Source organism: Micromonospora aridisoli, assembly GCF_056150025.1.
Map to the genome: position 1 here is coordinate 1 of NZ_JAXCFK010000003.1, position 57496 is coordinate 57496.

Consider the following 57496-nt stretch of genomic DNA (forward strand, 5'->3'; position numbering starts at 1 on the left):
CTCGACTTGCATGTGTTAAGCACGCCGCCAGCGTTCGTCCTGAGCCAGGATCAAACTCTCCAACAAAAACCTGAAGGAAAATCATCCCAGCAACAAAAATGTTGCCAAAGAAACCCCAAACCAACCAGAAAAACTGGCCAGCCCGAGAAACAAACTTGGCACTGGCTTATCAAGCACCCTGTTGAGTTCTCAAAGAACAACCACACACCATCCCCGGCCTCGCCTAGCGAAACCGTGTCCGGGGCACCACACCCGACCAAACCGCACCGGGCACTTTTACCACGTTACCCGGTGGTTTCTACCGTGTCAAACCGGCTCGCACCGCTTTGTCACGCTTCACCCATTTGTCCGGGCACCACGATCGAACCGGCTTCCGCCGTTCCAGTCGTGGTTTTGGCAGGCCAGCCGCTGCGGTCTCCCGCGAGCGCGCCTGGGGCCCTGCCGGTCGTCAACCATACCCGGTCGGTTCCGCCTCACCAAATCCGCCCCTCGACGAATCCGGGGCACCGCCCGGCTCGAACCTGGAAGACGTCAGCCGTCCCGGCCCGATAGGTCCACCTGCGCTCCGGCCTGAGGTCTTCGACCTCGTTCGTCCGTTCCGCGCTGGCAAAGAGAAAGTTACGCGCCCGGCGGATTGATCGTCAAATCCGCCGGGCGCGTCCCGCGTCACACCACCGCTTGCCGGGTCAGGAGCCCAGCTCGACCCCGGCGAAGGAGCGCTTGCCCCGACGCAGCACGAGGTACCGGCCGTGCAGCAGATCCGCCGCGGAGACCACGGCGTCCGCCTCGACAACCCGGTTGTTGTTGACGTACGCGCCGCCTTCGGCGATCACCCGCCGGGCCTCCTTCATGCTCGGTACCAGGCCGGACTCCTTGAACAGGGCGGCGACCTCCGGCAGTTCACCGAGACGGACCAGACCGGCCTCGGTCAACGCGGCGCGCAGCGTCACCGCGGACAGGTCCTCCAGCGATCCCCGGCCGAACAGCGCCTGGCTGGCGGCGACCACCTGCGCCATCTCCCGCTCGCCGTGCACCAGCGTGGTCAACTCTTCGGCGAGGGCGCGTTGAGCGGCCCGGGACGCCGGCCGCTCGGCGGTCTCCTTCTCCAGCGCCTCCAGCTCCTCGCGCGACCGGAAGCTGAAGTAGCGCAGGTAGCGGCCCACGTCCCGATCGTCGACGTTGATCCAGAACTGGTAGAAGGCGTACGGGCTGGTCATCTCGGGGTCGAGCCAGATCGCGCCGCCCTCGGTCTTGCCGAACTTCGAGCCGTCCGACTTGGTGACCAGCGGGGTGGTGAACGCCTGGACCGGTCCGAGGCCCCGCCGCCGCACGTAGTCGACCCCGGCGGTGATGTTGCCCCACTGGTCGGAGCCACCGAACTGGAGCTGGCAGCCGCGCCGCCGGTGCAGCTCGAAGAAGTCGTTGGCCTGCAACAACTGGTAGCTGAACTCGGTGAAGCTGATTCCGCTCTCCAACCGGGCCCGGACCACCTCCCGGGCCAGCATCCGGTTGACCGGGAAGTGCTTGCCCACGTCGCGCAGGAACTCGACCACCGACATCTCACCGGTCCAGTCCAGGTTGTTGACCAGTTGGGCGGCGTGGTCCCCGGTGTACGACACGAAGGGCGCGAGCTGGTCGCGGATCCGCTGGACCCAGCTCGCCACGACCTCCGGCGGGTTGAGGGTCCGTTCCGCGCTCTCCTTCGGGTCGCCGATCTGCCCGGTCGCGCCGCCGACCAGCAGCAGCGGCCGGTGCCCGGCGAGCTGGAGACGGCGGGCGGTGGTGACCTGCATCAGGTGGCCGACGTGCAGGCTCGGCGCGGTGGGGTCGAAGCCGACATAGAAGGCGGCTCCCGGGCCGTCGAGCAGCGCGCGCAGCTCGTCCGGGTCGGTGGAGTCCTGTAGCAGGCCCCGCCAGCGCAGGTCGTCGGTGAGGGAGTCCCGCCGGGCCGGCGGGAGGTTGCTGTCGGTCACGGTCACCGATTCTCCCCCATCGGGCTGCTCCGGCCCTACCGGGTTCTGCCAGACGCACCGGCACTAGGCTGGCGATCAAGATCGAGGAGGTGGCCGTGGACGTGCCGGAGATGTCGGGCGGCTTCTTCGCCCTGCTCGGGCTGACGTTGGACGAGATCAGCGGGGACCGGGTCACGATCCGCTGGCAGGTCCGCCCGGAGTTGCACCAGCCGTACGGCATCCTGCACGGCGGGGTCTACTGCTCGGTGGTGGAGACGGCGGCCAGCCTGGGCGCGGGTGTCTGGCTGGGCGGTCGCGGTCGGGTGGTCGGTGTGTCGAACCAGACCGACTTTCTGCGAGCCGTGCGCGAGGGCGAGCTGACCGCGGTCGGCACCCCGGTGCACCGAGGGCGGAGCCAGCAGCTGTGGCAGGTGGAGGTCACCGACGCGGACGCCCGGCTGGTCGCCCGCGGCCAGGTCCGTCTGCAGAACCTCTATCCGGACGCCGGTTGACGGACGGCCGCCGCGGCCCGGTCGACACCGTCACCCCCGACCGACCAGGGTTGATGTCGGTTTCGAGTAGATAGCGGCTTTCGCGGCGTTATCGTCGCGTCGATGACCGACCCCGCACCGCCGACGTGAGGAAGCTCCTCGCGGCGACGCTCGGCATCCTGTCCGCGATCGGCGGCTTCGTCGACATCGGCGACCTCGTCGCCGCCGGTCAGGCCGGCGCCCGCTTCGGCATGGCACACACCTGGGTGCTGCTGCTCGGCGTCGTCGCCATCTGCGCGTACGCGGAAATGGCCGGACGGATCGCGGCGGTGACCGGCCGGGCGGTGTTCGACCTGGTTCGGGAGCGGCTCGGCGCGCGGATGGCACTGATCAACCTGGTGGCCTCGTACCTCGTCACGGTCATCACGCTGGCGGCGGAGCTGGGCGGGGTGGCGCTGGCGCTGCGACTGGCCACCGGGGTGCCCTACCTGCTCTGGGTACCCGTCGCCGGGATCGCGGTCTGGCTGGTGCTGTGGCGGATGCGGTTCCCGGTGATGGAACGCGTCTTCGGGCTGGCCGGGCTGGCTCTGGTGGTCTTCGCCGTCGCGTTGTTCTGGCTGCCGACCGACTGGGCGGCGCTCGGCCGCAGCGCCGTGGCACCCGACGACTCCGGTCAGGGCTGGGGGGCGTACTGGTTCATCGCGGTCGCGTTGTTCGCCTCGACGGTGAGCCCGTACGAGGTCTTCTTCTTCTCCTCCGGCGGGGTCGAGGAGCGGTGGAGCGCGGACGACCTGGCCGATGCCCGCTTCAGCGTGCTGGTCGGCTTCCCGATCGGCGGGTTCCTCGCCCTGTCGCTGATCGCCACGGCCGCCGTGGTGCTGCGCCCCGCCGGTCTCTCGGTGGACAGCCTCGACGAGGTCGCGCATCCGGTGGTGCTCGCCTTCGGCGCGGTCGGCCTGGCCGTGGCGGCACTGGCCTTCTTCGCGGTCACCTTCGGCGCCGCGCTGGAGACCGGTCTGTCCGCCGCGTACGCCGCCGCGCAGTACTTCGGCTGGCAGTGGGGCAAGCGGGTCAGCCCGCGCGAGGCGGCCCGGTTCCACACCGTGCTGCTGGTCAGCGTGCTGATAGGGGTGCTGCTGCTGTTGACCACGATCGACCCGGTGACCCTCACCGAGTACATGTTGATCATCAGCGCGGTGGCGTTGCCGCTGACGTACCTGCCCATCCTGGTGGTCGCCAACGACCGCACCTATCTGGGCGACCGGGTCAACGGTCGGGCGCTCAACCTGCTGGGCGCGGTGCTGCTGCTGGTCATCGTCGCCGCCTCGATCGTCGCCGTGCCACTGGCCATCGGTACGAGGATGGGTCAGTGAGGATCCAGATCAGCCGCGAGCTGCTCGACCGTCAACTCGTCGACCGCGACGGGCGGCTGGTCGGCAAGGTCGACGACGTGGAGTTCGGGTTCGACGCGGACGGGCTGCCGTACCTGCGGTCGCTGCTGACCGGGCCGGGTGCGCTCGGGCAGCGGGTCGGCGGCCGGCTGGGGCGGATGCTGGTGCTGACCGCCGAGCGGTTCGTCACGGATCGGCCGGTGGCGCCGCTGCGCATCCCGTACGCGCTGGTCGCGCGGGTGGACAGCGCGGTGCGGCTGCGGATCCGGGCGGACGAGCTGCCCACCTCGCCGGTCGAGGAGTGGCTGCGCCGCAACCTGATCGGCCGGATCCCGGGGGCGGACCGTGCGGGCGGGTGAGCTGCTGGGCCGGACCGCGTACGACCACCAGGGGCGCCGGTTGGGTCGGGTGGTGGACCTCGTGGTGCGCGGTTCCTCCGACGGCCCGCTGCGGCTGACCGACCTGGTCGTCACCCGGCACTGGTACGGCCGGTTGAGCGGGCGGCTGATCGGCCCGGAACGGCACCCGTCGGGCCCATGGGCGATCCGCGCGCTGGCCCGGCTGCTGAGTCGCAGCACCTGGCAGGTGCCGCTGCACCGGGTACGGCTGGATCCGCCGCTGCCCGACCCGGCGGAGAAGGATCACGCGCCGGAGGGCTGACCCTCACGGAGCACGGGCCGGGCTCAGCGTCGGGTGCCGTCCAGCACCGACGAGGTGTCGTCCGGCGTGCCCGACAGGTCGTCCCGCCGCCGCTCGGACGCGGCGGTGGTCGCGGCGGCGGAGTCGTCGGAGTCCTCGGGCTGCTCCGCCGCGTGGCGCAGCCGGACACCGGAGACCGCCCGGTCGTCGGCGACGGTCACCTCCAGCCGCCAACCGTCGACGGTGAGATGCTCCCCGGTCGCGGGGATCCGGCCGAGACCGGCCAGCACCAGCCCCGCCACGGTGGTGTAGTCGCCGTCCGGGCGGCCGGGCAGTTCCACCCCGATGTCGGGCAGATCGTGGATGGGGAAGGTCCCCGGCACCAGCAGCGAGCCGTCCGCCTCGGTACGCACCTCACGGACGTCGCGGTCGGTCTCGTCGTAGATCTCCCCGACGATCTCCTCCAGGATGTCCTCCAGGGTGACGATGCCCTCAACGGCGCCGCGCTCGTCCACGACCAGCGCCATGTGCTGGCGTTCGGCCTTGAACCGGCGCAGCGCGTCCACCACCGGCACCGAGTCCGGCAGCAGCAGCGGCGGGCGGGCGTACTCGTCGACCGGCTGGTCGTCGCGGACCCCGACGAGGTCCCGCAGGTGGATGACGCCGACCGTCTCGTCCAGGCCGCCGTGGCGGACCACCGGGGCGCGGGAGTGCCCGGACGCGGCCAGCACGAGCCGGGCGGCCTCGGCGGTGGTGCCACTGTCCAGGCAGAAGACCTGCAACCTCGGTACCAGCACCGCCCGCAGCTTCCGCTCGGCGATCTCCACGGCACCGGCGATGATGGTCTGCTGCTCCTTGGTGAAGCCGTGATGGCCGGCCACGATGTCGCGCAGCTCGTCCGGGCTGATCTCGTCCCGCTCCGGCTTCGGGTCCAGCCCGAACAGCCGCACCACCAGGTCACTGGTCGCGCCGAGCACCCAGACGACCGGCCGGGTGAGGGCGGCGAGCAGGTCCAGCGGGCGGGCGACGAGCAGCGCCCACCGCTCCGGGATCTGCATGGCGATCCGTTTCGGGGCCAACTCGCCGAAGACCAGGGTGACGAAGGTCAGCACCAGCGTGACCAGCACGACCGCCACCGGCCCGGCGGCCCGACCGAACACCCCCTCGATCAGCGGGACCAGCGGCCGGGCCAGCGACACCGCGGCGGCGGCCGAGGCGAGGAAGCCGGCGAGGGTGATACCGATCTGGATGGTGGCCAGGAAGCGGTTCGGGTCGCGGGCCAGCCGGGCCAGCACGCGGCCGGTCCGCCCGGTGCGTTCCAGCCGCTGGACCTGGCTGTCCCGCAGCGACACCAGCGCCAACTCGCTGCCCGCGAAGATCGCGTTCACCACGACCAGGACTCCGACCAGGGCCAGCTGGCTCCAGTAGCTCTGCACGCCCGGTTCTCCTCCGCTGGACCGCGCCCCGTGGCGCCGCCGGTGGCGGCCCCGCCGGCGTAGCGGTGCCTATGCCCACTCGCTCCGGCGGCAAATCATCGCCCAGCCGGGACGGCGCGATCAGCCCTGGGGCAGCGCCGGTGCGGGCAGGTCCAGCACGTACGACTCCCCCGCGCGGCGGAACCCGAGGCGGTGGTAGTACGGGGCGATCATGCCCGGTGGGCTCACCACCTGCCGGAACCCGCGATCGGTGAACAGGCGGCTGCGCCGGTAGACGAATTCGCCGGGCGTGAAGTCACGAAACGGCGGGGTGACGTAGTCCAGGTCGACCTGGGCCACCCCGTCGCCGGCATCGCGCACCAGCACCACGCCGACGACCTCGTCGGCGCGTACCACGAGGAAGGCCGATCGGCCGGCCAGCCGGTCCGGGTGGAAACCCGGGTTGAAGCGGGCGATGTCGGCGGCGTGCACCCGCAGCGTGTGGGCCAGGAACGCGTCGTCGGCACCCACCTCGACCACCTGGTAGGTCTGCTCGTCATGACGGGTGGTGAGCAGCCGCCGCAGGTACCAGATGTTGATCACGGCCAGCACCACGTTCAGCCCGACCATGGGCCACACCCGCACCGCGGTGTTGTAGCCGATCAGGACGGCACAGCCGACCAGGTTGAGGGCGCGCAGTCGCAGGATCCGCGTCTGCAGCAGCGACCACACCAGCAACGCGGAGCCGGCCCAGCCGACCAGTTCCAGCCAGTTCACCCCGCGAGGGTAGACGCCGCCCTGGTCAGCCCGGGTGTCAGGGGGCGGATCGCGCCAGGTCGGGGCGGATCACGCCGGCAGTTCCAGGACGTACTCGTCGACGTCGTGGCCCCGGCCCGGGGCGTACGCCCGGTCGGTGCCCCGCACCACGAACCCGCACCGGCGCAGCACCTTCAGTGAGGCGGCGTTGTCGGTCGCCGCCCGCGCGAACAGGGGCCGGTGCCGGACCTCGCGCAGCAGCGCCGTCAGGGCGGCCGTGGCATACCCGCGGCCCCAGTGTGCCCGGTCGATCCAGTAGCTGACCTCGGTGCGCCCGCCCACGGCAAAGGCCAGCACGTGGCCGACCACCGCGCCGTCGACGGTCACCGTCCGGGCCACGATCTCCGGGTCGGTGAGGATGCGTACCCAGTGCGCGGCGAACGCCCGCCGGTCGGCCGGGTCCGGGGCGCCGAAGGCGGCCATCCGGTTGGCCTCGGGATCGAGCTGATGGGCGAAGAACTCCACCAGGTCGTCCTCACCGACGGGGCGTAGCCGCAGGTCATCGGTCACCGGCCGACCATACGTGCCGGGACGGTGGAGACGCCGACGGGCCGTGGCGGCCGGTGGCCCGTCCAGCTCAGGACCAGCGGCCCGGTCCGGGTCGGCTTTCGGCCCTGCCCCGACCCGCGGCGGCGCTGTTACCAAGAGGTCAGAGGCATCGACGGCGAAGTGGAGGCCGGGTCATGACCAGGTACGTGTACGACTTCATCGAGGGCGGCCGGGGCATGGCCGACCTGCTCGGCGGCAAGGGCGCCAACCTTGCCGAGATGACCCGGCTCGGGTTGCCGGTGCCGCCCGGATTCACCGTGAGCACCGACGCGTGCCGGGCCTACCTCGCCGACAAGGAGGTGCCCGTAGGGCTGTTCGACGAGGTGAATGCTCACCTCCGGGAGATCGAGGTGCGGCTGGGCCGGCGGCTCGGCGACCCGACCGAGCCGCTGCTGCTGGCCGTCCGTTCCGGGGGGCGGTTCTCGATGCCCGGGATGATGGAGACCATCCTGGACATCGGCCTCAACGACGCGACGGTGGTGGGACTGGCCCGGATCAGCGGCGACGAGCGGTTCGCCTGGGACTCGTACCGACGGTTGATCCAGATGTTCGGTCGGACGGTGCACGGCGTGCCGGCCGAGGACTTCGACCGGGAACTGGAGGCGCTGCGGGCCACCGCCGGGCCGGAGGGCCCGACGGCGGAGCAGCTGCACGGGCTGGTCGAGACGTACAAGAAGGTGTTCGCCGACCGGGTCGGCCACGACTTCCCGCAGGCCCCGCACGAGCAGCTGTACTCGGCCATCCGCGCGGTCTTCGAGTCGTGGAACGCCTCCCGGGCGGTGCTCTACCGCCGCCGTGAGCACATCCCCGACGACCTGGGCACCGCGGTCAACGTGATGGCGATGGTCTTCGGAAACCTGGGACCGGACTCGGGCACCGGGGTCGCCTTCACCCGCGATCCGGCCACCGGCGCCCCCGGCGTGTACGGCGACTACCTGTCCGACGCCCAGGGCGAGGACGTGGTGGCCGGCGTCCGTAACACGGTGGGGCTGGACGAGTTGTCCCGGATCGACCCGGCCAGCTACCGGCGGTTGACCGGGATCATGACGACCCTGGAGCGGCACTACCGGGACCTGTGCGACGTGGAGTTCACCATCGAGCGTGGCCGGTTGTGGATGCTGCAGACCCGGGTCGGCAAGCGCACCCCGGCGGCGGCCTTCGTCATCGCCGCGCAGCTCGCCGACGAGGGTCTGATCAGCTGGGACGAGGCGTTGACCCGGGTCAGCGGCGCCCAGCTGGCCCACCTCATGTTCCCCACCTTCGACCCGGAGGCCACCCCGGAGCCGCTGGCCACCGGTGTCGGCGCCTCGCCCGGTGCCGCCGCCGGCCGGGTGGTCTTCGACAACGCCGCCGCCGAGGCTGCCGAGGAGCCGGTGATCCTGGTACGCCGGGAGACCAACCCGGACGACCTGCCCGGCATGATCGCCGCCGCCGGGATCCTCACCGCCCGAGGAGGCAAGACCTCGCACGCCGCGGTCGTCGCCCGGGGCATGGGACGCACCTGCGTGTGCGGTGCGGAGGCGTTGGAGATCGACCCGGAGCGCGGCGAGTTCAGCGTCGACGGCCGGACCGTCCGGGCCGGCGAGCTGATCTCGATCGACGGCACCAGCGGCCGGATCTACCTCGGCGAGGTGCCGGTGCGACCCTCCCCGGTGACCCGCTACCTCGCCGGTGAGCTGGCCCCGGAGTCCGACCGGCTGGTCTCGGCCGTGGATCGGCTGTTGCGGCACGCCGACTCGGTGTCGCGGCTCGGCGTACGCGCCAACGCCGACACCCCCGCCGACGCGGTGCGCGCCCGGGCGCTCGGCGCGGCCGGTGTGGGGCTGTGCCGCACCGAGCACATGTTCCTCGGTGCGCGCCGGGCCCTGGTCGAGCGACTGATCCTGGCCGACGGGCTGGACGAGATCCACGCCGCGCTGGCGGAACTGCTGCCGTTGCAGCGGGAGGACTTCGTGGCGATCCTCGCCGCGATGGACGGGCTGCCGGTCACCATCCGGCTGCTCGACCCGCCGCTGCACGAGTTCCTGCCTCCGCTGCCGGAACTGGCCGCGCGGGTGGCCCGGGCGGAGGCGCTCGGACAGGACCCGGGCCGCGACGCGGTGCTGCTGGCCGCCGTCCAGCGCATGCAGGAGAGCAACCCGATGCTCGGCCTGCGCGGAGTCCGGCTGGGGCTGGTGGTGCCGGGCCTGTTCGCGATGCAGGTGCGGGCCGTCGCCGAGGCGGCGGCGCGGCGGGTGGCCGAGGGCGGCGACCCACGCCCGGAGATCATGGTGCCGCTGGTCGTCGACGCGCATGAGCTGGCGGTGGTGCGCGCCGAGATGGCGGACGTGCTGGCCACCGTGCCCGGTGCGCCGCCGATCCCGGTGGGCACGATGATCGAGACTCCGCGTGCGGCGCTGACCGCCGGGGAGATCGCGGGCGAGGCCGAGTTCTTCTCCTTCGGCACCAATGACCTCACCCAGACCACCTGGGCGTTCTCCCGCGACGACGGCGAGGGTTCCTTCCTCGGTGAATATCTGGAGCGGGGCATCGTCGAGACGTCTCCGTTCGAGACCGTCGACGCCGCCGGAGTGGGCCGGCTGGTCCGCCTCGCGGTGGCCGAGGGTCGGGCCGCGCGGCCCGAGCTGACCGTCGGTGTCTGCGGCGAGCACGGCGGTGATCCGGAGTCGGTGGAGTTCTTCGCCGAGGCCGGGCTCGACTACGTCTCCTGCTCGCCGTACCGGGTGCCGATCGCCCGCCTGGCCGCTGGCCGGGCCGCGGTCTCCGGCGCCTGCGCCGGTTCCGACGCCCGATAAGGGGGTAGCCGAGATGACCGCGATCCTCAACGCCACCGGGCCGGTGCCACTGGTCCCGCCCCGGCCGGCGCCGGCCACGGCACCGCTACCGGCACCGACGCCGTCGGTCGGGCCGGTGCTGGAGTTGCCCGGCACACCACCGACCGCACTGGTGCCGGTGACCCGCGACGGACGTCCGGTCGGCGTGTTCGTCGCCACCGGCGGGCGGGTCCGGTACCGGCCGGTGCTCGACCCGGACCGGCTGCTGGTCGCCTCGGCCGGGGTGCTGGCGCTGGGACTCGTCATCTCCGGCGTCACCGTGCTGGGCCGGCGGCGCCCGCCCACGGTCGGCCGGCTCAGCATGGGACCGGGCGGCTGGGTGAGCTTCCGCGGCGTCCGCGGTCCGGTGCCGCAGGCACCGCGTCCCTGGTGGGCCCGGCTGCTGCGGGCCCGGCGGCTGGTCGTCGAACGCTGACGGCGCACCGCCACGTCCCACCGCACACCGACGGCGGCCCACCGGCCGCCGTCGGTGTCGTGCGCGCCGGCGAGGTGGCCTGCGGAGGAGTCCCCAGGGCCGTTGGTCCCGGGTCGTGCGGGCGCATCGCCCCTGCCCGGCCGCGTCGACCTGGACCAGGCTGATGTTGAAGGGCGTGCCGCAGGGGCCGCCTGGTGCACAGGGCGGAGCGGACGGTGGCCGGACAGGTCCAGGTCGCGGACGGGGACGTACGCAGAGAATCCACCGTGACGGCGGGACCCGACACCGGGCTCGCCTCGGGCGAGGCCGCTCGACGGCTGCGGGTGGACGGACCGAACGCCGCCGCGCCCCCACCCCGCCGGCACCTGGCGGTCCGGATCCTGCATCAGCTCACCGATCCCCTGGTCGCGCTGCTGCTGGCCGCGGCCGTGGTCACCACCGTGCTGCGGGACTACCCCGACACCGCAGTGATCCTGCTCGTCGTCGCGGTCAACACGGCGATCGGGGTGGTCCAGGAGGTACGTGCCGACCGGGCCATCGCCGCGCTCGACCAGCTCGCCGCGCCGACCGCCCGGGTGGTCCGCGACGGCCGGGACGTGGTCCTGCCCGCCAGCGAGCTGGTCCGGGGTGACCTGGTACGGATCGAGGCCGGCGACGTGGTCCCGGCCGACCTGCGGCTGCACGACGCGAACCGGCTGCACCTGGACGAGTCGGCGTTGACCGGCGAGTCGGTGCCGGTGTCCCGCGCGGCGGGCGAGGAGGCCAGCGCCGGCACGGTCGTGACCACCGGTCGGGCGGCCGGCACGGTGGTGCGCACCGGCGCGGCGAGCGCGCTGGGCCGGATCGCCACCCTGGCGGCCACCACCCGGCCGTCGGCCACCCCGCTGCAACGCCGGCTCGCCTCACTCGGTCGGATCCTCGGCCTCGCCGCCGTGGCGCTGTCCGGGCTGGTCTTCGCCGTCGGCGTACTCGGCGGCCGGCCTCTGGTGGACATGGCGGTCACCGCGGTGAGCCTGGTGGTGGCCGCGGTGCCGGAGTCGCTGCCCGCGGTGGTGACGCTGGCCCTCGCGCTGGGCGCACGTCGGATGGCCGCCGCCCGGGCGATCCCCCGCCGGCTGCACGCGGTGGAGACCCTCGGTTCGGTCACGGTGATCGCCTCGGACAAGACCGGCACCCTCACCGAGGGGCGGATGGCCGTGCAGCAGGCGGTCACCGGCGACGGTGCCCGGTTCGGTGTCACCGGCAGCGGGTACGCCCCGGACGGCACCGTGCACCGCGACGGGACGCCGGTGGCGGTGTCGGATGAGCTGCGCCGGCTGGCCCGGGCCGGCCTGCTCTGCAACGACGCGACCCTCGCCCCACCGACGGAGGAGAGCCCCCGCTGGGGGGCGGTCGGAGATCCGCTGGAGGCGGCGCTGGTGACCTTCGCCGCCCGCTGCGGCCTGGACCCGCAGAACACCCGCAACGCCTGGCCCCGGGTGGCCGAACATCCCTTCGACCAGCAGCTGCGCCGGATGACCACGGTGCACCGCTCCTGCGACCGCCGCTACCTGGTGGTCTGCAAGGGCGCTCCGGAGAACGTGCTCACCGCGCCGCTGCTCGACGCCGACGCGGACGAACTGGCCGCCCTGACCGCCGCCGCGCACCGGATGGCCGGCGACGGGCTGCGGGTGCTGGCGCTGGCCGCGGCCCTGGCGGACACGCCGCCGGCCGACCCCGCCCACCCCGTGGGGTTGCGACCGGTGGGACTGGTCGCCGTCGGCGACCCGCTGCGCGCCGGAGCGCCGGACATCGCCGACGGCTTCGCCGACGCCGGTGTCCGGCTCGTGCTGGTCACCGGGGACCACCCGGCGACCGCGGCGGCCATCGCCGGCCAGTTGGGCCTGTGGGCCGAAGGCGACCCGGTGGTACGCGGCGACGACGGCGATCCCGCCGAGGCGCCCTCGGCGACCCGGGTGTTCGCGCGTACGCAGCCGGAGCAGAAGCTCGACATCATCGCCGGGTTGCAGTCCCGGGGACACGTGGTGGCGATGACCGGCGACGGCGTCAACGACGCCCCGGCCCTGCGCCGGGCCGACATCGGGGTGGCGATGGGTGGCGGCACGGAGGTGGCCCGGCAGGCGGCCGACCTGGTGCTGGTCGACGACGATCTGTCCACCGTGGCCACCGCGATCGGCGAGGGCCGCCGGATCTACGACAACATCCGCCGCTTCCTGCGCTACGCCCTCTCCGGCGGGGTGGCCGAGATCGCGGTGATGCTGCTCGGGCCGCTGTTCGGCCTGCCGGTACCGCTGTTGCCGGCGCAGATCCTCTGGATCAACCTGCTCACCCACGGGGTGCCCGGGGTGGCCCTGGGCGCCGAACCGGCCGAACCCGGCACGCTGCGCCGGGTGCCGCGCTCACCACACGAGTCGGTGCTCGGCGCGGGCCTGGGCCGGCAGATCCTGGTCGGCGGTGCGCTGATCGCGGCGGTGACCCTGGGCGCGGGTGTGCTCGCCGCCCACTGGGACCGACCGTGGCAGTCCGTGATCTTCATGGTCCTCGGCCTGGCCCAGCTGGGGGTGGCCCTGGCGGTCCGCGCGCCCCGACCGCCCGGGCAACGGCGGGGCAACCTGGCGCTGCCCCTCGCGGTGGCCTCCTCCGCGCTGCTCCAGGTGGCCGGCGTGACGCTGCCGCCGCTACGGGAGCTGCTCGGTACCGAGGCACTCGGCGTCCCGGAGCTGCTGGCCTGTGCCGCGGTGAGCGTGCTGCCCGGTCTGGTGCTGCGGCTGACCCGGCGCACGCCGAAGAGCGACGACGGCATGTCCGCCTACCCTGGCGTCGTCGGATGAGCCAGGCTGACAGCGGAGTCAAGGAGGAGATGTGATGGCCAGCAACACCGGCGCTCCCATCGTGGTGGGCGTGGACGGTTCCGAGATCGCCCTGCACGCGGTGCGTGCCGCCGCGCGGGAGGCGGCACACCGGCACCGCCCGCTGCGGATCGTGCACGCCTTCATCTGGCCCTTGATGAAGGTGCCGCTGGGTCCCGCGCCGGGTGCGCCGCCCGAGGGCGGGCTGCGTAACCAGGCGGAGCGGTGCGTCGCCGACGCCGTCGCCGAGGCCGGCAAGGTGGCCCCGGAGGTGGCGGTGACCGGCGCCGTGGTCGACGGGCCGGCGAGCCCCGTTCTGCTCGCCGAGGCCCGGGACGCCGCGTTGCTCGTGCTCGGCAACCGTGGCCTGGGTGGCTTCGCCGGGCTGCTGCTCGGCTCGGTGGCCGTGCAGATCAGCGCTCACGCGGACTGCCCGGTGCTGGTGATTCGCGGTGAATCGCGGGCGGACGGCCCGGTGGTGGTCGGCGTGGACGGCTCGGAGCTGTCGCAGGAGGCCGTCCGGTTCGCCTTCGAGGAGGCGGCGTGGCGGGGCACCGAGCTGGTCGCGATGCACGCCTGGCTGTATCCGACCCCGGTCGGTCCCGGCGACATCCTGCCCCTGGTGTATGACCTGGACGCCTTCCGGGACGAGGAGGAGCGCACCCTCGCCGAGGCGGTGGCCGGCTGGTCCGAACGCTTTCCCGAGGTGACGGTGCGTCGGCGGCTGGTGCGCGGTTCGCCGGCCCGGGCGCTGGTGGAGGAGTCCCGTACCGCCCAGCTGGTGGTGGTCGGCGCGCGAGGCCGCGGGGCGCTCAGCGGCATGCTGCTCGGCTCGGTCAGCCACGCCGTGCTGCACCACGCCCACTCCCCGCTGGCGATCGTCCGGAAGCTGCGTACGGTCGAGGGGACCTGACCGGTGGTGTGTCGACGCGTCCCCGCCCGGGGACGCGTCGACAATGGCCTTGACCGACCCATGGAGAGACGATGAACCGACCTGTCGTGGTGGGGGTGGACGGATCGCCGCCGAGCCTGGTGGCCGCGGAGCACGCGGCACAGGCCGCGGTGTGGCGTTCCCGGCCACTGCATCTGGTGCACGGCTACCTGCACCCGCTCGGCTACGGCGTACCGATCAACCCGTACGAGGTGGGGTTGCCGGCGGCCTCGGAGGACGGCCGCAAGATGCTCGAACAGGCCGCCGCAGAGCTGGTCGACCGATGGCCGGGGCTCACGGTCGAGGTGCGTCAGGTGGCCGGCGGGCCGGGTGCGACGTTGGTCGAGGAGTCCCGTCGGGCGGAGCTGGTGGTGGTGGGCAGCCGCGGTCTCGGCGGCTTCGCGGGGCTGCTGCTCGGCTCGGTCGGCACCCAGGTCGCCGCGCACGGTCACTGCCCGGTGCTGGTGATCCGCCCGCCCGACCGCCCGATTCCCACCGAGGGTCCGGTGCTGGTCGGTATCGACGGATCGGAGTCGGCCGAACTGGCCGTCGGCTTCGGCGCCGACGAGGCCACCCGACGCGGCGGCACGCTGGTGCTGCTGCACGTCGCCGAGGAGCGGGACGGCGACGACGGGGAGGCGGCGGAACTGCTCGCCACCGCGGGGGCGGCGGCGCGCGGCAGTCACCCCGAACTGAACGTCGAGGAACGGATCGTCACCGCGCCCAAGCCCGATCAGGCGCTGATCGAGGCGACCTCGGACGCGGCGCTCGTCGTGGCCGGATCCCGCGGCCGGGGTGGCTTCGCCGGCCTGCTGCTCGGCTCGGTCAGCCAGGCGCTGGTGCAGCACGCCCGTTGTCCCGTGCTCATCGCCCACCCGTACCAGCCGGAGCGCTGACGCGCTCAGCAGCGGGAAGCAGTCAGGGACCGGGCTGGCCGAGGGCGGCGGCGACCGCTTCGGCCAGTCCGGTGCGTTCGGTGCGGGCCCAGGCCACGTGTTGGTCCGGGCGTACCAGGATCCAGCCGTCGGCCCCGCGGAGCATGCCGCGCAGCCGCCCGGACGGATCCTGGTGCCCGTCGCGGCCAATGCGGATCACATGCTCGACTGGCAGATCGTCGGCGAAGGCGCGGTTCTCGGCGATGTCCAGCAACGCTGGCCCGACGGGCAGCAGGTCGTGCAGCCGCACGACGTCGCCGGCGGGATCCAGCAGGGCCACGTTGGGCAGGCGCACGCCGGCAGCTCGGTCGCCGGCCGACAGCAACGCCGATGGCGGCTGATCCAAGTCGATCATCGTGGTCCGGCGTGCCGCGCGCAGACGCACCGCCGGTATCCGCAGGGCCCAGCGGGCCAGGGTGAACAAGCCTCGCCGCACCAGGGCCGGGCTGCGCAGAAACAGTCGGGTCAGCACGTCGGTGTAGCGCGAGACCGTTCCCACCACCACTGCCCGTCGCTCGGTCTCGTACGAGTCCAGCAACCGGTCCTCGTCACCGCCGGCCAGTGCTGCGGCCAGTTTCCAGGCCAGGTTCTGCGCGTCCTGGATGCCGGCGTTCATCCCGAGCCCGCCGACCGGGCTGTGCACATGTGCGGCGTCTCCGGCCAGCAGGACCCTACCGACCCGAAACCGGGGCGCGGCCCGTCGATGGATCCGGAACCGGCTGCCCCACACCAGTTCGAACGGGCCCGGGCCGAGCACGCCGGACAGCCATCCGGCCACCTCCTCCCGGTCGACTCCGTCGTCATCGGCGCTCTGGTCGATCCGGATCAATCGCCACAGGCCGGGCCGCAGCCGAAGAGCGCTGGTGAACCCGCGGTTGTCGACGTCGATGCGAGGCCAGGGCAGCTGGTCACGGTCGTCGTCCACGGCGATGTCGGCGAGCATCGGCCGGAGGTCGTAGGTATGGCCCGGGAACGGTAACCCGAGCGCGTCCCGGACGAAGCTGCTCGCCCCGTCACAGCCCACGACGTAGCGGGCATCGACCACGTCCTCGCCGGTGGTGGTCCGGAAGCGTACCCGGGTGACGTCCGGACCAGGTTCGAGGGCAACCACCTCCGCGCCGAAACGCACATCGGCGGTACCGGCCGCCCGCACGACCTCGAGCAGGATCCGTTCGGTCTGCGCCTGTTCAAGGATCACCAGACCCGGCCGGTCGACTTCCTCGGCCAGCCGGGTGATGTCGATGGTAAGCAGCGGCCCTCGCGCGGGGTCCGGGGAGTTGAGCCGAAGGGTGTCACGCAGGGTGCCGGCGGAGCGCAGCCGCTCGGCGGCGCCCCATGGCTGTAGAGCTTCCAGGGTGCGGACGTGGATGCCGGGCGCCTTGGACTGGACGCTGGTCTGCTGGTTGCGCTCCACCACCAGGGTGCGGACGCCGTGCCGAGCCAGCCCCAGCGCGAGTGCCAGTCCGACGGGACCCGCTCCGACGACGACCACAGGCCAGTGTCCGCCGCGCTGGTCGGATGGGTTCACCCTGCCTCCTCTCCTTCGCCATCGACGTTCCCACAGGTAGTAGGCCGAAACGGCGATCAGGAGAGCTGCGGCGCGGGCGGTGGTGATCGCGGCGGGTCAGCCGTCGCCGCCGCGCAACAGCTGTTCGAAGTCGGTGGTGAGGGCGAACGGGTCGGCGGGCCCACGGGTCGGCTCGTTGCGCCGCACCAGCTCCGCGAGCTCCCGGCCGGCGCGGTCGATCCGGGCGCGCAACGAACCGTCGACGGTCCCACCGGACCAGTCCTCCGGTGCGGCGAAGACCGCAGTCGGCGCCACCACCGCCCGCAGGTAGCTGAACATCGGACGGAGCGCGTGCTCCAGGGCCAGCGAGTGCCGGGCGGTGCCGCCGGTCGCGCCGATCAGCACCGGGCGACCGCCCAGCGCGTCGGCATCGACCAGGTCGAAGAACGACTTGAACAGCCCGTTGTACGAGGCGTTGAAAATCGGACTGACGGCGACCAGTCCGTCGGCGCCGGTGACCTCGTCCAGCACCTGCCGCAGCGGTTCCGACGGGAAGCCGGTGAGCAGGTGGTTGACGATGTCGTGGGCGTGTTCGCGCAGCTCGATCGGGCGCAGCTCGACCTGTTCACCGGCCCGGACCAGCTCGTCGCGGGTGGCCGCGGCGAGCTGGTCGGCGAGCAACCGGGTCGACGAGGGCTGGCTGAGACCGGCCGAGAGCACCGCGAGGGTACGCACGCTCATCGGGCCGCCTCCGGCGCCCGACCGGTGACGTCGTCGACGGCGTGGACGGTGCTGTCCGTGCCACCACCGGCGGCGGCCAGCAGGGAGGCGTGGGTCGGCGCCAGCGGCACGTGTGCCGGGCGGAGCGACTCGAACTCCTTGCGCAGCACCGGCACGACCTCCTCGCCGAGCAGGTCGAGCTGTTCGAGGACGGTCTTCAACGGCAGCCCGGCGTGGTCGACGAGGAACAACTGCCGCTGGTAGTCGCCCACGTACTCCCGGAAGCCGAGGGTACGGTCGATGACCTGCTGCGGGCTGCCCACGGTCAGCGGGGTCTGCGCGGTGAACTCCTCCAGCGAGGGACCGTGACCGTAGACCGGCGCGTTGTCGAAGTACGGGCGGAACTCGCGTACCGCCTCCTGGGAGTTGCGCCGCATGAACACCTGGCCACCGAGCCCGACGATGGCCTGGTCGGCGGAGCCGTGGCCGTAGTGTTCGAAGCGCTGCCGGTAGAGGCCGACCATCCGACGGGTGTGCTCGGCGGGCCAGAAGATGTGGTTGGCGAAGAAGCCGTCGCCGTAGTACGCGGCCTGCTCGGCGATCTCGGGGCTGCGGATGGAGCCGTGCCACACGAACGGAGGCACCCCGTCGAGCGGGCGCGGTGTCGAGGTGAACGACTGCAACGGGGTGCGGAAGCGACCCTTCCAGTCGACCACGTCCTCGCGCCAGAGCCGGCGCAGCAGGTCGTAGTTCTCGATCGCGAGGGGGATGCCGTTGCGGATGTCCTGCCCGAACCAGGGATAGACCGGGCCGGTGTTGCCGCGACCCATCATCAGGTCGACCCGGCCGTCGGCGAGGTGCTGGAGCATCGCGTAATCCTCGGCGATCTTCACCGGGTCGTTGGTGGTGATCAGCGTGGTCGCGGTGGACAGCAGCAGCCGCTCGGTCCGGGCGGCGATGTAACCCAGCATGGTGGTCGGCGACGAGGGCACGAACGGCGGGTTGTGGTGCTCGCCGGTGGCGAAGACGTCGAGGCCGACCTCCTCGGCCTTGAGCGCGATGGTCACCATCGCCTTGATCCGCTCGGCCTCGGTGGGCTCCCGGCCGTTTGTCGGGTCGACCGTGACGTCGCCGACGGTGAAGACTCCGAACTGCATGACCGCTCCCTCGTGTCGTCCGACCGGGGCAGGATGACCCCGACGCACCCGACAACATATTTGACGAGTCAACTATTCCACAGTTGGTGGCTCCCGACAGTGTCACCCTCGGCGGCCCGGCCAAACCCGGACGACGAGGCGGCTACCGGGGCGGCGAGGCAGCACCGTGACACTGACCGCCGTATGGGACGTCCGCCGCAAGTGCCCGCCACTGCTCCTCGGTCAGCTCCGGCCCCAGCCGGGCGCAGATGTCGGCCGCCACGTCGGCCAGGTCCGTCGACCATTGGAGCATCACACCGTTGCCGGCCAGGCCGATCAGCGTGTCACCGGGTACGAACTGAACGAACGCGGTCACCTCGGACGCGTCGAGCGTCGCGTGCACCGTCCCCTGTTCGACGTCCCACAACAACGGCCGACCGTCCCAACTCGCCGAGGCCAGGAGCGAACCGGTGTCGTTGAAGGACAGGGCCACAGTGCGGTTGGTGTGACCGGCGAGGGGCGGTCCAACGGGCGCGAACCGGTCCAGGTCCCACAGTCGTACGGTGTTGTCGATGCTGGCGCTGGCCAGCATCCGACCGTTCGGGTGGAAGGCAAATCTGCCCACGCTGCCGTTGTGGCCGGTCAGGGTGGCGCCGACCTGGGTACGCCCGGTCATCTCCCACAGTCGAATTCCACCGCTGTCCGCACCGGTGGCGAGCAGCTGCCCGTCCGGGCTGAACCGCACCACCGCCACCGCACCGTCGTTCTCCTCCGCCCAGGATTCGTCGTCGTTGAAAAGGGGGATTCCGGCACGACCGCCGGTTTCGATGTCGAGCAACCGCACGGGACCGTCGGAGGTCGCGGCGGCGAGCGTCCGACCGTCCGGACTGAAGTCCAGGCTGCGCGCGTCCGCCTCAAACCTCGCCAGGGTCGCGCCGGAGGGGATGTCCCAGACCGTCAGCGACTCCGGACAGGCGACGGCCAGGTGGCGGCCGTCCCGGCTGAAGGCCAGCTCGGCGGCGCGCGGCGCATTGCACGAGAACTCGCGGAGGTAGCGTCGGGTCGCCACCTCCCACAGCAGGATGACGCCGTCCTCCCGCCCGTAGGCGGCGATCGCGCCGTCGGGCGACACCTCCGCGCTGAGCGCGGCACTGGACAGGGGAACCGGCAGCAGGAGCCGCCACAGCAGAATCTCCCCCGAACCGGTGCCCACCGCCAGCGTCCGGTCGTCCGAGGCGAAAGCCAGGCTGACGGTCGCCTCAGGCGCGCCACGCAGCTCCAGGACCTGCTGCCCGGTCGGCAGGAACCAGAGCCGGACGGTGCGATCAACGCTTCCGGAGGCCAGGAAACGGCCGTGCGGACCGAACGTCATGCCGGCCACGGGGTCGGCGTGGCCGAGCAGTGGCTCGCCGGTCGGCCGTCCACTCTGTAGATTCCAGCGTTGAATGTCTCCCTCCCTTGCCGTGGGGCAGACCGCCGTGTCGCCATCGGCGAAGTTGACGGCCAGGAACAGGCAGGGACCAGAGGTCTTGACCGTCCGCAGCAACCGCTGCGTCGCCGTGTCCCAGACCCGGATGGCGTGTTCCACGCCGGCTCCGATCACCACGGCGTCGTCGGGACCGAAGTGCACTGTGGTGACGACCTTCTCCATGCCGACCATCGGCGAGCCGACCGATCCGCCGGATGCCACGTCCCACAACTGCGGCGTGCCGTCCGTGCTGACCAGAAGCTCTCCGCTGCCGCTGAACGCGACACCGAGCACCGGACCGGCGTGCTGGCGTCGCCAGAGTTCCCGGCCAGAGGCGAGTTCCAGCAGCCGCAGCGATTCGTCGGTGCTGGCGATGGCGAGCAGGCGGCCGGCCGGATCGAAGGCCACCCGGTTGACCGGGCCGTCGGTGGTCACCGGCTCGCGCACGGGCCGGCCGGTTTCCGGATCCCAGAACCGCACCGTGCCGTCGACACCACCGCTGACCAGCAGCCGGCCGTCCGGGCTGAACTCGACCGACTGCACCGGGCCCTGATGTCCACGCAGCACCTGCCGCAACTGGTGACGCGACTGGGTGCTGAGCAGCGCGGAACGGGCCTCCGTGGTCGGCGACCGGCGCCAGGCCGAGGCGGCCAGCAACTGCGCCTCGCGGGGCCAGGTGTCGGCCTGACGGTTGGCGATCTCGGCGAGCCGCCGCGACTCCGCCTGCAACCGCCGCTCCTCGGCCACCGACGCCTGACGCTGCGCCACGAAGCCGACCAGCAGTGCGGCCACCACCGCGACCACCGCGGATACCGCGATGAGCTGGTTGCGCCGGAGCCGGGAGCGGTCCCGCCGCTCCAGCGCCAGGCTCGCCTGGAGGAACTCGCGTTCGGTGGGGCTCAACCCCACCGGATGGTCGACCACCGAAACCAGGTCGCGGACCTGGTCGAGCCGGGCTCCCCGGTAGAGGGCGGCCGGGTCGCGGGCCTCCCGCAGCCAACCGGTGGCCGCCTCGCCGAGGCTCTGGTGCAGGCGCAGCCCGGCGCGGTCCTCGTCGATCCACTGGCGCAGCCTCGGCCAGGCGTGCGGCAGCGCCTCATGGGTGATCTCGGCATGTCCCGCGTCGATGGTCATCAGCCTTGCGCCGGCCAGGGCCTGCGCGGCGCGGTCGACGGCGGCGGCTGTCGACGGCGAGTCGGTGGGCAGAACCTCCCGGAGGTCCAGCCGCCGACGGGTCTCCTCGGTGCCGTCCCCGATGCGGACCATCCGCAGCAGCAGCCGCCGGGCCGCCTCCTGCTCGGCGGTGGCCAGCCCGGTCCACACCCGTTCTGCCTCGTTGGCCACCGCCGACCAGATGCCGCCGGTGCGCTGGTAGCCGGACAGCGTGAGCACCCTGCCCTGGCGGTGCTGCCAGGTGGTGAGCAGGGCGTACGACAGCAGCGGCAAGGTGCCACCGGTGTCCCGCCCGTCCCACGGGCCGGCCCGCAGGTCGGCCAGCAGCCGCTCGACCAGCCCGGCCTCAAGGCTGAGACCCGCGGCGTGTGCCGGACGGCGGATCGCCTCCGCCAACTCCTCGGCGGTCATCGGCCGGATGAGGAACTGCCGCTGCTCAAGGGCGGACACCAGCTCCGGATAGACCAGACAACGGCTGAAGAAGTCCGCCCGCAGGCCCAGCACCACCAGCGCTGGCGCCTGCGGGCCCGAGCTGGCCAGGCAGAGGCCGCGCAAGAAAGCCGACCGGACCGCCTCGTCCCGGCAGGTCGTGAAGACCTCCTCGAACTGGTCGATCACGAGCACCAGACGTACGCCATCGCGGTCGGTCCGCCGGTCGAGAGCCTGCCGCACCAGGGCGGCGAGCTGGCTCGGATCGGCGAGCAGCGCGTCGGCGAACTCCTCCGGGGAGCGCGAACCGGCCAGCCGTCCGGCGAGCCTGAGCAGCGGATGCTCGCCCGGGGTCAGGACCAGGTGCGGCCAGGACCCGGCGCCGGGTACCCCCAGCCCGCCGTCGGTCAACGCGGGCAGCAGCCCAGCCCGCAGCAGCGAGGACTTGCCCGCGCCCGACGGCCCGACCACCGCCACCGGGCCCTCGCCCACCGACCTGCGCACCACGCGGACCAGGTCATCGACGAGCGCGTCACGCCCGTGGTAGAACTTCGCGTCCTCCGTGTCGAACGACGCGAGCCCTCGGTACGGGCAGACGTCCTCCGCCGCGCTCGACGTCGCCGGTGCGGGCAGCACCGGCTCCGGGGCCGCCGGGTTGGCGGCGAGCACCAGGTCACCGGCGAGGTCGCCGGCCTGCCGGTGCGGTCGCGGTAGGCCGAGCTCCGGCAGCCGCCGGGACAGTACCCGGAACGCGTGGTCCAGGGTCAGCTCCCCCGGGGCGCTCGGGTCGCCCTCGGCGAGCAGCCGGAGCAGCTCACCCGAAAAGGCGGTGTGGCGCTGCCCGGCCGGTGCCAGCGCCGACTCGTCGGCGGCCGCCGACGCGAGCAGGTAGCTGCCCCGCACGTAGCCGAGCTGGAAGGCGTCGGCCACCGGCGTGCCGAACGACGCGTTCGCGCGTCCGGAGAAACAGCAGTCCAGAATGACCACGACGAGCCTTGCCGGGCTCGACACCAGCGCGTCCCGAACCGCCGAGTACGGCAACGCCTTGTATGCCAGCCCACGGCTGAGATCGTCGGTGGCCCGGGTGGCCAGGTGCAGCTCGTCACCGGGACTGATCAGGCCATGCCCGACGTAGTAGAGCACGAGGACGTCCGTGGCCGCCTCGGCGACCTCGGTGAGGACGCTGCCGAAGGCGATGGGATCGGCCGGGTCGAGCAGGATCCGCAGGTGCTCGGGCGGCAGCCCGCACCGGCCGACGAACGCGGCGCCCAGGTCGGCGACGGTGTCGGCGACCGACGGCACGTCGGGCAGCGGCGACCCGGCCGTGTGCCGCCCGGTGCCGACGACCAGCACGCGGGCCCCCGCCTGCGTGAGCGGGAGATCAGCCTTCGCCACCGGGCTCGGATCCCGCCGCTGGTGGCCGCAGGTCCCGCGCGAGGCCGGTGACCAGCTCGTGCAGACCGGCCTGGTCCAGCCCTCTGACATGGTCGGCGATCACCTCGATGGTGGTGCCGTCCGGCCGGGTGATGCGTACCGTCTGGGAGCCGGTCCGCCGCCGGATCCAGGCGATGAGCACGCTCGCCAGCGCCGTCGCCGCACCACCCTGCCCGAGCGCGACGATGAGGGCGTCCATCCCGGTGCCGAGCGTGCCCGGTGGCGGTACCGGCTGCGCGATGCGGATGTGCCCGCGCAGGTCCGGCTCCTTGACCAGCCACGAGTGCAACGACCGTACGGAGTCTTCCGCGTCGCAGGTGATGGACAGCCGCACTTCTGCTCCCAACCGATCCATCCACAGGGGTGACGCAACGCTATCGTGCCGTGTCCATCGGTGCTGTCCCCCCTCGGACGGGCCCTACCGGCCGCCGGAGGTTGCCGAGCGACGTCGTGGCACGTGCCGACGGTAGGGGCTGACCGTCGGGTCGCCGGTGATCCAGAACCGCCACGGCACGTCGTGCGCGGCGGCCACGCCGACGCGTGGGCCGGCGGAGACGGCCGACGGCGTGATCGGGCGGGTCGGCGGCGTCAGCAGCAACGGCCCGGTCCCGTCGAGCATGCAAGTGCCGTTCGCCGTCGCGGTGACGTCGAGAGCCACCACCAGGCGAGCCGGCCCACGCGCGAGGTCACGGTCGGGCACCCCACCGCGTCGCTCGCGGGCCAGGTCCAGTCCGTCGACCACCTCGCCGGCACGCAGCAGGACCGCCGCTGCCTCCCCCTCGCCCCCGCAGACGACGTTGAGGCACCAGTGCATGCCGAAGACGAAGTAGGTGTACGCGTAGCCGGCCGGCCCGAACATGACCTTCGTTCGGGGTGTGGGCCCGCGATGGGCGTGCGAGGCGGGATCCGCGCCGGTGCCGGCGTACGCCTCGACCTCGGTCAGCCTGATCCGGACCCCGTTGGCCGAGACCTCCCAGCCGAGCAGGTTCCGCGCGGTCCGCGCGACGTCGGCGGCGGGGGCGCTCAGCCAGGAATGGTCCACGGGTCCAGGTAACCCGGTGCGGTCGGCAGGCGCCAACCGAGCAGGTGGCGGATGTGATCCGAGCCGCCCGACCCTAGGAGATAAGGGCAGGCTTACCTTAGAGTGGTCGCCCGTGGCTCTCGCGTCTTCCCTGGTCCCGGCCCGGCGGGCGGTGCCGTTCGTCCGTGATCTCGCGGCGCACGGCGACCGGCCGGCCATCGTCACCGCCGACGCCGAGATCAGCTATGCCGATCTCGCCCGGCAGGTCGCCGACCAGGCCGACCGGCTCGGCACCACCCGGCGGCTGGTCCTGGTGGTCGGCGCGAACAGCGTAGAGGCGCTGGTGGCGTACCTGGGTGCGCTGCACGGCGGGCACCCGGTGCTGTTGACGCCGGGCGGCAACGCCGCCGCGCTGGCCGCGCTGGTCGAGGCGTACGACCCGGACGTGGTGCTCGGGCCGGCCGCCGGCTGGGCGGTCGAGGAGCGTCGGGTCGGCAGCGCCCACGACCTGCACCCGGATCTGGCGCTGTTGTTGAGCACCTCCGGCTCCACCGGCTCACCCAAGCTGGTCCGGCTGTCGCACGACAACCTGGCGGCGAACGCCGAGTCGATCGCGCAGTACCTGGGCATCCGGGCATCCGACCGGGCCGTCACGTCGTTGCCGCTGCACTACTGCTACGGCCTGTCGGTGGTGCACAGTCACCTGGCCCGCGGCGCGGCGCTGGTGCTCACCGATCTTTCCGTCGCCGACGCCTGCTTCTGGGAGCTGTTCCGGGCCGCCCGGTGCACCAGCCTGGCCGGGGTGCCGTACACCTTCGACCTGCTGGACCGGGTCGGCTTCGCCGAGATGGACCTGCCGCACCTGCGCTACCTGACCCAGGCCGGCGGCCGGCTGGCCCCGCAGCAGGTCCGCCGCTACGCCGGGCTGGGTCGGCGCGACGGCTGGAACCTGTTCGTCATGTACGGACAGACCGAGGCGACGGCGCGGATGGCATACCTGCCGCCGGACCTCGCGATGGAGCACCCGACGGCCATCGGTGTGCCGGTGCCCGGCGGGGCGTTCCGGCTGGCACCCGTCGCCGACCAGCCGGATCCGCAGGTCGGCGAGCTGGTGTACACGGGTCCGAACGTGATGCTCGGCTATGCCGAGTCCCCGGCCGACCTGGCGCTGGGCCGTACCGTCACCGACCTGCACACCGGTGACCTCGCCCGGCGTACGCCCGACGGGCTGTGGGAGATCGTGGGCCGCCGCAGCCGGTTCGCCAAGATCCTCGGGCTGCGGGTCGACCCGGACCGGGTCGAGGGGCTGCTGGCCCGGCAGGGCGTGAACGCCACCTGTGTGGGCACCGACGACGAACTGATCGTCGCGGTGACCTGCGCGACGGACTCCCGCGGCGTGCGCCGGCTGGTCGCCGAGGAGGTGGGCCTGCCGCCACGCGCCGTACGGGTGCTGGAGCTGACCGAGCTGCCCCGGCTGGCCAGCGGCAAGCCCGACCTGGCGGAACTGCGCGCCCGGGCCGCCGCGTCGACGACCCCCGCGCCGACGGCCGGGCCGGCCGACGAGGCCGCGGTGGACGAGCTGTGCCGGCTGTACGCGCAGGTGCTCGACCGCGACGACGTCACCCCGGAACTGAGCTTCGTCGACCTGGGCGGCGACTCCCTGTCGTACGTGGAGATGTCGGTGCGGCTGGAGGAGGCGCTGGGTCACCTGCCGCCGAACTGGCACACCCTGCCGATCGGGGCGCTACGCGCACCGCGGCCACCCGGCGGCCGGCGACGCGCGCTGGAGACCAGCGTGGCGTTGCGGGCGGCGGCGATCCTGCTGATCGTCGGCTCGCACATCCCGCTGTTCACGATCACCGGTGGGGCACACCTGCTGTTGGCGGTGGCCGGCTTCAACTTCGCCCGGTTCCAGCTCACCGGTGCGGGACGCCGGGACCGGCTCCGGCAGATCGGCGTCGGCCTGCTGCGCATCGTGCTGCCCACCGTCACGTGGATCGGCGCGGTGATGCTGGTCAGCGACCAGTACCGGGCGAGCACCCTGCTGCTGGTCAACAGCATCCTGCGACCGGAGAACGCCCCGCACGGCTGGCATTTCTGGTTCATCGAGGCGATCGTCTACCTGCTGGTGGGGGTGGCCGCGCTGCTGGGGCTGCGCCGGGTCGACCGCTGGGAGCGGCGGTACCCGTTCGCCTTCCCGCTCGGGCTGACCGCGATCACGCTCCTCGGCCGCTACGACGTGTTCGGCCTCGACGCCCGCTACGACCTGCCGGCGGCGCTGGTGGCGGGGTGGTTGTTCACGCTCGGCTGGGCGGCGGCCCGCGCCGACGGGGTGGGGCAGCGGCTGCTGGTCACGGCCGCCGCGCTGGCCACCGTGCCCGGTTTCTTCGGGCAGCCCGGGCGGGAGGCGCTGATCGTGGCGGGCTTCGTCCTGTTGATCTGGCTGCCCACCGTGCCGAGCCTGACCGTGGTGAACAAGGTGGCCGGGCTGCTGGCCGCCAGCTCGCTCTACATCTACCTGACGCACTGGCAGGTGTATCCGCACCTGCGGGACCTGCCGGTGCTGGCGTTGGCCGCGTCGCTGGCCGTCGGCATCGGGTACGCCGCCGTGGTCGGGCGGGCGGGACGTTGGCTCACCCACCGCCTTCCGTCAGGGGTTTCATCCGCACCTGGCGGGTATTCCGGCATGCCCGCGACGCCGGCGGGTGAGGAGTGTCCCGGAGCAGAGGAGCGTCCGTCTTGTCTGATCAGCAGCCAACCGTCGTCCTCGTGCACGGAGCGTTCGCCGAGTCGGCGAGCTGGAACGGTGTGATCGAGCGCCTGGGGTCGTACGACGTGGTGGCCGCCGCCAACCCGCTGCGGAGCCTGCCAGGCGACGCCGCGTACCTCACCGACGTGATTCGCGGGGTCGGCGGACCGGTCGTCCTGGTCGGCCACTCGTACGGCGGCATGGTGATCACGCAGGCCGCAGCCGACAACCCGTCGGTGCGGGCCCTGGTGTACGTCAACGCCTTGAGCCCGGACACCGGCGACAGCGCGTTGTCGCTGTCCGGGAAGTTCCCCGGCAGCACCCTCGCCGGCACGCTGGTGCAGTACCCGGTGTCGACCGGCGGCAACGAGGTGGCCATCGGGCAGGACGCCTACCACGGGCAGTTCGCCGCAGACGTGTCCGCGGACCTCGCCGCGCTCATGGCCCGGACCCAGCGACCGATCACCGAGCAGGCCCTGAACGACGGTCTCGTCGGCGACCCCGCCTGGCGGTCGCTGCCCAGTTGGTTCGTGTTCGGGGACGCCGACATGAACATCCCGGTCGCCGCGCACCGGTTCATGGCCGAGCGGGCCAACCCGCGGGGCCAGCGCGAACTTCCCGGCGGATCGCACGCGATGGCCGTGGCCCGACCGAGCGAGGTCGCCGAGACCATCATCGAGGCGGTCCGGGCCGTGGGCGGCTGACGTTCGCCACCGCCGCGCGGGCCATCCGCCCGGTGACAACCCGCTTGGTCGAGCCATGGCGCGGCGTCCGGCAGTCAGGCGGGAAGCTCACGCAGAGGATCGAGGTACGACAAGATCGTTCTCGTAGGCGGCGATGACGAGCTGGGCGCGATCACGGGCGTCGAGCTTGGTGAGCAGGTTGCCGACGTGAGTCTTGACGGTCTTGATCGAGATGGTGAGCGTCCGGGCTATCTCGTCGTTGGACAGACCGCGGGCCACGAGAGACAGCACCTCGGTCTCGCGCCCGGTGAGCACGTCGATCTTACGGACCTCTGGCGGGCCGGGCCGGTCGAGGTAGTGCGCGACGAAGCGGGTGAGAATGCTGGGGGCGAAGAGCGACTCGCCTGCGTGAGTCCGCCGGATGGCGTCGACGAGTTGGTCCGGGTGAGCGTCCTTGAGCAGGAAGCCGTGCGCCCCGGCGCGCAGCGCGGCGGCCACGTATTCGTCGAGGGCGAACATGCTGAGCACGACGACCCTGGTACCGCTCAGGTCGGTGGCGGCGGTGATGCATCCGGTCGCTTCGATGCCATCGCCGTCGGGCATCCGGATGTCCATCAGGACGACGTCGGGGCGGCGTTCACGGGTGAGCGACACGGCCTCGTGTCCGGTGGCAGCCTGACCGACGACGGTGAGGCCCGGGGTGCCGTCGATGAGAAGGGCGAGGCTGTGCCGCAGGAGCGGCTGGTCGTCCGCGACGAGCACCCGGATGCTCGTGGACCCGCCCGCCGATTCAGTGGTCATCCCGACCGCCGGGCCGGCAGGCGCGCCGTGAGATGGAAGCCTGGCCCGGCCGGGCCGGCGCGCAGGGCACCATCGAGCATGTTCACCCGCTCGCGCAGACCGTCCAGGCCGTGGCCTGCGCCGGGGCGTGGCCGCCAGCCGGGGCGGGGGCCGGTGTCCCGTACGTCCACCACGATCGTGTCGCCGTCGCGATCCACGGTGACGTGCACGCAGGTCGGCCCGGCGTGCCGGGCCGTGTTGCTCAGGCCCTCGCGGACGATCGCGCACACGGCGAGCTGCACGCCGGGTGGTACCTCACCGACCTTCCCCACGTCGACAGTGGCGGCGATTCCGGCGGCGGTCGTGGACCGTACGATCTCCGGTAGGGAATCGAGTGTGTCGGGCGGCCGCAAGGGAGCGGGCTCGGCGCCCGGTGCGCGGAGCACGTCGAGCATCCGCCGCAGTTCGGCCGTCGTCTCCCGACCGACCTGTTCGATGTCGGACAGGGCGTTCGCCCGTTCGGCCTCGCCGGTTGGCCCGGTCACCCGAGCGGCCGTGGCAGCACGCACGGTGACCAGACCGAGGCCGTGCGAGACGAGATCATGAAGCTCACGGGCGATGCGCAACCGTTCCGCCGCCGCGGCCCGCTCGGCCGCCCATGCGGTCAGCCGGTCCTCGTACCCCCGGCGTTCCTGGCGAGCGCGGATCACCGCCCAGAGCAACGCTGCGACAGCGGTCGTGGTGATCACCGTCAGCAGGAGCGTCCCGGCCGGCCCCACGGAGCCCGCCGTCATCAGGCAGAGGAGCAGAACCACCGGCACCGAGACGGCGACGGCGGACAGCCAGGGCCGCCGTGTCGGTCGCCCGTCAGCTGCCATCTCGCGAGTCTAGGAACCCGGACCGTGGCCTGACATCGGACCTGGGTCGGAGCGACCTGAGGTGGGAGGGCTGGCGGAAGTACCGGCTCTGGTCCGATGACGTGAACCGGCACCCTGGGCTGACATGGTGCTCATGCTGTCAGTCGAGCGTCTGGTCAAGCGACGCGGCTCCCGCGAGATCCTCACCGATGTCACCTTCCGGGCCGCACCGGGCCGGGTGACAGGTCTGCTGGGGCCAAACGGTGCGGGAAAGTCCTCCACCCTGCGCATCCTGTTGGGCCTGGACCGGGCGGATGCCGGCACGGCCCTGGTCGACGGCCAGCCGTACCGGCGCCTGCGCCGGCCGTTACGCACCGTCGGGTCGATGCTGGACGGCGCCGGCGCACACCGCTCCCGTACCGCCCGCAACCACCTCACCTGGATGGCGCGCAGCAACGGCATCCCGATCCGACGGGTGGCCGAGGTGCTCGACCAGGTGGGGCTCGGTGCCGCCGGAGGTACCAGGGTCGGCCGGTTCTCGCTCGGCATGGGCCAGCGGCTCGGGCTGGCCGCCGCGCTGCTCGGCGAACCCCGTGCCCTGGTGCTCGACGAGCCGGTGAACGGGCTCGATCCGGAGGGTATCCGCTGGATCCGAGTTCTGCTGCGCGGGCACGCGGACGCCGGCGGGACCGTGCTGCTCTCCAGCCACCTGATGAGCGAGGTCGACGAGATCGCCGACGACCTGGTCGTCATCGCCCAGGGCCGGGTCGTCGCCGCCGGCCCGATCCGCGAGGTAACAGCCGGCTACCCGACCCTGGAGGATGCCTTCTTCGCCCTCACCGGGCCGACGGCAGGTGAGCGATGACCTTCCCCCGCACGGTCGCCGCCGAGATTCGAAAGACGGCGACGCTGCCGGCGACCATGGTCGCCCTGGCTGTCGCCGTGCTCGGTCCGGTCGCGATCACCCTGATCAACGCCGTCGGCGTCCGCGCCGCGCTGCGCAGCGAACGGCCCGAGCTGACGGCCTACACGTCGCCGGTCGAGGCGGTCTTCTCCGCAATCCCGATCGGCGCGGTCGGCGCGGTGATCCTCGGCGTCGTCGCCGTCGGCGGCGAGTACACCGCGAACAGTGCCAGGACCGGCGGCGGACGGCAGATCACCACAACCCTCACCGCCACCCCCAGCCGCCTCGGCGTGCTGACCGCCAAAGCGGTCGTCGTCGTCCTGCTGGTCGCGATCGCGGCCCTGGTGGCGATTCCCACCTCGTTGGCGCTGGCCGACGGGATAGTCGGCGCGGACGCCCCTCCGAACCCGGACGGGACGCTGTCCCGCTCGGTCGGTGCCGGGGTCTACTGGATGCTCACGGCGTTGATCGCTCTCGCGGTCACAGTCTTCACCCGCAACGGAATAGTCCCGATCATCGTGCTCGTGGTGAACAGCTCGCTCGTCTCGGTCTCCGTGCTGCTGTCCCACCTCACCCCGCTCGCCAGGTTCCTGCCCGACCTCGCGGGCACGAGCATGTTCGCCGGGGACCTGTTGGCGTTCGACGACGCGCTCGCCCCGGTCACTGGCGGCCTGGTCATGGCCGCCTGGACGGCAGGGTTGCTCGCGCTGGCCGGTGCGGTTTTCCTGCGGCGGGACGCGTGATCCGCGCTTACGCCGACGCCGCCGCTGGGGAGTTGGCCAAGCTGTTCGGCCTGCCTGCGGTGCTGGCCGCGGCCTTCGGCACGATCGGCGCAGCCGTGGCCATCACCGGGGCGTTGGCCGCCTCGCCGGCCGGGCCGAACGAGCCTGTCGCAGTCGTCCTCCAGGCGGTGCCGTACCTCCAGGCCGGCACCATCTCGCTCGGCGTCCTCGCGGTCGGTACCGAGTACGCCGATGGGCAGATCCACACCACCCTGCTGTGCGCGCCGGACCGCTTGGCCGTGCTGGCTGGCAAGGCCCTCGCCTACCTGGCCTGGGCTGCCGGAACCGCCGTCGCGGCACTCGCCACCGGGCTGCTCACGGCCCGGATCGCGCTGGCTACGCGGGATGTTCCCGTGATCACCGACGGTCTGCCGTGGACAGTGGTCGGCGCGGCGGCCTACGTCGTGCTCATCGGGTTGCTCGGGCTGGTTCTGGCCACGCTTCTGCGAGCCGTCGTTTCCGCTCTCGTCGTCACGCTCAGCCTGGTTCTGGTCGTCTCGCCGGTGCTGGACGCCGTCACCCCGCACGCTCGTTACCTGCCGGACCGGGCGGGTAGCCTGCTCTATTCTCCCGACCCGGCACCGGTAATGACGCCCACCACCGGCCTGCTCGTTCTGCTCGGATGGGTCGTTGTCATCGGGGGTGGGGCGGTGGCTGCCTTCCGACGTCGGGACGCCTGAGTCCACCCGTCCAGGTAAGCCGGTCCGGCCGTACGTCGTGTCCGCGCACGCCGCTGAGGCAGCAACTTCGGGGAAACTGTCGCCTCAGCGAGCGTGGAGGCGACAGTTTCCCCGAAGTTGCACCTGGGGCCGGGCACCCGCGCGGGCGTCAGCGGGGGACGACCTGCTCGGCGGCCCACTCGCGCCAGGTGACCAGGTGGTCGGCGGCGGTGGCGAGCTGGTCGGCGACCGGGCCCGGGCCGGTGGAGCCGGGGGTGATCCGGGCGGCGAGGGCGGAACGGACCGAGAGGACGTCGCGTACGGTCGGGTCGAGGTGTTCGCTGACCGTGGCGAGGTCGTCGTCGGAGACCTCGTCGAGGGCACAGTCCCGGGCCGCGCAGAGCGCCACCAGCTTGCCGGTGATCTCGTGGGCGTCACGGAACGGCACGCCCTTGCGGACCAGCCAGTCGGCCACCTCGGTGGCCAGGGAGAAGCCCACCGGCGCGGCGGCGACCAGGCGGTCGACGCGTACCGTCATCGTGGAGATCATCCCGGCGAGCGCCGGCAGCAGCAGCTCCAGGGTGTCGACCGCGTCGAAGGCCGGCTCCTTGTCCTCCTGCATGTCCCGGTCGTACGTCATCGGCAGGCCCTTGAGCATGGTCAGCACGGCGACCAGCCCGCCGACGAGCCGACCGGACTTGCCCCGGGCCAGCTCGGCGATGTCCGCGTTCTTCTTCTGCGGCATGATCGACGAGCCGGTGGCGAAGGCGTCGTCCAGCTCCACCCAGCCGAACTCCTGCGAGGTCCAGAGCACCACCTCCTCGCCGAGGCGGGACAGGTGCACCCCGATCATCGCGGTGACGAAGAGGAACTCGGCGACGAAGTCCCGGTCGGCGACCGCGTCCATCGAGTTGGCGAAGGAGGTCCGGAAGCCCAGCTCCTTCGAGACCGCCACCGGGTCCAGCGGCAGCCCCGAACCGGCCAGCGCACCCGCGCCGAGCGGGCTGACCGCGGCCCGGTGATCCCAGTCGCGCAGCCGCTCCAGATCCCGCAACAGCGGGTGCACGTGGGCCAGCAGCCAGTGGCCGAAGGTCACCGGCTGGGCGTGTTGCAGGTGGGTCATGCCCGGGGCGGCGGTGTCCACGTGTCGCCCGGCCTGCTCGACCAGCGCCTCGGCCAGCTCCACCAGCCGCGCGGCCACGCCCCGGGCGTGGTCCCGCAGGTAGAGCCGCAGGTCGGTGGCGACCTGGTCGTTGCGGGACCGGCCGGCGCGGAGCTTGCCGCCGAGGCTGCCGAGCCGCTCCAGCAGCCCGCGCTCCAGGGCGGTGTGCACGTCCTCGTCGTCGACCGTCGGGCGGAACGCCCCCGAGGCGCAGGCCGCCTCCAGGTCGTCGAGGGCGGCGAGGATGCGGCCCAGTTCCTCCGGGTCCAGCAGGCCGGCGCCGGCCAGCACGCGGGCGTGCGCCCGCGATCCGGCGATGTCGTACGGGGCCAGCCGCCAGTCGAACTGCACGCTCACCGACAGCCGCGCGAGGGCCTCCGACGGGCCACCGGCGAACCGACCTCCCCACAGGCTCGTCCGGTTGGCCGCTGCACTGTTCTCGGTCAGGCTCTTGTCGTCCACCCGGTCAATTGTGGTCCCCACGATCAGCGACCCCCCAACCGGGCACCCACGTCCGGTGCGATCTGGGTCATGGCGTACCGCTCCCTTCGGCGCTGTCGTCACGGCGAGCCCAGCCGGCGAGCCGTTCGCCGAGGGCCGCCCCGCCGTCGGCGTCACGCGCCACGACGAAGATGGTGTCGTCGCCGGCGATGGTGCCGACGACCTCTGCCAGGCCCGCCCGGTCCAACGCGCTGGCCAGGTAGTGGGCCGCTCCCGGCGGGGTACGCAGGACCGCGATGTTGCCGCTGGAGTCGACCTCGTTGAGCAGTTCACGCAGCAGCCGCACGAGACGCGCCGGTGCCGCCTCGGCGTCGCGCAGCGGACGGTGACCGTCCTCCGGGATGACGTAGACGGCCCGGCCGTCACCGCCGCGCGCGGTGACCGCGCCGAGTTCCTTCAGGTCGCGGGAGAGGGTCGCCTGGGTGACCTGGACGCCCTCGTCGCCCAGCAGCTCGGCCAGCTCGGTCTGCGACCGGATCGCCCGGTCGCGGATCAGCTCGACGATGCGGGCGTGCCGGGCGCCACGGGTCAGCGGTGCGGTCATGTTCTCTCCTCGAGCAGGAACGTCAGCAGCGCCTTCTGGGCGTGCAGCCGATTCTCCGCCTGGTCGAAGACGGCGCTGCGCGGGCCGTCGAGCACCTCGTCGGTGATCTCCTCACCGCGGTGCGCCGGCAGACAGTGCAGCACGATGGCCTCCGGCGCGGCGTGCCCCAGCAGTGCCTTGTTGACCTGGTACGGCAGGAACGGAGTGTTGCGGTCCAGCCCGTCGCTCTCCTGCCCCATCGAGGTCCAGGTGTCGGTGGCGACCACGTCGGCGTCCCGGACGGCGGCCACCGGATCGGTGAGCACCCGGACCGAACCGCCGGTGCCGGCGGCGATCGTCCCCGCCCGAGCCACCACGTCGGCGTCGGGTTGGAAACCGTCCGGGCCGGCGACCCGCACGTGCATCCCGGCGGTCGCGCCGGCCAGCAGGTAGGAGTGCGACATGTTGTTCGCCGCGTCGCCGACGTAGGCCAGCGTCCGCCCCGCGGTGCCGCCGCACCACTCCCGTACGGTCAGCAGGTCGGCGAGCAGCTGGCACGGGTGGAACCCGTCGGTCAGCGCGTTGACCACCGGCACCGAGGCACCGGCGGCCACCTCGGCGATCCGGTCGTCGCCGTGGGTACGCAACACGATCGCGGCCACGTAGCGGGACAGCACCCGGCCGGCGTCGGCGAGCGTCTCGCCCCGACCGAAGTGGGTCACCTGGGTGTCCACCACCAGGGGGTGGCCGCCGAGTTCCGCGATGCCGGCGTCGAAGGAGATCCGGGTCCGCAGGCTCTGCTTGTCGAAGAGCACCGCCACCGAACGCGGACCGGCCAGCGGCGTGAACGCGAACCGGTCGGTCTTCATCCGGGCGGCCAGGTCGAGCACGGCGGACTGCTCGGCCGGAGACAGGTCGTCGTCACGCAGGAAATGCCGGGTCATGCGGGAGCCTCCGTCGGCGTGGGAGCGGCGGTCGGGACCGTGGCCGGCCCCAGGACGACTTCGTCCACGCCGGCCGCCGACGCGCCGAGGGCGGCGGGCAGCGCCGCCAGGAACGCGTCGGCCTGCTCGGCGGTGAGGATCAGCGGCGGGGCCAGCCGGATCACGTCGGGCTGGATCGGGTTGACCAGGAAGCCGGCCTCGCGCAGCGCCCCGGCGAGAGCGGCGGACACCGGTGCGGTCAGGGTGACGCCAAGCAGCAGCCCTGCGCCGCGGACGTCGCCCACCAGCGGGTGAGCGAGCGACTCGATCCCCCGACGCAGCCGCTCGCCGATCCGCTTGACGTGGTCGAGCAGCCCCTCGCTGGCGATGGTGGAGATCACCGCCAACGCGGCGGCGCAACTGACCGGGTTGCCGCCGAAGGTGCTGCCGTGCGAGCCGGGACCGAGCAGGTCGGCGGCCGGGCCGAAGGCGAGGGTGGCGCCGATGGGCAGCCCGCCACCGAGCCCCTTGGCCAGGGTCACCACGTCCGGTTCGATGCCGTCGGCCTGGTGGGCGAACCAGTGCCCGGTCCGGCCGACGCCGGTCTGCACCTCGTCGAGCACGAGCAGGGCACCGTGCCGGGAGGTGATCCGCCGGGCCTCGGCGAGGTAACCGGCGGGCGGCACGACCACACCGTTCTCGCCCTGGATCGGTTCCAGGACGACCATGGCGGTGGCGTCGGTCACCGCCGCGGCCAGGGCGGCGACGTCACCGTACGGGACGTGGGTGACCTCGCCCGGCAACGGACGGAACGGATCGGCCTTGGCCGGCTGACCGGTCAACGCGAGGGCGCCCATGGTGCGGCCGTGGAAGCCGCCGACCGTGGCCACCACGTGGGTGCGGCCGGTGCACCGGGAGAGCTTGAACGCCGCCTCGTTGGCCTCGGCTCCGGAGTTGGCGAAGAAGACCCGCCCCGGTCGACCCGCCAGCGCCAGCAGCAGCTCGGCCAGGGCCACCGGCGGTTCGGAGACGTACAGGTTGGACACGTGGCCGAGCGTGGCGACCTGCTTCGACACGGCCGCCACCACCGCCGGGTGGGCGTGGCCGAGGGAGTTCACGGCGATGCCGCCGAGCAGGTCGACGTACTCCCGGCCGGCCTCGTCGACCACGACGGTGCCGGAACCGGAAACCAGCGCCAGCGACGGCGTGCCGTAGTTGTCCATCATCGTCTGCCGCCACCGGCCGACCAGCGCGCTCATGAGGAAACCACCATCGTTCCGAAGCCCTCCGAGGTGAACACTTCCAGCAGGGTGGAATGAGCGACCCGGCCGTCCACGACGTGCGCGGCCGGCACTCCCCCACGGACGGCCCGCAGGCACGCCTCCATCTTCGGCACCATGCCCGACTCCAACGACGGCAGCAGCTTCGCCAGATCGTCGGTGCTGATCTCGCTGACCAGGCTGGACCGGTCCGGCCACTTGGCGTAGAGGCCGGGCACGTCGGTGAGCACGACCAGCTTGCGGGCCCGCAGGGCGACCGCGAGCGCGGCGGCGGCGGTGTCGGCGTTCAGGTTGTGCAGCACCCCGTCCGCATCCGGCGCCACCGTCGAGATCACCGGGATCCGGCCGGCCGCGATCAGGTCGTCCACCGCCGAGACGTCGACCGACTCGACGTCGCCGACCTGGCCGACGTCGACCGGCTGCCCGTCGACGTACGCGGGCCGCCGCACCGCCGTGAACAGCCCGGCGTCCTCGCCGGAGAGGCCGACCGCGAACGGACCGTGGGCGTTGATCAACCCGACCAGTTCCCGGCCCACCTGGCCGACCAGCACCATCCGGACCACGTCCATCGCCTCCGGAGTGGTCACCCGAAGGCCGCCCCGGAACTCGCTGTCGATGCCCAGCCGGCCGAGCATGGCCGAGATCTGCGGCCCGCCGCCGTGCACCACCACCGGCTTGAGCCCGACGTAGCGCAGGAACACCATGTCGGCCGCGAAGGCACGCTGCAACTCCGGGTCGACCATGGCGTTGCCGCCGTACTTGATCACGACCGTGGAGCCGGAGAAGCGGGCCAGCCAGGGCAGCGCCTCGATCAGCGTGGCGGCCTTGGCCTGGGCCCGGGTGAGATCCGTGTTCAGGTTCACCGACCCACCTCGACCGCGTCGTCGTTGACCACCAGCGTCACGCCCGGTACGCCGCCGGCCTTGAGCCCGGCGGTCACGGCGTGGTCCCCCACACGGACAGGCCGGTGGTCTCGGGCAGGCCGAACATCAGGTTGGCGTTCTGCACCGCCTGACCCGCGGCGCCCTTGCCGAGGTTGTCCAGGGCGGCGACCACGATCAGCCGGCCGGAGTCGACGTCGACGCCGGCCTGCAGGTGGCAGGAGTTGCCGCCGAGGGTGGCCGCGGTGTGCGGCCATCGCCCTTCGGGCAGCAGGTGCACGAACGGTGCGTCCGCGTACGCCTCGGCCAGCACCGCGCGCGGGTCGACCTCGCCGTTCGGCAGCGCGGTGACCGTGGCCAGGATGCCGCGCGGCATCGGCGCCAGCACCGGGGTGAACGACAAACCGGTCGCCCCGGTGGCCTGCTTGATCTCGGGCACGTGCTGATGTGCGCCGACCTTGTACGGCGACAGGTCACCCATCACCTCGCTGGCCAGCAGGTGCGCCTTGGCGGCCCGTCCCGCGCCCGACGTACCGGACGCGGCGACGACCACCACGTCGTCGGGTCGGGCGGCACCGGCGGCGATCAGCGGGGCCAGGGCGAGCGTGATCGTCGCCGCGTAGCAACCGGTGTTGGCGACCCGGTCGGCCGCGGCGATCCGCTGACGCTGGCCGGGCAGCTCGGGCAGGCCGTAGGTCCACGCGCCCGCGTGCGGGCCGCCGTAGTAGCGGGTCCAGGCGGCGGCGTCGACGAGCCGGTGATCGGCACCGAGGTCGACGATCCGGACGCCGGTGGGCAGCCGGGCCGCGAGGGCGGCGGACTCGCCGTGCGGCAGGGCGAGGAAGACGAGATCGGACTCGGCCAGCACCTCCGGCGTGGTCTCGCCGAGGGTCACGTCCAGGCCGGTCAGCTGGGGATGGACGACGTGGAGGGGTTGCCCGGCCTGGCTGTGCGCGGTGGCGGCGACCAGGTCGAACTCGGGGTGCCCGGCGAGCAGGCGGAGCAGCTCGCCCCCGGCGTAGCCGCTCGCCCCGGCCACCGCGACCCGAATTCCCATACCTACCTCCGCATGACTATGCAGCGAAGGCTAGCAGTATGCCGACGATTCTCGCAAGGTCATGCATCCGATTGCATGGCGATAACAGGCGGCGGCGCGATCGGTCGACCACGGCACCGGCCCGCGTCGCGGCGGGCGGCGCGGGCCGGATGAATGGACGTGGGGCGTCAGAGACGGCCCTCGGCGACCGCCCGGGTCACCCAGGGGATGACCTCGTCGAGCATCTCGTCCAGCGACGTGGTGGCGGTGAAGCCGAGCACCTCGCGGGCCTTGGTGGTGTCCGGCACGCGTTTGCGCACGTCGTACTGGAAGGGTTCGTCGCTGACGTGCCGGAACGGCACGTCCGGGCCCTTGATCTTGCGCCAGATCAGCTCGGCCAGTTCCAGCACGGTGGTCGACTCGGCGGTGGAGAGGTTGAAGTCCTCGTTCCGTGCCGCCGGGTGCTCGATGGCGAGCGCGATGCCCCGGGCCAGGTCCCCGCCGTAGGTGTAGTGCCGCACCTGGTCACCCTCGCCGAGGATGTGCAGCGGATCCTGCCCCTTGACGATCTTCTGCACCAGGTCCGGCACCACGTGCGACATGGCCAGCTTGACGTTGCCGGAGAGCACCTCGGCCTGGCCCAGCGCGCGCCCCTCCCCCACGCCGACGCAGTTGAACGGCCGCACGATCGTGTAGGGCAGTCCGTACTGGTCCCAGGCCGCCCGGGCGTAGTACTCGACGGCCAGCTTCTGGAAGCCGTACGAGGACAGCGGCGGCGGGATGCGCCGCTCGTCGCCCTCCCGGCTGGGCCAGTGCTCGGTGGACTCGAACACCATCGAGGAGGAGAGGTAGGTGACCTTGGTCAGGCGACCGTCGCGGTGCGCCCGGATCGCCGCGTCGCAGGTCGCCGCCATGATCCGCTCGTTGGTGGCGAGCAGGTCGTAGGCGTACGCGTGGAAGTAGGAGATCCCGCCGATCATCGCGGCCCCGGCGACCAGGTGGTCGCAGCCGTCGAGCAGCTCGGTCAGCAGATCGGTGTCGCGGGCGTCGCCCTCGACGAACCGGAACCGGGGGTTCCCCTCGTGGCTCTGGTTGACCCGGCCGTACTTCGAGAAGTTGTCGACGCCGACCACCTCATGGCCACGGTCGAGCAGCTCCGCGACCAGGTAGCCGCCGATGAAACCGGCCGAACCAGTTACCAGGACCTTCGCCACGTACGCTCCTATGCCGTCTTCTCGTACTCGGTGCCGCGCGGCCTCGGCGCCGCCACCGTCCGGACCCGGGCGGTCAGTTTCTCCCGGCTCAACCGTCGACCGTAGGCGAACAGGTACCACCGGAGGTAGCCGGGGAGGAAGCGACCCAGGTCGAAGTGGGACTCACCGAGCGGCCGGTCCAACCAGATGGTCGGGATCTCGGCCACCGGCAGGCGCAGCCGGGTCGCCTTCGCGGTCAGTTCCAGCCCGATCTCGAAACCGGTCCGCGACTCGATACCGACCTCGCGGACGAACGCCGTGTCGTACGCCTTGAAGCTGTTCGTGGCGTCCCGGGTGCCCGCCCGCGCGAGGGTGTAGAGGCTGCGTCCCGCCCAGCGGGACAACATCCGCTTCAGCCTCGGCCCGCCGACCTGCTGACCGCCCGGCATGTACCGGGAGGCCGCGGCGACCACCACCCCCCGGTCCACCAACCGGGCCAGCTCGTCGATCTGCCGGGGATCGTCGCACCCGTCGGCCATCGTCACCACGGCGACCGGCGCCCGCGCCGCGTCGATGCCGAACCGGATCGCGTTGGCCGGACCCCGGCCGTAGGTGTTGAGCACCGCCCGCACCCGCGGGTCGGTACGCGCGATCCGCTCCACGTACGGGACCGTGGTGTCCTCCGGGATGTCGTGCACGACGAGCACCTCGGCGGGGAGCAGCATCTCCCGCAGCATCCGCTCCAGGCAGCGGACGATCGCCTCGCCCTCGTTGTAGACCGGCACGATCACCGAGACCCGGGGGTTCACACCCGCACCCCCTGCCCGGTCAGGCCCCACATGTCGATCACCGGCTTGTCGGTGTCGAGGCGCGCGTACTGTTCGTGCGGCGCGGCGATGACCAGCAGGTCGGACCGGCGAAGCACCTCGTCCAGGTCGACGAAGCGCTCGTCGGCCACGTACGGGTCGGTGCACAGCGTCTCCCGCGTCTTCAACGCCAGGATCTTGCGTAGCTTGTACGCCAGGCTCTCCCGGGGATCGTCGCTGCCGCCCTTGAAGGCCATGCCGAGGATGCCCACCGTCGAGGCGGCCAGATCGAACCGATCCTCCAGCCGCGACACCAGGTACAGCGGCAGCCCTTCGTTGATCAGCATCGCGGAGTGGCCGAGGACGAAGTTGTTCCGGTTGAACGCGGCCAGTTGCATAGTGTCCTTGAACAGGCACGGTCCGGCCGCGAACCCGGGCATCGGCAGATCCGCCGCGCGTGGGTAGTCGTAGGCCACCGCGTGCCGGATCCGGGCGAAATCCAGCCCGAAGTCGTTGGCCATCATCCAGAACTGGTTGGCCGTGGCGAACTTGATGTACCGCCAGGTGTTGGTGAACAGCTTGGCCAGCTCCGCCTCCTCCGGCGCCAGCGGAACGATCCGGTCGGTCAGGTGCCGGAACAGCTTCTCGGCCCGCAGCAGCGCCTCCGGCGTGCGCGCGGCGACGATCTGCGGCAGCGTGAACAGCTCCGTCATCGCGTGCCCCTCGGCGATGCGCTCCGGGCAGAAGGCGACGTCCGCGTGCACCCCCTTGCCGACCAGCAGCTTCTCGGTCAACGCGGTCACGCCGGGGTAGACGGTGCTGCGCAGCACGATCAACTGCCCGTCGCGCAGGTGCTCGGCGCAGCGCTCCAGCGCGCGGGGCACGGCACCGAGGTCCGGGTTGAGGTGCTCGTCGACCGGCGTGCCCACCACGACGACCAGATGCTCCGAGGTCCCGACCGCGGCGGCGTCGGTGGTGGCGCGCAGCCGACCCGAGCTGACCGCCTCCGCCAGGGGCTCGGCGGCACCGGGCTCGGCGAACGGCAGCTCGGCGGCGTTGACGGTGGCGACGGCGTCGGCGTTGATGTCGTACAGCACGACGGAGAGCCCGCGGGCGGCGAAGGCGATGCCCAGTGGCAGGCCCACCCGGCCGCAACCACCGACTACGCAGACGTCGACCGAGGCGGGTGGATCATCGGACATGAGGGGGACTCCCGTGGGGGTGGCGGGGTGTGACGGCACTCGGAATCCAAGCAGGCTAACCGCTCGGAGATGACTCGCGGGTAACCAAACAGCCATCGGTGTTGACCTTTCGGCCAACCCGTCACCAAGCGCATCATCACCATCACCGATGGCAATCAGCCGCTCTACTCCGCCACGACGTTAAGAAGGGGCCCCTTCTCTACGCGAGGCGTTAAGAAGGGGCCCTTCCTTACCGTCAGGCGCCGCGCAGGGTGGCGCCGAAACGTTCGGCGACCCGGGCCACCGCGGCGTCGCGGGCGGCCACCGCCTCCTCGACCGTCAGCGTCCGGTCCGGCGCGCGGAAGGTGAGCTTGTAGGCCAGCGACTTGCGTCCGGCGCCGAGCTGCTCCGAGGCGTACACGTCGAAGAGACGGACCGACTCCAGCAGCTCACCGGCGCCCTCGGCGAGGGCCTGCCGGACCGCCTCGGCGGGCACCTGACCGTCGACCACCAGCGCCACGTCGATCAGCGCCGGTGGGTAGCCGGAGACGGCGGGCGCGGGCGCGACCGGCGGGGCCGGCAGGGCGTCCAGGTCCAGCTCCATGGCGCAGGTACGCCGGGGCAGCTCCAGCGTCGCCACGACCGCCGGGTGCAGCTCACCGGCGTGCCCGACGACCGCCCCGTCGACCAGCAGCTCCGCGCAGCGGCCCGGATGCCAGGGGGCGTACTCGGTGGCGCGTACCTCGATCCGCTGCTGCGGAACCCCGGCGGCGGCGAGCACCGCGCGGCCCGCCTCGACGGCGTCGGCCCAGCCCGCCGGCCGTCCGCCGCCCCACCAGCCGGCCGGCTCGATGTCGCCGGTCAACACGACGGCGACGTGCCGGGGCTGGTGCGGGACCACCGCGTCGGCGGCAGCGAATTCCGCGTCGGTGGGACGTCGGTCCACGCCCATCGCCGGCGGGCTGCCCGCTCCCGGCCGTGGGTGGAAGACCGTGCCGATCTCGTAGAGGGACAGGTCCCGCAGGCCACGGCCGAGGTTGCGCCGAACGATGCCGAGCAGCGGCCCGAGCAGCGTGGTGCGCAGCAGCGGCTCCTCCTCCGACAGCGGGTTGGCCACCCGCACCGCCCGGCGGCGCGGGTCGTCGGCGGGCAGGCCGAGCTGGTCGGCCAGGCCGGCGGAGACGAACGGGTGGGCCAGCACCTCGACGTGGCCGCGCTCGGCCAGCGACCGGGACACGGCGCGGTTGCGCCGCTGCTGCCAGGTCAGGCCCCGGCCGGGCGGCGCGGTCGGCAACACCGACGGCACCTTCTCGTACCCGTCGAGACGGACCACCTCCTCGACCAGGTCCGCCGGATCGGTCAGGTCGGGCCGCCAGGTCGGCGGGGTCACGCTGAGCGCCTCGACGCCCCCGGCGGCGACTCCCACCGAACCCGGTTCCTCGGCCAGCCGGTCAGCGCCCTGGGCTACGGTGCAGCCGACCTGCTCCAGCAGGGCGACCACCCGAGCCGGTGGGTACGCCACGCCGACGCGCCGGCTCGGCAGGTCGACCGGCAGCGTGACCGGAGTGCGCGGCCGGACGTGGTCGATGTCCAGCACCTCGGCGCCGACGGTGCCGCCGCCGTGCTCGGTCAGCAGCCGCACCGCCCGCTCCAAAGCGACCAGCGGCAGCGCCGGGTCCACCCCCCGCTCCCAGCGCTTCGCGGCCTCGCTGAACAGCTTGTGCCGGCGGGCGGTGCGCCCGACCATCACCGGGTCCCAGTGCGCGGCCTCGAAGAGCACGTTGACGGTGCCCGGCACGACCTCGCTGGTCTCGCCGCCCATCACGGCGGCGAGCGAGATCGGGACGCCGGCACCGTCGCCGGCGAGCGGGTTGGGCAGCCCGGCGTCGCAGATGACCATGTCCTCCGGCGCGAGCGCCCGGGTCACCCCGTCGAGCGTGGTCAGCTTCTCCCCCGGCTCGGCGCGCCGGACCACCAGCGGCCCGGCGATCCGGTCGGCGTCGAAGGCGTGCATCGGCTGGCCGAGTTCGAGCATCACGTAGTTGGTGATGTCGACGGGCAGCGAGATGCTCCGGATGCCGGCGACGGTCAGCCGCTGCCGCATCCACCCCGGCGTCGGTGCCGCCGGGTCGACGCCGCGCACCATCCGGGCCGCGAACCGGTCACAGCCGACCGTGTCGCGCACCTGCACCGGGTACGCCGGCTCGGCCGTGCCGGCCGGGGCGGGTACCAGGCCCGGGTCGGCGAAGCCGACCCCGAGGGCGTACGCCAGCTCGCGGGCCAGTCCGCGCACCGACATCTGGTAACCCCGGTCCGGGGTGACCTCCACCTCGACCACGATGTCGTCGAGACCGACGACGGGCCGGGCGTCGTCGCCGGGCTTGGCCGGGGTGTCCGCCGGCAGCACCACGATCCCGGAATGGTCGTCGCCGAGGCCCAGCTCCTGGGCCGAGCAGATCATGCCGTTGGAGTTTCGCCCGTACGTCTTGCGCGCACCGATGGCGAAGCCACCGGGCAGCACCCCGCCGGGCAGGATCACCACCACCCGGTCACCCGGGGCGAAGTTGCGGGCACCGCAGACGATCTCCTGCGGCTCGCCGGTGCCGTTGGCGGCACCGACGTCCACCCGGCAGAACCGGATCGGCTTCTTGAAGCCGGTCAGCTCCTCGATCTCCAGTACCTCGCCGACCACCAGCTGCCCGGTGACCGTGCCGGACAGGTCCACGATGGACTCGACCTCGACACCGAGGTCGACCAGGGCCCGCTCCAGGTCACCGGCGGGCAGGTCGGCCGGGAGATCGACGTACTCCCGCAGCCAACTGAGAGAAACTCGCATGACTTGTAACCACCGTCTCCGTAACTCGCGCCCGCACTAAGCCCCGTGCCCGAACGCCCGGGTGAACCGGACGTCGCCCTCGACCAGGTCCCGCATGTCCCCCACCCCGTGCCGGAACATCACGGTGCGGTCGATGCCCATGCCGAAGGCGAACCCGGAGTAGACCTCCGGGTCGATGCCGCAGGCCCGCAGCACCCGCGGGTTGACCATGCCGCAGCCGCCCCACTCGACCCACTGTGGGCCCTTGCGGTGCTCCGGGAACCACACGTCGAACTCGGCCGACGGCTCGGTGAACGGGAAGTAGTGCGGCCGGAACCGGGTCTTCGCGCCCTCGCCGAACATCGCCCGGGCGAAGTGGTCGAGGGTGCCGCGCAGGTGGGCCATGGTGATGCCCTTGTCCACCACCAGACCCTCCACCTGGTAGAAGACCGGGGAGTGGGTGGCGTCCAACTCGTCGGTGCGGTAGACCCGGCCGGGAACGACCACGTAGATCGGCGGGGTACGGGTCAGCATGGTGCGCGCCTGCACCGGCGAGGTGTGGGTACGCAGCACCAGACCGGAGCCCTCCGGTGCGATGTGGAAGGTGTCCATCAGCCCGCGGGCCGGGTGGTCGGCGGGGATGTTCAGCGCGTCGAAGTTGGTCCACTCCAACTCGACCTCGGGCCCCTCGGCCACCTCGTAGCCCATGCCGATGAAGAGGTCGCTGATCTGCTCCATCAGGACCGTGATCGGGTGCCGGGAGCCGCGCGGGTGCCGGTCGTACGGCAACGTCACGTCGACCCGCTCGGCGACCAGGACCCGCTCGGCCTGTTCCCGTTCCAGCACCTCGGCTCGGGCGGCGTACGCCTGCTCGATGCTGCGGCGGGCCTCGTTGACCCGCTTGCCGGCGTCGGCCTTGGCGGCCGGCGGCAGCGCGCCGATCTCGCGGCGGGCCAGCGAGACCGGGGCCCGGTCACCGAGGTGCGCCGGGCGCAGCGCGGCCAGCGCGTCGGGGTCACCGGCGGTGACGAACGCCTTCTCGGCCTCGGTCACGGCCTCGGCCAGGGCGGCCGGGTCGAGCAGGGCGACCTGCTTCGGGTCGTACGGATCGTTGCGGTAAGTCATGGCGTACGGGCACTCCCTCACGACGGCGCCGGCCCTCACGGGCGGCTAGGCGAGTCTACGGACGCGCGGCTGTGCCGCAGCCCGCCGGTGGGAGTCGTGTGGAGAGCAGGTCAGGCCCGCCGCCCGCCGACACCGGCGGGCTGGCTAAACGAACGCCGTGGTGCGTTCACCATCGGGGCCGCATCTCCTTCGTCGTGCGCGCGTGACCCGGGGTCAGCGCTGTGCTCTCGCTGAAGCGTACAGGCAGACGGCCGCCGCCGCCGCCAGGTTGAGGCTCTCGGCCCGCCCGTGCAGCGGCACCCGGACCCGGGCGTCGGCGGCCTCGGCCAGGTCGGCCGGCAGGCCGTGCGCCTCGGAGCCGAAGAGCCAGGCGGTGGGTGCGGCCAGCCGGCCGGCGTCGGCCAGCGCGTCCAGGTCCTGCTCGCCGTGGCCGGTGGCCGCGAGGACGGTCAGCCCGGCTTCCCGCGTCGCGGTGAGCGTGGCGGCCGGGTCGCGTTCGCGGACCACGTCGACGTGGAACAGGCTGCCCGCCGAGGAGCGCACGCACTTGCCGTTGTACGGGTCGACGGCGTCACCGGCGAAGATCACCGTGGTGGCGCCGGCCGCGTCGGCAGTACGCAGCACCGTGCCGGCGTTGCCCGGGTCGCGGATCCCGGCGAGCACCGCGACCAGCCTCGGGCGACCGGCCAGCGCCGTCTCCAGCGGCACGTCGAGGTGCCGGCACACGGCGACCAGCCCCTGCGGGGCCACGGTCTCGGCGAGGGCCGCGAGGGCGTCGTCGGTCACCTCGGAGACGGGTACGTCGTCGCTGGCGGCGGCCGCCGCGAGGTCGGCGTACCGGTCGAGGGCGGTGGGGGTGCCGAACAGCTCCAGCACGGTGCGGGGGCGGCCCAGGGCCTCCCGGACCGCCTGCGGCCCTTCGGCCAGGAACCGTCCGGTGGCGTCGCGTTCGCGGCGGCGCTGAAGTCGGCGCGCGGCCACCACCCGAGGCGTACGCGGTGTGAAGAGCATGATGGTCTCACCACACGCGCGAGGCGCCCCCCGTCGCCGAGGGACGCCTCGCTGCGCTGTGTGGGACTCAGGCGGCCTGGGCCGGCGCGCCGCCGGTGCCCTCGGCCTGCACCGCTGCCCGGGCCAGTTCGACGATCGCCGCGAACGCGGCGGCGTCGTTGACGGCCAGGTCGGCGAGGATCTTGCGGTCGACCTCGATGCCGGCCAGGCGCAGGCCCTGGATCAGCCGGTTGTAGGTCATCCCGTTGGCGCGGGCACCAGCGTTGATCCGCTGGATCCAGAGCTGCCGGAAGTCGCCCTTGCGGTCGCGACGGTCCCGGTAGGCGTACTGCATCGAGTGCAGCACCTGCTCCTTGGCCTTGCGGTACAGCCGGGAGCGCTGACCGCGGTATCCGCTCGCGGTCTCCAGCAGGGTACGGCGCTTCTTCTGGGCGTTCACAGCCCGCTTGACGCGTGCCATCTCAACTCCTTCTTGAACTCAGGTGGCGCGCGTCAGCGGCCGAGCAGCTTCTTGATGCGCTTGACGTCAGCCTTGGCCACCTCGACCACGCCCGTCAGTCGGCGGGTGCGGGTGGAGGGCTTCTTCTCCAGGTTGTGGCGCAGACCGGCCTGCTGCTTCATGATCTTGCCCTTACCGGTCACGCGGACCCGCTTGCCCGTCCCCGTGTGGCTCTTCATCTTCGGCATGTGGAACGTCTTCTCCCCTGTTACTGACCGCTGGTGTCGGCGGTCGTGCCGGTCTCGCCGGCTGCTGCGCTCTCACTGGTCCCCGTGGATTCGGCGGCCGCCGGGGCGGGCTCCTCCGCGGTCCGCTCCCGGGGGCCACCGCCGCGGGACGCCGTGGCGGCGACCGCGGAGGCCTTCACGGCCCGGTGCGGAGCGAGAACCATGATCATGTTTCGGCCGTCCTGTTTCGGAGCGGACTCGACGTATCCCAGTTCCGTGATCTCGGACTCGAGCCGGCGCAGGAGCCGGTAGCCCAGCTCCGGGCGGCTCTGCTCGCGACCGCGGAACATGATCGTCACCTTGACCTTGTCGCCCGCCTTGAGGAACCGCACCACGTGACCCTTCTTGGTCTCGTAGTCGTGCGGATCGATCTTCGGCCGGAGCTTCATCTCCTTGATGACGGTCTGCTGCTGGTTACGCCGCGCTTCGCGCGCCTTCAGTGCGCTCTCGTACTTGAACTTGCCGAAGTCCATGAGCTTGCACACCGGCGGGCGCGCCATCGGCGCAACCTCGACCAGGTCCAGATCGACGTCCGCGGCCAGCTGAAGGGCGCGCTCCAGCGGGACGATGCCCACCTGCTCACCCTCGGGGCCGACCAGTCGGACCTCACGTGCCCGGATCTGCTCGTTCACGCGTGGTTCGACGCTGATGGGGCCTCCTCGAGTCGGATCTTCATACGTGGCCGACCCCGCGGCTCCCGGTGGGAACCGGCCCGGAAAGTAGAAGGCCCCGGCGTATGCCAGGGCCCGCTCGACCGGTCGGCACGATCACAGGATCGCGCATCCGGGACCGGGACGGCCCGGAACCGGTGACCGGACCCGGACGCCACAGGCGGCGACTCGGGTGGGAGCAGGCGCTCCGCTTTCATGGCAGCCCGCTGAACGGGCAGCCTGGTCGACTTGACAACAGTACACCCTCGGTAACTGGCACCCCAAACCGACCTACCCTGCCCGCCGCCGCACGTCGGGCGGTTGCCCAGGTTCGCGCGCTGTCGAGCTGAGTCGTCGACGCCGTCACCCGGGACACCGACCTGGCGATCCGTCGACGCCCTCAGCTCGACAGGACCGGCAACAGGGAAGCGACCGCCACGACGACGATCTGCCACCTGCTCGACGGGCCGGCGGGCCGCCGCCGGGGACGGATCAGCGAGCGGCGCGCTCGGTGACGGCGGTCAGGTGCGCCTGGTGCAGGCGGCGCAGTGCCCGGACGCCGTCGACGGCGAGCTGCTTGTCGGCGGCCTGGAGGGCGACCACCGGCAGCAGGTCGTCGTCGTACAGCTCCAGGGCCGCCCACGGGGCGCCCCGGTCGAACCGGACTCCCCGGACGACCTCCCAGGGCAGCTCGTACGAGCCGATGATGTTGCGGACCCGCACGCCCCGCGCGTCCGCCTCGACCCGAGGTCGGGTGAACAGCAGGGTGCCGAGGGCGAACAGGACCCCGAGCCCGATCATGGCGAACTGGTCACCGCGCTGGAAGGTGCCGTAGCCGTTGCCGGTCGGACCGCTCAGCGTGGTCGCGATCGCCGTGAACAGCACCACCAGCACGACCGCCGAGCCCCAGCAGACCAGCCGGATCCGCCGGGGCCGCACCCGGACCACGTCGGTGCCCTCCGTTGGGCCGGCACTGCGCTGCGCCTCGTCCCGCCGCTCGCTCATCGCACCAGTCTGCCATCCACGTCCGGTGGCCGCTCCGGTGCCACACGGGTCTGCGATGCCACACGGGTCTCCGGTTCCCGCGCGCCCCCGGCCGTCGAGGTGCCGATGACCGGGGAGGTAGCGCTCCCGGCCGGAGCGGACCCGCCAGCCGCAGCAGCCCCGACGGCCGGAGCCGGTCCGGCGACCGGAGCGGACCCGGCGGCCGGGGTCGCGCGGCGGCCGTAGCCGGCCACCAGCACAGCGAGCAGGGTGAGCAGCGCGCCGGCCAGCACCGGCAGCCGGGCACCGGGCCCGTCCGGCATCAGCACGTCCAGCAGCAGGGCACCTCCCAGCTGCCCGCCGACCAGGGCCAGCCCGGTACGCAACACCCCTGCCGCACGCACCCCCACGACCAGGCTGGCCACGATGCCGACGCCGAGCAGGCCGCCGAGATAGAGGTGCCAGCCCGCCGGCCAGACGACCGGCGGCCCGGTGAACGCGCCGGCCAGCGCCGCGACGAGCAGCACCACCGGCGTACCCACCAGGAAGTTCACCGCGACCCCGGCGGCGGCCGAGCTGGCGGCGGAGATCCGGCCGTTGAGCGCAGCCTGCAACGCGACCGCCACCCCGCCGGCCACCGAGAGCAGGAGCACGCCGACGGCGAGGTCACCAACCGGCCGCCCGGCCTGGGCGAGCGCCACCGCGGCCACCCCGAGCAGGGCACCGGCGACCCGGGGCACGGTGAGCGGCAGCCGGCCCACCGCGGCGAGTCCGGCCCGGTCCGTCGCCAGGCCGCCCAGGCTGCCCCCGGCGACCTGGGCGATGGTGAAGACCGCCACCCCGAGCACCGGAACCGCGTACGCGGCGAGCACGACGATGGCCGCCCCACCGAGCCCGCCCAGGTACGACCACCACGGCAGGCGGGACCGCCGCAGCGCCGCCAGCCCGGTCCGCATCGACGGCAGCACCAGGAGCCCGACCAGGACCAGCAGGGTGCCGCCGAGGTTGTTGACGACCGCGCCGAGGGTGGCGTTGCCGACCCGCTGCCCCAGTTCGGCGTTGACCGCACCCTGGGCCGCGGAGGCGACCCCGCCGAGGGCGACCAGCGTGAGTGCGACCGCGGCCGGCGGCCGTCTCACAGCCGGCAGGCGTGGATGTTGGTGACCAGGATCGCCCGGGCGCCGAGTTCGTAGAGTTCGTCCATGATCCGGTGCACGTCGTCGCGGAGCACCATCGCCTGCACCGCCACCCAGCCCTCGCGGTGCAGCGGGGAGACCGTCGGCGACTCGATGCCCGGGGTGAGCGAGCTGGCCCGGTCCAGCAGTCCGGCCGGCACGTCGTAGGCGAGCATCACGTAGCGGCGGGCCACCAGCACCCCGTGCAGGCGGCGCAGCAGCTGCTCGGCCTGCGGGTGGGCGGCCGCGCCGGCCCGGCGCACCAGCACCGCCGAGGAGAGCAGCAGCGGCTCACCGAAGACCACCAGCCCGGCCTGGCGCAGGGTGGCGCCGGTCTCGACCACGTCGGCGACCACGTCGGCGACACCCAGCCGGATGGCGTTCTCCACCGCCCCGTCGAGGCGGATCACGTCGGCCTTGACGCCCAGCTCGGCGAGGTGCCGCTCGACCAGTCCCGGGTACGCGGTGGCGATCCGGTGCCCGCCCAGCTCCCGTACGTCGTCGACGTCGTCCGGCCGGGCGGCGAACCGGAAGGTGGCCCGGCCGAAGTTCAGGTCGACCACCTCCTCGGCCGGCGCACCGGAGTCGATCAGCAGGTCGCGGCCGGTGATGCCGACGTCCAGGTCACCGGAGCCGACATAGGTGGCGATGTCCTTCGGTCGCAGGTAGAAGAATTCGATGTCGTTGCCCTGGTCCCGGCAGACCAGGTCCTTGCTGTCGGTGCGCTGGCGGTAGCCCGCCTCACGCAGCATCTGGGCGGCCGACTCGGCCAGGGCGCCCTTGTTGGGTACGGCGACACGCAGCATGACGGAGTGCTCCTTCGATCGGTTCGGGTCGACGGTGGGGGCACTCACAGATGTCGGTAGACGTCCTTGAGGTCGAGACCGCTGGCGAGCATCAGCACCTGGACCTGGTAGAGCAGCTGGGAGATCTCCTCGGCCGTGCGCTCGGGCCCCTCGTGCTCGGCGGCCATCCACGACTCGGCCGCCTCCTCGACGACCTTCTTGCCGATGAAGTGCACGCCCTTCTCCAGTGCGGCGACCGTGCCCGAGCCGGGGGTGCCGGCCGCGGCCTTGGCCTGCAGCTCCGCGAACAACTCCTCGAACGTCTTCACGGAGACGGATTCTCGCAGTCGCCCTCGGTCGTCGCGAGCACCGGGTCGGCGGTGACCGGTGGGCGGGACCGACATTCCCTACCGGTGCGGTGGGACACCTCTTCGATCCTCGCCGATGTTGGTCGTACGCTGTCGGCCATGGTCACCACCCCACGCAACCTCACGCTCGTCACCGCCACGGCGGTCCTTCTCGCGGCGACCGCCTGCTCCCCGCAGGCCACGCCCGCCCCCATGCCGACCGGGTCGACGGCGTGCACCAAGGACAGCCTGCCCACCCGCACGCCGGGCAAGCTCACCATCGCCACCGACGAACCCGCCTACCAGCCGTGGTTCGTCGACGACAAGCCCGACAACGGCGAGGGCTTCGAGTCCGCCGTGGCCTACGCGGTCGCCGAGCGGCTCGGTTACGCGCGCGACGACGTCACCTGGACACGGGTGCGCTTCGAGGCCGCCATCGCGCCCGGGCCGAAGGAGTTCGACTTCGACATCAACCAGTTCTCCATCACCGAGGAGCGCAAGCAGGCGGTCGACTTCTCCGCCCCGTACTACCTCGTCCGCCAGAGCGTGATCGCGCTGAAATCCTCCAAGATCACCGGCCGGACCGCGCTGGCGGACCTGCGCGACGCCCGGCTCGGCGCCCAGGTGGGCACCACCAGCTACCAGGCGATCACCGACGTGGTGAAGCCGAAGACCGAGCCGCGGGTCTACAACAGCAACGACGACGCCAAGAAGGCCCTCCAGAACGGGCAGATCGACGGGCTGGTGGTGGACCTGCCGACCGCGTTCTACATCACCGGCGCGGAGATCGACGACGCGGTGATCGTCGGGCAGTTGCCCCAGGTGGGCTCTCCGGAGGCGTTCGGGTTGCTGCTGGACAAGGACTCGCCGCTCACCGGCTGCGTCAGCGCGACGGTCGGGCAGCTCGCCTCCGAAGGGGTGCTCGCGAAGTTGGAGCAGCAGTGGCTCGCCCAGGTCGCGGGAGCGCCCGAACTCACGTGAGCACAGCCCTGCACCAGCCCTCGCCCGCGCAGCGGGCGAGGGCCGCGTACCGACGCCGGCAGACCGTGCTCAGCGTGCTGGTGGCCGCCGCCTCCACGGCGGCGGTCGGCACGCTGCTGGCGGTCGCGGTGACCGGGGCACCCGGCTGGGACCGGGTACGCCAGACGTTCCTGGACCCGCAGATCGCCCGGGACGCGCTGCCCCGGGTGCTGACCGGACTCTGGCTCAACGTCCGGCTGCTGGTCTGCTGCGCGATCGGGGCCCTGCTGTTTGGGCTGGTGATCGCGGTGCTGCGGACGCTGCGCGGGCCGGTCTTCTTCCCGGTCCGCGCCCTCGCCGCCGGCTACACGTACACCTTCCGGGGTCTGCCGCTGATCATCGTGCTCTACCTGTTCGCCTTCGGGGTGCCGGGGCTGCGCCTTCAAGGCACGCCGTCGGTGCTGGTGCTGGGCGGGCTGGCCCTGATCCTCACCTACGCCGGCTACCTCGCCGAGGTGTTCCGCGCCGGGATCGAGTCGGTGCACCCGAGTCAGTTCGCGGCGGCCCGGTCGTTGGGGCTCACCTACCGACAGGCCATGCGACACGTGGTGCTGCCGCAGGCCGTACGTCGGGTGGCGCCGCCGCTGCTCAACGACGTGGTGGCGTTGCAGAAGGACGTCGGGCTGATCTCGCTGGCCGGGCCGATCGACGCGGTACGGGCGGCGCAGCTCGCCAGCTCCCAGACCTTCAACTACACGCCGTACATCGTGGCCGGGGTGCTCTTCGTCCTGCTCGCGATCCCGCTGATCGCCGTCACCGACCAGGTGACGCTGCGGGCGGCCCGACGCCAGTCCGGAGGATGACATGGACGTGCTGCGCTGCCGCGGCCTGCGCAAGGAGTTCGGCGACCAGGTCGTCCTCGACGGGCTCGACCTGACCGTGGCCGAGCATCAGGTGGTGGCGCTGATCGGGGTGTCCGGGTCCGGCAAGTCGACCCTGCTGCGCTGCGTCAACCTGCTGGAGGAGCTGCACGACGGCACCATCGAACTGGACGGCGAGGAGATCTCCGCCCCGGGCGTCGACCCGGACCGGGTACGTCGCCGCATCGGGATGGTCTTCCAGTCGTACAACCTCTTTCCGCACCTGAGCGTGCTGGACAACATCACCCTCGCGCCACGCCGGGTGCACCGGCGGTCCCGGGCCGAGGCCGAGGCCCGCGCCCGGGAACTGCTGGACCGGGTGGGGCTGGCGGCGAAGGCGGAGGCGTATCCGGACCGGCTCTCCGGCGGCCAGCAGCAACGGGTCGCGATCGTCCGGGCGCTGGCCAACTCGCCCCGGCTGCTGCTGCTCGACGAGGTCACCTCGGCGCTGGACCCGGAGCTGGTCGGCGAGGTGCTGACCATGATCCGCGATCTCAAGGCGGAGGGGATGACCATGGTCCTGGCCACCCACGAGATGAGTTTCGCCCGCGACGTGGCCGACCAGGTCTGCTTTCTCGACGGCGGGCGGGTGGTCGAGGTCGGGCCGCCGGAGCAGGTGTTCGGCGCGCCGACCCGGCCGCGTACCCGCCAGTTCCTGGCCCGGATCATCGAGGCCGGCCGCCTCTGACGGCTGGCCTGCGCCGGCTGCCGGTGGTCAGTAGCCGACGGTGAACCGCTGCCGGACGAAGGTGCCTCGCTCGATCGCGTCGATCACCGCGGAGGCGAAGTCGCCGACGGTGATCCGGCTCGTCTGGTGCGCGTCGACGAGGGGGGTGTCGCGCGCCTCGGCACGGTAGGTGCCGGTCCGCGCGCCGGGCACCAGGTGCACCGGCGGTGGGCTCACGTAGGACCATTCGAGGTCCCGGCCGTCGCGGCGCAGGATGTCCAGCGCGTCGGCCTGGTCGAGGGCGGTCATCCGGTACTGGGCGGGGAACTCGGGCGCGTCCACGAACCGCCGCCCGTCGGGATCCAGCAGGCTGCCGCCCCCGCCGACGAAGACCAGTCTGCCGACCTCGGCCTCGATGAGTGCCGAGGCGGCTTTGGACACCAGGTGGTCGGTGCCCTTGACCGACACCACCACGGCCTGGTGGCCGGCGACGGCCGAACGGACCTGTGCGGGGTCGCGCACGTCGAGGTCCGCGCTGGACAGCGCGGTGACCCGGTGGCCGCGGGCAGTGGCCTCGGCGGCCACGGCGCTGCCCAGGTTGCCGGTGGCGCCGATGACGGCGACCCGGATGGAAAGGCTCGCCAAGAAACTGTCGATGAGCGGGGCGAGTTCGGGCAACGTGTCTTCGAGTGCGAAATGCCCGGTGTCCCATACGTGCACCGCGGCGCGCGGCAGGTCGCGCAGGTACGCGTACGCGCCCGGCTCGGGGAAGAAGGGGTCGTTGCGTCCCCACACGACGAGGGTGCGCGGCTGGTGTTCGCGCAGCCATGCCTGCCAGGCGGGATACCGCTCGACGTTGCTGGCGTAGTCACGGGCCAACGCCAGCTGCGCCGCGCGGCGGCCGGGCAGGTCGAGGAAGTGCTGATCCATGGTCCAGCCGTCGGGGGCGACAAGCGAAACGTCGGTAACGCCTTCCTCGTACTGACCGCGCGTGGTCGGCAGCGAGAACAGGTCCTCGGTCGGGTTCGGGATCAGCCGCCGGGCCAGATCGGAGAGGCCCTCGTCGTAGGCGTTGGCGTTCTGCACGATCAGGCCGGCGATCCACTCCGGGTGCCTGGTCGCCAGGCGGAAGCCGACGGGACCGCCGTAGTCGAAGGCGTACAGCACGAAGCGCGCCAGCCCGAGGCGCTGAACGAAGCCTTCGATTACGTCCGCGAGCCGCTCGAAGGTGTACGTGAAGTCGCTCGGCGTCTCGGTGTGCCCGAAGCCCGGGTAGTCGGGGGCGATCAGCCGGTGCCGGTCGCCGAGGGCGTCCATCAACCGCCGGTACTGGTGCGAGCTTGACGGAAAGCCGTGCAGCAGCAACACCGGCAGCCCGTCGAGAGGTCCGGTCTCACGGTAGAAGACCCGCACGTCTTCGACGTCGACGAAGCCGTGCCGTACCTGGGGAACACCCATCTCACATGCCTTTCTAGGCCGGGTTTCCATTAGGTATAGCCCAGGAATCTCTAATGCGTCAAGGAAGCCAGGTATCGTTAGAACCATGGAACTGGTGACTGGCGAGCCGCTCGCGCTCGACTTCGTCAACACCCTCACCAGTCAGTTCGACGCGCTCGACGACCCCGAGCCCTGGCTGCGGCGCCAAGCGGCGAGACTGACCCCACCGGCGCGCCCACTCACCGGCGCGGAGCTGGCCGCTCTCCGGGTGCTGCGCGAACACGTCCGGGCGGCCATCGACGCGGTGCGGCAGGGCGCACCGCCGCCCCGCACCGCCATCGACGCGGTGAACCGGGCGGCACGGAGCGCCCCGGCGTATCCGGCGCTCGACCCGGACCTCCGGGTGCACGTCCGTCGAGACGGAAACGAGTCGGTCAGGCTGCTTGCCCAGCTCGCCGAGGCGACAGTGGAACTGCTCACCGACCCGAACGTGGGCAAGATCCGCGCCTGCGCGGGTCCGCAGTGCTGCCTGCTGTTCCTGCCCGCGCACCCCAGGCGCCAGTGGTGCTCACCGGCGCTCTGCGGCAACCGGGTACGGGTCGCTCGCTACTACCAGCGCCACAAGGGCGGCTGACGAATCGCGGGCCCGTCCCCGCAGGACGGGTGCGGCCCGGTCGACCGGGCCGCACCCGTAGGTGGCTGCGGTCAGGCGCCGAAGCCGAGGCGTTGGTTGGCCGACGTGGCGAGCTGGCGGATGGCGAGGGCGGCGTCCAGGGCGGCGACCGTCGAGGCCCAGCCCTTGTCCTCGGCGGAGCCGGGCAGGCCGGCGCGGTCGCGGGCCTGGTCGAGGTTGTCCACGGTGAGCACGCCGTGGGCGACCGGCTTGCCCTCGTCCAGGGCGACCCGGGTCAGACCGTCGGTGACCGACCGGCAGACGTAGTCGAAGTGGGCGGTGGCACCGCGTACCACCACGCCGAGGGCGACCACCACGTCGCAGCGCCGGGCCAGCGCCTGGGCCACCACGGGCAGCTCCACCGAGCCGGCCACCCGGGCCACCACCGACCGCGCCCCGCACGCCTGCGCGGCCGCCACCGCCCGGTCGAGCATGTGGTCGGTCAGCTCGCCGTGCCATCGCGCGGCGACCACGCCGACGGTCAGCCCGGCCGCGTCGACCGGAGCCGAACCCGGCTCCCCGAAACCCGCCATCTCTCCTACGCTCCGATCTCTCTGCCGGGGACCGGACGCCCCATCGGCGCCTCGGCCACCTCATCGAGCTGGTCGAGCAGGTGCCCCATCCGGTCCCGCTTGGTCCGGAGGTAACGTACGTTCTCCGGGTGCGGGCGCACCGGCAGCCCCTCCCGGCCGGTGATGGTCAGGCCGTAGCCCTCCAGACCGGCCCGCTTGGCCGGGTTGTTGGTCAACAGCCGCATCGACCGCACCCCGAGGTCGTAGAGGATCTGCGCACCGGTGCCGTAGTCCCGCGCGTCGGCGGGCAGGCCCAGGTCGAGGTTGGCGTCCACGGTGTCGCGGCCCTGGTCCTGCAACTGGTACGCCTGGAGCTTGTGCAGCAGCCCGATGCCGCGCCCCTCGTGGCCGCGCACGTAGAGGACCACGCCCCGCCCCTCGCGGGCCACCCGATCCAGGGCGGCGTTGAGCTGCGGCCCGCAGTCGCAGCGCACGGACGAGAAGACGTCGCCGGTCAGGCACTCCGAGTGCACCCGCACCAGCACGTCCCGGCCGTCACCGATGTCGCCGATCACCAGCGCCACGTGCTCGGCCGAGTCGTACTCGCTGCGGTAGCCCAGCGCCCGGAACACGCCGTGCTCGGTGGGCATCCGGGCGTCCGCGACCAGTTCGACCTGCTTCTCGGTACGCCGCCGGTAGGCGATCAGATCCGCGATGGTGACCAGGGTCAGCGAGTGCTCGGCGCAGAACTTCTCCAGGTCCGGCAGGCGCATCATGGTGCCGTCGTCGTTGACCAGCTCGCAGAGCACGCCGGCCGGGCGCAGACCGGCCAGCCGGGTCAGGTCGACCGCCGCCTCGGTGTGCCCGGGACGGCGCAGCACCCCGCCCGGACGGGCCCGCAGCGGCACCACGTGCCCCGGGCGGGCCAGATCCGTCGGCCCGGTGGTCGGGTCGGCGAGCAGCCGGATGGTGTGCGCCCGGTCGGCCGCCGAGATGCCGGTGCTGACCCCCTCCCGGGCGTCGACGGTCACCGTGTACGCGGTCTGCCGCCGGTCCTGGTTGGTGTGGTGCATCGGCGGCAGGTCGAGCCGGTCGCACTCGCTCTCGGTGAGCGGTACGCAGATGAAGCCCGAGGTGTGCCGCACCGTGAAGGCCAGCAGCTCCGGGGTGGCCAGCTCGGCGGCGAAGATCAGGTCGCCCTCGTTCTCGCGGTCGGCGTCGTCCACCACCACGACCGGACGGCCGGCGGCGATCTCGGCCAGGGCCTGCTCGATGTCGGCGAAGGTCATGCCGGCACCTCCTCCCCGTCGACCGTGCGGCCGCCCAGCAGCCGCTCCACGTACTTGGCCAGCACGTCCATCTCCAGGTTGACGGGGTCACCCACGGACCGGGCGCCGAGCGTGGTCGCCGACAGGGTGGTCGGGATCAGGCCGACGGCGAACCAGTCCGCGCCGACCTCCGCGACGGTCAGCGAGACCCCGTCGACGGTGATCGACCCCTTCTCGACGACGTACCGGGACAGCGCGGCGGGCAACCGGAACCGGACCGTCTCCCACCGCTGCGCCGGCTCGCGGGAGAGCACCTCGCCCACCCCGTCGACGTGTCCCTGCACCAGGTGGCCGCCGAGGCGGCCGCCCAGCGTGGCGGCGCGTTCCAGGTTGACCCGGTCGCCGGCGCGCAGCCCGCCCAGCGCCGAGCGGCGCA

53 protein-coding genes and 1 rRNA gene (1 of these 54 cut by a window edge) are annotated in these 57496 nt (G+C 72.4%); 18 read left to right on the forward strand and 36 right to left on the reverse strand.

From position 1 onward, the window contains the following. Together SM447_RS06950 and tyrS are read right to left on the reverse strand one after the other, a co-directional pair. Positions 1–66, reverse strand: a 16S ribosomal RNA gene (locus SM447_RS06950); the annotation flags it as partial. A 620-nt stretch (positions 67–686) separates the two neighbouring features. Further along, positions 687–1979, reverse strand: coding sequence for a tyrosine--tRNA ligase (gene tyrS, locus SM447_RS06955; protein WP_474571911.1), 1293 nt, complete (start codon positions 1977–1979; stop codon positions 687–689). 104 nt (positions 1980–2083) lie between these two features. Between tyrS and SM447_RS06960 the strand changes: the two genes are divergently transcribed. The 4 genes from SM447_RS06960 to SM447_RS06975 all read left to right on the forward strand — a co-directional run bounded on the left by SM447_RS06960 (position 2084) and on the right by SM447_RS06975 (position 4494). Next, the gene (locus SM447_RS06960; protein WP_474572353.1) at positions 2084–2464 is read left to right on the forward strand and encodes a PaaI family thioesterase; all 381 of its coding nucleotides are present in this window, start codon (positions 2084–2086) and stop codon (positions 2462–2464) included. Between the two features lie 125 nt (positions 2465–2589). Then, the gene (locus SM447_RS06965) at positions 2590–3816 is read left to right on the forward strand and encodes an NRAMP family divalent metal transporter (RefSeq protein WP_474571912.1); all 1227 of its coding nucleotides are present in this window, start codon (positions 2590–2592) and stop codon (positions 3814–3816) included. Next, positions 3813–4193, forward strand: coding sequence for a hypothetical protein (locus tag SM447_RS06970; RefSeq protein WP_474571913.1), 381 nt, complete (start codon positions 3813–3815; stop codon positions 4191–4193). The genes SM447_RS06965 and SM447_RS06970 overlap by 4 nt, the downstream gene beginning before the upstream one ends. Next, positions 4180–4494 (forward strand): PRC-barrel domain-containing protein, encoded by a 315-nt coding sequence (locus tag SM447_RS06975; RefSeq protein WP_474571914.1) that lies wholly within the window; start codon positions 4180–4182, stop codon positions 4492–4494. The genes SM447_RS06970 and SM447_RS06975 overlap by 14 nt, the downstream gene beginning before the upstream one ends. A 23-nt stretch (positions 4495–4517) precedes the next feature. On the opposite strand, the gene SM447_RS06980 is transcribed toward SM447_RS06975, so the two are convergent. The 3 genes from SM447_RS06980 to SM447_RS06990 form a co-directional block, all read right to left on the reverse strand. After that, positions 4518–5909 carry a hemolysin family protein gene (locus SM447_RS06980; protein WP_474571915.1) on the reverse strand — a complete coding sequence of 464 codons (1392 nt, stop codon included), beginning with the start codon at positions 5907–5909 and terminating at the stop codon, positions 4518–4520. A 120-nt stretch (positions 5910–6029) separates the two neighbouring features. After that, complete coding sequence (locus tag SM447_RS06985; protein WP_474571916.1) at positions 6030–6665, reverse strand: hypothetical protein; 636 nt, start codon at positions 6663–6665, stop codon at positions 6030–6032. A 69-nt stretch (positions 6666–6734) separates the two neighbouring features. Then, positions 6735–7214 (reverse strand): GNAT family N-acetyltransferase, encoded by a 480-nt coding sequence (locus SM447_RS06990; RefSeq protein ID WP_474571917.1) that lies wholly within the window; start codon positions 7212–7214, stop codon positions 6735–6737. A gap of 173 nt (positions 7215–7387) precedes the next feature. On the opposite strand from SM447_RS06990, the gene ppdK reads away from it, so the two are divergent. The 5 genes from ppdK to SM447_RS07015 all read left to right on the forward strand — a co-directional run bounded on the left by ppdK (position 7388) and on the right by SM447_RS07015 (position 15178). Further along, positions 7388–10048 (forward strand): pyruvate, phosphate dikinase, encoded by a 2661-nt coding sequence (ppdK, locus tag SM447_RS06995; RefSeq protein WP_474571918.1) that lies wholly within the window; start codon positions 7388–7390, stop codon positions 10046–10048. A 13-nt stretch (positions 10049–10061) separates the two neighbouring features. Continuing rightward, complete coding sequence (locus tag SM447_RS07000) at positions 10062–10502, forward strand: hypothetical protein (RefSeq protein WP_474571919.1); 441 nt, start codon at positions 10062–10064, stop codon at positions 10500–10502. Positions 10503–10717: 215 nt separating this feature from the next. Beyond that, entirely contained in the window at positions 10718–13333 is a 2616-nt protein-coding gene (locus tag SM447_RS07005) for a cation-translocating P-type ATPase (protein WP_474571920.1), read from the forward strand. Between the two features lie 34 nt (positions 13334–13367). After that, positions 13368–14264 (forward strand): universal stress protein, encoded by an 897-nt coding sequence (locus tag SM447_RS07010; RefSeq protein ID WP_474571921.1) that lies wholly within the window; start codon positions 13368–13370, stop codon positions 14262–14264. A gap of 71 nt (positions 14265–14335) precedes the next feature. Next, positions 14336–15178 carry a universal stress protein gene (locus SM447_RS07015; protein ID WP_474571922.1) on the forward strand — a complete coding sequence of 281 codons (843 nt, stop codon included), beginning with the start codon at positions 14336–14338 and terminating at the stop codon, positions 15176–15178. A 22-nt stretch (positions 15179–15200) separates the two neighbouring features. On the opposite strand, the gene SM447_RS07020 is transcribed toward SM447_RS07015, so the two are convergent. The 6 genes from SM447_RS07020 to SM447_RS07045 all read right to left on the reverse strand — a co-directional run bounded on the left by SM447_RS07020 (position 15201) and on the right by SM447_RS07045 (position 24126). Then, on the reverse strand, positions 15201–16745 hold the full coding sequence (locus tag SM447_RS07020; protein WP_474571923.1) for an FAD-dependent monooxygenase: 1545 nt from the start codon (positions 16743–16745) through the stop codon (positions 15201–15203). Positions 16746–16841: 96 nt separating this feature from the next. After that, on the reverse strand, positions 16842–17465 hold the full coding sequence (locus tag SM447_RS07025; protein ID WP_474571924.1) for an FMN reductase: 624 nt from the start codon (positions 17463–17465) through the stop codon (positions 16842–16844). Then, positions 17462–18601: an LLM class flavin-dependent oxidoreductase gene (locus tag SM447_RS07030; protein WP_474571925.1), complete on the reverse strand. Its 1140-nt coding sequence runs from the start codon at positions 18599–18601 to the stop codon at positions 17462–17464. Before SM447_RS07030 ends, SM447_RS07025 begins: the two co-directional genes overlap by 4 nt. Before the next feature lie 142 nt (positions 18602–18743). Beyond that, positions 18744–23045, reverse strand: a complete 4302-nt coding sequence (locus tag SM447_RS07035) for a caspase, EACC1-associated type (protein ID WP_474571926.1) — start codon at positions 23043–23045, stop codon at positions 18744–18746. Further along, positions 23032–23418, reverse strand: coding sequence for an effector-associated constant component EACC1 (locus SM447_RS07040; RefSeq protein ID WP_474571927.1), 387 nt, complete (start codon positions 23416–23418; stop codon positions 23032–23034). The genes SM447_RS07035 and SM447_RS07040 overlap by 14 nt, the downstream gene beginning before the upstream one ends. A gap of 84 nt (positions 23419–23502) precedes the next feature. Next, positions 23503–24126: a DNA-3-methyladenine glycosylase gene (locus SM447_RS07045; RefSeq protein ID WP_474571928.1), complete on the reverse strand. Its 624-nt coding sequence runs from the start codon at positions 24124–24126 to the stop codon at positions 23503–23505. 112 nt (positions 24127–24238) lie between these two features. Here SM447_RS07045 and SM447_RS07050 point away from each other — a divergent pair, with 112 nt between their 5' ends. Both SM447_RS07050 and SM447_RS07055 read left to right on the forward strand, forming a co-directional pair. After that, positions 24239–26917 carry an AMP-binding protein gene (locus tag SM447_RS07050; protein ID WP_474571929.1) on the forward strand — a complete coding sequence of 893 codons (2679 nt, stop codon included), beginning with the start codon at positions 24239–24241 and terminating at the stop codon, positions 26915–26917. Beyond that, entirely contained in the window at positions 26845–27558 is a 714-nt protein-coding gene (locus tag SM447_RS07055) for an alpha/beta fold hydrolase (protein ID WP_474571930.1), read from the forward strand. Before SM447_RS07050 ends, SM447_RS07055 begins: the two co-directional genes overlap by 73 nt. 87 nt (positions 27559–27645) lie before the next feature. On the opposite strand, the gene SM447_RS07060 is transcribed toward SM447_RS07055, so the two are convergent. After that, positions 27646–28338: a response regulator gene (locus SM447_RS07060; RefSeq protein ID WP_474571931.1), complete on the reverse strand. Its 693-nt coding sequence runs from the start codon at positions 28336–28338 to the stop codon at positions 27646–27648. Next, positions 28335–29195: a sensor histidine kinase gene (locus tag SM447_RS07065; RefSeq protein WP_474571932.1), complete on the reverse strand. Its 861-nt coding sequence runs from the start codon at positions 29193–29195 to the stop codon at positions 28335–28337. Before SM447_RS07065 ends, SM447_RS07060 begins: the two co-directional genes overlap by 4 nt. 124 nt (positions 29196–29319) lie before the next feature. On the opposite strand from SM447_RS07065, the gene SM447_RS07070 reads away from it, so the two are divergent. From SM447_RS07070 to SM447_RS07080, 3 genes are read left to right on the forward strand one after another with little or no spacing between them, the layout of a single operon-like run. After that, the gene (locus SM447_RS07070; protein WP_474571933.1) at positions 29320–30039 is read left to right on the forward strand and encodes an ABC transporter ATP-binding protein; all 720 of its coding nucleotides are present in this window, start codon (positions 29320–29322) and stop codon (positions 30037–30039) included. Continuing rightward, on the forward strand, positions 30036–30821 hold the full coding sequence (locus SM447_RS07075) for a hypothetical protein (protein WP_474571934.1): 786 nt from the start codon (positions 30036–30038) through the stop codon (positions 30819–30821). Before SM447_RS07070 ends, SM447_RS07075 begins: the two co-directional genes overlap by 4 nt. Continuing rightward, complete coding sequence (locus SM447_RS07080) at positions 30818–31540, forward strand: hypothetical protein (protein ID WP_474571935.1); 723 nt, start codon at positions 30818–30820, stop codon at positions 31538–31540. The genes SM447_RS07075 and SM447_RS07080 overlap by 4 nt, the downstream gene beginning before the upstream one ends. 148 nt (positions 31541–31688) lie before the next feature. Here SM447_RS07080 and argH read toward each other — a convergent pair whose 3' ends face one another. The 19 genes from argH to SM447_RS07175 all read right to left on the reverse strand — a co-directional run bounded on the left by argH (position 31689) and on the right by SM447_RS07175 (position 50605). After that, positions 31689–33152 (reverse strand): argininosuccinate lyase, encoded by a 1464-nt coding sequence (gene argH / locus SM447_RS07085; RefSeq protein ID WP_474572354.1) that lies wholly within the window; start codon positions 33150–33152, stop codon positions 31689–31691. A 58-nt stretch (positions 33153–33210) separates the two neighbouring features. Further along, positions 33211–33726 (reverse strand): arginine repressor, encoded by a 516-nt coding sequence (locus SM447_RS07090; protein WP_474571936.1) that lies wholly within the window; start codon positions 33724–33726, stop codon positions 33211–33213. Beyond that, positions 33723–34649, reverse strand: a complete 927-nt coding sequence (gene argF, locus SM447_RS07095; RefSeq protein ID WP_474571937.1) for an ornithine carbamoyltransferase — start codon at positions 34647–34649, stop codon at positions 33723–33725. The genes SM447_RS07090 and argF overlap by 4 nt, the downstream gene beginning before the upstream one ends. Beyond that, the gene (locus tag SM447_RS07100; protein WP_474571938.1) at positions 34646–35887 is read right to left on the reverse strand and encodes an acetylornithine transaminase; all 1242 of its coding nucleotides are present in this window, start codon (positions 35885–35887) and stop codon (positions 34646–34648) included. Before SM447_RS07100 ends, argF begins: the two co-directional genes overlap by 4 nt. Next, complete coding sequence (argB, locus tag SM447_RS07105) at positions 35884–36771, reverse strand: acetylglutamate kinase (protein WP_474571939.1); 888 nt, start codon at positions 36769–36771, stop codon at positions 35884–35886. The genes SM447_RS07100 and argB overlap by 4 nt, the downstream gene beginning before the upstream one ends. Positions 36772–36844: 73 nt before the next feature. Beyond that, a complete protein-coding gene (argC, locus tag SM447_RS07110; RefSeq protein WP_474571940.1) occupies positions 36845–37846 on the reverse strand; it encodes an N-acetyl-gamma-glutamyl-phosphate reductase in 1002 nt (333 codons plus the stop codon). Between the two features lie 167 nt (positions 37847–38013). Then, the gene (locus SM447_RS07115; protein ID WP_474571941.1) at positions 38014–39039 is read right to left on the reverse strand and encodes an NAD-dependent epimerase/dehydratase family protein; all 1026 of its coding nucleotides are present in this window, start codon (positions 39037–39039) and stop codon (positions 38014–38016) included. Between the two features lie 8 nt (positions 39040–39047). Next, on the reverse strand, positions 39048–39827 hold the full coding sequence (locus SM447_RS07120; protein ID WP_474571942.1) for a glycosyltransferase family 2 protein: 780 nt from the start codon (positions 39825–39827) through the stop codon (positions 39048–39050). After that, a complete protein-coding gene (locus tag SM447_RS07125) occupies positions 39824–41026 on the reverse strand; it encodes a nucleotide sugar dehydrogenase (RefSeq protein WP_474571943.1) in 1203 nt (400 codons plus the stop codon). Before SM447_RS07125 ends, SM447_RS07120 begins: the two co-directional genes overlap by 4 nt. Before the next feature lie 235 nt (positions 41027–41261). After that, positions 41262–43841 (reverse strand): phenylalanine--tRNA ligase subunit beta, encoded by a 2580-nt coding sequence (gene pheT / locus SM447_RS07130; protein WP_474571944.1) that lies wholly within the window; start codon positions 43839–43841, stop codon positions 41262–41264. A gap of 36 nt (positions 43842–43877) precedes the next feature. Further along, positions 43878–44945: a phenylalanine--tRNA ligase subunit alpha gene (gene pheS, locus SM447_RS07135; RefSeq protein WP_474571945.1), complete on the reverse strand. Its 1068-nt coding sequence runs from the start codon at positions 44943–44945 to the stop codon at positions 43878–43880. Positions 44946–45158: 213 nt separating this feature from the next. After that, on the reverse strand, positions 45159–45956 hold the full coding sequence (locus tag SM447_RS07140; RefSeq protein WP_474571946.1) for a TrmH family RNA methyltransferase: 798 nt from the start codon (positions 45954–45956) through the stop codon (positions 45159–45161). Between the two features lie 67 nt (positions 45957–46023). Continuing rightward, positions 46024–46416 carry a 50S ribosomal protein L20 gene (gene rplT / locus SM447_RS07145; protein WP_093404272.1) on the reverse strand — a complete coding sequence of 131 codons (393 nt, stop codon included), beginning with the start codon at positions 46414–46416 and terminating at the stop codon, positions 46024–46026. Positions 46417–46448: 32 nt separating this feature from the next. After that, on the reverse strand, positions 46449–46643 hold the full coding sequence (gene rpmI / locus SM447_RS07150) for a 50S ribosomal protein L35 (protein ID WP_474571947.1): 195 nt from the start codon (positions 46641–46643) through the stop codon (positions 46449–46451). 20 nt (positions 46644–46663) lie between these two features. Beyond that, positions 46664–47314: a translation initiation factor IF-3 gene (gene infC, locus SM447_RS07155; RefSeq protein ID WP_474571948.1), complete on the reverse strand. Its 651-nt coding sequence runs from the start codon at positions 47312–47314 to the stop codon at positions 46664–46666. Between the two features lie 510 nt (positions 47315–47824). Beyond that, on the reverse strand, positions 47825–48337 hold the full coding sequence (locus SM447_RS07160) for a PH domain-containing protein (protein WP_474571949.1): 513 nt from the start codon (positions 48335–48337) through the stop codon (positions 47825–47827). Continuing rightward, positions 48334–49455, reverse strand: a complete 1122-nt coding sequence (locus SM447_RS07165) for a DMT family transporter (protein ID WP_474571950.1) — start codon at positions 49453–49455, stop codon at positions 48334–48336. Before SM447_RS07165 ends, SM447_RS07160 begins: the two co-directional genes overlap by 4 nt. Next, positions 49452–50297, reverse strand: coding sequence for an ATP phosphoribosyltransferase (hisG, locus tag SM447_RS07170; RefSeq protein WP_474571951.1), 846 nt, complete (start codon positions 50295–50297; stop codon positions 49452–49454). Before hisG ends, SM447_RS07165 begins: the two co-directional genes overlap by 4 nt. 44 nt (positions 50298–50341) lie before the next feature. Next, positions 50342–50605, reverse strand: a complete 264-nt coding sequence (locus SM447_RS07175) for a phosphoribosyl-ATP diphosphatase (protein WP_088947482.1) — start codon at positions 50603–50605, stop codon at positions 50342–50344. A gap of 138 nt (positions 50606–50743) precedes the next feature. Between SM447_RS07175 and SM447_RS07180 the strand changes: the two genes are divergently transcribed. From SM447_RS07180 to SM447_RS07190, 3 genes are read left to right on the forward strand one after another with little or no spacing between them, the layout of a single operon-like run. Beyond that, the gene (locus tag SM447_RS07180) at positions 50744–51604 is read left to right on the forward strand and encodes an ABC transporter substrate-binding protein (RefSeq protein ID WP_474571952.1); all 861 of its coding nucleotides are present in this window, start codon (positions 50744–50746) and stop codon (positions 51602–51604) included. Next, positions 51601–52446, forward strand: a complete 846-nt coding sequence (locus SM447_RS07185) for an amino acid ABC transporter permease (RefSeq protein ID WP_474571953.1) — start codon at positions 51601–51603, stop codon at positions 52444–52446. The genes SM447_RS07180 and SM447_RS07185 overlap by 4 nt, the downstream gene beginning before the upstream one ends. Before the next feature lies 1 nt (position 52447). Beyond that, the gene (locus SM447_RS07190) at positions 52448–53191 is read left to right on the forward strand and encodes an amino acid ABC transporter ATP-binding protein (protein WP_474571954.1); all 744 of its coding nucleotides are present in this window, start codon (positions 52448–52450) and stop codon (positions 53189–53191) included. Positions 53192–53218: 27 nt separating this feature from the next. Here SM447_RS07190 and SM447_RS07195 read toward each other — a convergent pair whose 3' ends face one another. Beyond that, positions 53219–54628, reverse strand: coding sequence for an alpha/beta fold hydrolase (locus SM447_RS07195; RefSeq protein WP_474571955.1), 1410 nt, complete (start codon positions 54626–54628; stop codon positions 53219–53221). 85 nt (positions 54629–54713) lie between these two features. On the opposite strand from SM447_RS07195, the gene SM447_RS07200 reads away from it, so the two are divergent. Beyond that, a complete protein-coding gene (locus tag SM447_RS07200) occupies positions 54714–55241 on the forward strand; it encodes a CGNR zinc finger domain-containing protein (protein ID WP_474571956.1) in 528 nt (175 codons plus the stop codon). 71 nt (positions 55242–55312) lie between these two features. Here the strand turns inward: SM447_RS07200 and ribH are convergent, their stop codons facing one another. The 3 genes in view from ribH to SM447_RS07215 are tightly spaced (at most 5 nt apart) and all read right to left on the reverse strand, a layout consistent with a single transcriptional unit that may run on beyond the window. Then, a complete protein-coding gene (ribH, locus tag SM447_RS07205) occupies positions 55313–55813 on the reverse strand; it encodes a 6,7-dimethyl-8-ribityllumazine synthase (protein WP_474571957.1) in 501 nt (166 codons plus the stop codon). 5 nt (positions 55814–55818) lie between these two features. Beyond that, positions 55819–57081, reverse strand: a complete 1263-nt coding sequence (locus tag SM447_RS07210; protein ID WP_474571958.1) for a bifunctional 3,4-dihydroxy-2-butanone-4-phosphate synthase/GTP cyclohydrolase II — start codon at positions 57079–57081, stop codon at positions 55819–55821. Next, a protein-coding gene (locus tag SM447_RS07215; RefSeq protein ID WP_474571959.1) for a riboflavin synthase crosses the window boundary here: on the reverse strand, positions 57078–57496 show its 3' portion. It continues 202 nt past the right edge of the window; the window shows 419 of its 621 coding nt (coding positions 203–621); the start codon falls outside the window, past its right edge; its stop codon occupies positions 57078–57080. Before SM447_RS07215 ends, SM447_RS07210 begins: the two co-directional genes overlap by 4 nt.

Coding starts and splice junctions, on each gene's coding strand:
- SM447_RS06960 (WP_474572353.1), top strand. CDS start 2,084: ATGTCGGGCGGCTTCTTCGCCCTGCTCGGGCTGACGTTGGACGAGATC.
- ppdK (WP_474571918.1), top strand. CDS start 7,388: ATGACCAGGTACGTGTACGACTTCATCGAGGGCGGCCGGGGCATGGCC.
- SM447_RS07000 (WP_474571919.1), top strand. CDS start 10,062: ATGACCGCGATCCTCAACGCCACCGGGCCGGTGCCACTGGTCCCGCCC.
- SM447_RS07010 (WP_474571921.1), top strand. CDS start 13,368: ATGGCCAGCAACACCGGCGCTCCCATCGTGGTGGGCGTGGACGGTTCC.
- SM447_RS07015 (WP_474571922.1), top strand. CDS start 14,336: ATGAACCGACCTGTCGTGGTGGGGGTGGACGGATCGCCGCCGAGCCTG.
- SM447_RS07025 (WP_474571924.1), bottom strand. CDS start 17,465: ATGAGCGTGCGTACCCTCGCGGTGCTCTCGGCCGGTCTCAGCCAGCCC.
- SM447_RS07030 (WP_474571925.1), bottom strand. CDS start 18,601: ATGCAGTTCGGAGTCTTCACCGTCGGCGACGTCACGGTCGACCCGACA.
- SM447_RS07060 (WP_474571931.1), bottom strand. CDS start 28,338: ATGACCACTGAATCGGCGGGCGGGTCCACGAGCATCCGGGTGCTCGTC.
- SM447_RS07065 (WP_474571932.1), bottom strand. CDS start 29,195: ATGGCAGCTGACGGGCGACCGACACGGCGGCCCTGGCTGTCCGCCGTC.
- SM447_RS07070 (WP_474571933.1), top strand. CDS start 29,320: ATGGTGCTCATGCTGTCAGTCGAGCGTCTGGTCAAGCGACGCGGCTCC.
- SM447_RS07075 (WP_474571934.1), top strand. CDS start 30,036: ATGACCTTCCCCCGCACGGTCGCCGCCGAGATTCGAAAGACGGCGACG.
- SM447_RS07090 (WP_474571936.1), bottom strand. CDS start 33,726: ATGACCGCACCGCTGACCCGTGGCGCCCGGCACGCCCGCATCGTCGAG.
- argF (WP_474571937.1), bottom strand. CDS start 34,649: ATGACCCGGCATTTCCTGCGTGACGACGACCTGTCTCCGGCCGAGCAG.
- SM447_RS07100 (WP_474571938.1), bottom strand. CDS start 35,887: ATGAGCGCGCTGGTCGGCCGGTGGCGGCAGACGATGATGGACAACTAC.
- argC (WP_474571940.1), bottom strand. CDS start 37,846: ATGGGAATTCGGGTCGCGGTGGCCGGGGCGAGCGGCTACGCCGGGGGC.
- SM447_RS07125 (WP_474571943.1), bottom strand. CDS start 41,026: ATGTCCGATGATCCACCCGCCTCGGTCGACGTCTGCGTAGTCGGTGGT.
- pheT (WP_474571944.1), bottom strand. CDS start 43,841: ATGCGAGTTTCTCTCAGTTGGCTGCGGGAGTACGTCGATCTCCCGGCC.
- pheS (WP_474571945.1), bottom strand. CDS start 44,945: ATGACTTACCGCAACGATCCGTACGACCCGAAGCAGGTCGCCCTGCTC.
- SM447_RS07140 (WP_474571946.1), bottom strand. CDS start 45,956: ATGCTCTTCACACCGCGTACGCCTCGGGTGGTGGCCGCGCGCCGACTT.
- rplT (WP_093404272.1), bottom strand. CDS start 46,416: ATGGCACGCGTCAAGCGGGCTGTGAACGCCCAGAAGAAGCGCCGTACC.
- rpmI (WP_474571947.1), bottom strand. CDS start 46,643: ATGCCGAAGATGAAGAGCCACACGGGGACGGGCAAGCGGGTCCGCGTG.
- SM447_RS07160 (WP_474571949.1), bottom strand. CDS start 48,337: ATGAGCGAGCGGCGGGACGAGGCGCAGCGCAGTGCCGGCCCAACGGAG.
- hisG (WP_474571951.1), bottom strand. CDS start 50,297: ATGCTGCGTGTCGCCGTACCCAACAAGGGCGCCCTGGCCGAGTCGGCC.
- SM447_RS07180 (WP_474571952.1), top strand. CDS start 50,744: ATGGTCACCACCCCACGCAACCTCACGCTCGTCACCGCCACGGCGGTC.
- SM447_RS07190 (WP_474571954.1), top strand. CDS start 52,448: ATGGACGTGCTGCGCTGCCGCGGCCTGCGCAAGGAGTTCGGCGACCAG.
- SM447_RS07195 (WP_474571955.1), bottom strand. CDS start 54,628: ATGGGTGTTCCCCAGGTACGGCACGGCTTCGTCGACGTCGAAGACGTG.
- SM447_RS07200 (WP_474571956.1), top strand. CDS start 54,714: ATGGAACTGGTGACTGGCGAGCCGCTCGCGCTCGACTTCGTCAACACC.
- ribH (WP_474571957.1), bottom strand. CDS start 55,813: ATGGCGGGTTTCGGGGAGCCGGGTTCGGCTCCGGTCGACGCGGCCGGG.
- SM447_RS07210 (WP_474571958.1), bottom strand. CDS start 57,081: ATGACCTTCGCCGACATCGAGCAGGCCCTGGCCGAGATCGCCGCCGGC.